This is a genomic window from Tabrizicola soli (assembly GCF_015999335.1).
In the GTDB taxonomy this organism is placed as follows: Bacteria; Pseudomonadota; Alphaproteobacteria; order Rhodobacterales; family Rhodobacteraceae; genus Tabrizicola; species Tabrizicola soli.
On sequence record NZ_JAEACP010000011.1, the window covers coordinates 56239 to 112544 of the forward strand.

Annotated in this window: 52 protein-coding genes and 1 tRNA gene (2 of these 53 only partly in view); 34 read left to right on the forward strand and 19 right to left on the reverse strand. The window is 69.5% G+C overall.

Annotation, left to right across the window (positions count from 1 at the left end; translation table 11 throughout):
• Positions 1-542 carry the 5' end (the start) of a methionine gamma-lyase gene (locus I7S92_RS11590; RefSeq protein ID WP_197644242.1) on the reverse strand. 655 nt of this gene lie to the left of the window's left edge, so only the first 542 of its 1197 coding nucleotides appear in the window; it begins with the start codon at positions 540-542; the stop codon falls past the left edge of the window.
• A gap of 111 nt (positions 543-653) precedes the next feature.
• Between I7S92_RS11590 and I7S92_RS11595 the strand changes: the two genes are divergently transcribed.
• The gene (locus I7S92_RS11595) at positions 654-1112 is read left to right on the forward strand and encodes an Lrp/AsnC family transcriptional regulator (RefSeq protein WP_197644245.1); all 459 of its coding nucleotides are present in this window, start codon (positions 654-656) and stop codon (positions 1110-1112) included.
• A gap of 70 nt (positions 1113-1182) precedes the next feature.
• Positions 1183-2475, forward strand: a complete 1293-nt coding sequence (locus I7S92_RS11600) for a PQQ-dependent sugar dehydrogenase (RefSeq protein WP_197644248.1) — start codon at positions 1183-1185, stop codon at positions 2473-2475.
• Between the two features lie 39 nt (positions 2476-2514).
• Here I7S92_RS11600 and I7S92_RS11605 read toward each other — a convergent pair whose 3' ends face one another.
• Both I7S92_RS11605 and I7S92_RS11610 read right to left on the reverse strand, forming a co-directional pair.
• Positions 2515-2766 (reverse strand): hypothetical protein, encoded by a 252-nt coding sequence (locus tag I7S92_RS11605; RefSeq protein ID WP_197644251.1) that lies wholly within the window; start codon positions 2764-2766, stop codon positions 2515-2517.
• An 82-nt stretch (positions 2767-2848) separates the two neighbouring features.
• Positions 2849-6553, reverse strand: a complete 3705-nt coding sequence (locus I7S92_RS11610) for a vitamin B12-dependent ribonucleotide reductase (protein ID WP_197644253.1) — start codon at positions 6551-6553, stop codon at positions 2849-2851.
• A 655-nt stretch (positions 6554-7208) separates the two neighbouring features.
• Between I7S92_RS11610 and I7S92_RS11615 the strand changes: the two genes are divergently transcribed.
• Complete coding sequence (locus I7S92_RS11615; protein WP_197644255.1) at positions 7209-8105, forward strand: DMT family transporter; 897 nt, start codon at positions 7209-7211, stop codon at positions 8103-8105.
• A 52-nt stretch (positions 8106-8157) separates the two neighbouring features.
• On the forward strand, positions 8158-9435 hold the full coding sequence (eno, locus tag I7S92_RS11620) for a phosphopyruvate hydratase (protein ID WP_197644257.1): 1278 nt from the start codon (positions 8158-8160) through the stop codon (positions 9433-9435).
• A gap of 75 nt (positions 9436-9510) precedes the next feature.
• Here the strand turns inward: eno and I7S92_RS11625 are convergent, their stop codons facing one another.
• Positions 9511-10569: an NAD(P)/FAD-dependent oxidoreductase gene (locus I7S92_RS11625; protein WP_197644259.1), complete on the reverse strand. Its 1059-nt coding sequence runs from the start codon at positions 10567-10569 to the stop codon at positions 9511-9513.
• A gap of 63 nt (positions 10570-10632) precedes the next feature.
• Here I7S92_RS11625 and I7S92_RS11630 point away from each other — a divergent pair, with 63 nt between their 5' ends.
• From I7S92_RS11630 to ptsP, 4 genes are all read left to right on the forward strand, one after another.
• The gene (locus tag I7S92_RS11630) at positions 10633-11163 is read left to right on the forward strand and encodes a pseudouridine synthase (RefSeq protein WP_197644261.1); all 531 of its coding nucleotides are present in this window, start codon (positions 10633-10635) and stop codon (positions 11161-11163) included.
• Entirely contained in the window at positions 11160-11576 is a 417-nt protein-coding gene (locus I7S92_RS11635; RefSeq protein ID WP_197644263.1) for a cupin domain-containing protein, read from the forward strand. The genes I7S92_RS11630 and I7S92_RS11635 overlap by 4 nt, the downstream gene beginning before the upstream one ends.
• A gap of 199 nt (positions 11577-11775) precedes the next feature.
• Positions 11776-13032, forward strand: coding sequence for an aspartate kinase (locus I7S92_RS11640; protein ID WP_197644265.1), 1257 nt, complete (start codon positions 11776-11778; stop codon positions 13030-13032).
• A 149-nt stretch (positions 13033-13181) separates the two neighbouring features.
• A complete protein-coding gene (gene ptsP, locus I7S92_RS11645) occupies positions 13182-15428 on the forward strand; it encodes a phosphoenolpyruvate--protein phosphotransferase (protein WP_197644267.1) in 2247 nt (748 codons plus the stop codon).
• Here ptsP and I7S92_RS11650 read toward each other — a convergent pair whose 3' ends face one another.
• Positions 15429-16619, reverse strand: coding sequence for a PqqD family peptide modification chaperone (locus I7S92_RS11650; RefSeq protein ID WP_197644269.1), 1191 nt, complete (start codon positions 16617-16619; stop codon positions 15429-15431).
• 44 nt (positions 16620-16663) lie between these two features.
• Positions 16664-16933 carry a hypothetical protein gene (locus tag I7S92_RS11655; protein ID WP_197644272.1) on the reverse strand — a complete coding sequence of 90 codons (270 nt, stop codon included), beginning with the start codon at positions 16931-16933 and terminating at the stop codon, positions 16664-16666.
• Positions 16934-17241: 308 nt separating this feature from the next.
• Here I7S92_RS11655 and I7S92_RS11660 point away from each other — a divergent pair, with 308 nt between their 5' ends.
• Complete coding sequence (locus I7S92_RS11660; RefSeq protein WP_197644275.1) at positions 17242-18327, forward strand: MupA/Atu3671 family FMN-dependent luciferase-like monooxygenase; 1086 nt, start codon at positions 17242-17244, stop codon at positions 18325-18327.
• A 14-nt stretch (positions 18328-18341) separates the two neighbouring features.
• Here I7S92_RS11660 and I7S92_RS11665 read toward each other — a convergent pair whose 3' ends face one another.
• Positions 18342-19094, reverse strand: coding sequence for an EcsC family protein (locus I7S92_RS11665; RefSeq protein ID WP_197644278.1), 753 nt, complete (start codon positions 19092-19094; stop codon positions 18342-18344).
• 38 nt (positions 19095-19132) lie between these two features.
• Positions 19133-19618: a GNAT family N-acetyltransferase gene (locus I7S92_RS11670; protein ID WP_197644282.1), complete on the reverse strand. Its 486-nt coding sequence runs from the start codon at positions 19616-19618 to the stop codon at positions 19133-19135.
• 78 nt (positions 19619-19696) lie between these two features.
• Between I7S92_RS11670 and I7S92_RS11675 the strand changes: the two genes are divergently transcribed.
• Positions 19697-20278: a flavin reductase family protein gene (locus tag I7S92_RS11675; protein WP_197644553.1), complete on the forward strand. Its 582-nt coding sequence runs from the start codon at positions 19697-19699 to the stop codon at positions 20276-20278.
• On the opposite strand, the gene I7S92_RS11680 is transcribed toward I7S92_RS11675, so the two are convergent.
• The gene (locus tag I7S92_RS11680; RefSeq protein WP_197644285.1) at positions 20224-21204 is read right to left on the reverse strand and encodes a LysR family transcriptional regulator; all 981 of its coding nucleotides are present in this window, start codon (positions 21202-21204) and stop codon (positions 20224-20226) included. The two genes, I7S92_RS11675 and I7S92_RS11680, sit on opposite strands and share 55 nt — an antisense overlap.
• 145 nt (positions 21205-21349) lie before the next feature.
• Here I7S92_RS11680 and chvE point away from each other — a divergent pair, with 145 nt between their 5' ends.
• From chvE to I7S92_RS11715, 7 genes are all read left to right on the forward strand, one after another.
• Positions 21350-22417 (forward strand): multiple monosaccharide ABC transporter substrate-binding protein, encoded by a 1068-nt coding sequence (gene chvE / locus I7S92_RS11685; RefSeq protein ID WP_197644288.1) that lies wholly within the window; start codon positions 21350-21352, stop codon positions 22415-22417.
• Positions 22418-22493: 76 nt separating this feature from the next.
• Positions 22494-24023 (forward strand): multiple monosaccharide ABC transporter ATP-binding protein, encoded by a 1530-nt coding sequence (gene mmsA / locus I7S92_RS11690; RefSeq protein WP_197644292.1) that lies wholly within the window; start codon positions 22494-22496, stop codon positions 24021-24023.
• Complete coding sequence (gene mmsB, locus I7S92_RS11695) at positions 24023-25252, forward strand: multiple monosaccharide ABC transporter permease (protein ID WP_242070191.1); 1230 nt, start codon at positions 24023-24025, stop codon at positions 25250-25252. Before mmsA ends, mmsB begins: the two co-directional genes overlap by 1 nt.
• An 8-nt stretch (positions 25253-25260) precedes the next feature.
• Positions 25261-26253, forward strand: a complete 993-nt coding sequence (gene araD1, locus I7S92_RS11700; protein ID WP_197644299.1) for an AraD1 family protein — start codon at positions 25261-25263, stop codon at positions 26251-26253.
• 1 nt (position 26254) lies between these two features.
• Positions 26255-27997, forward strand: a complete 1743-nt coding sequence (gene araD / locus I7S92_RS11705; RefSeq protein WP_197644302.1) for an L-arabinonate dehydratase — start codon at positions 26255-26257, stop codon at positions 27995-27997.
• A gap of 121 nt (positions 27998-28118) precedes the next feature.
• Complete coding sequence (locus tag I7S92_RS11710; protein WP_197644305.1) at positions 28119-29039, forward strand: Gfo/Idh/MocA family protein; 921 nt, start codon at positions 28119-28121, stop codon at positions 29037-29039.
• 25 nt (positions 29040-29064) lie between these two features.
• Positions 29065-30084: an aldose epimerase family protein gene (locus I7S92_RS11715; protein ID WP_197644307.1), complete on the forward strand. Its 1020-nt coding sequence runs from the start codon at positions 29065-29067 to the stop codon at positions 30082-30084.
• Positions 30085-30221: 137 nt separating this feature from the next.
• On the opposite strand, the gene I7S92_RS11720 is transcribed toward I7S92_RS11715, so the two are convergent.
• From I7S92_RS11720 to I7S92_RS11730, 3 genes are read right to left on the reverse strand one after another with little or no spacing between them, the layout of a single operon-like run.
• Positions 30222-30674: a DUF2383 domain-containing protein gene (locus I7S92_RS11720; protein WP_197644310.1), complete on the reverse strand. Its 453-nt coding sequence runs from the start codon at positions 30672-30674 to the stop codon at positions 30222-30224.
• A gap of 39 nt (positions 30675-30713) precedes the next feature.
• Complete coding sequence (gene glgX / locus I7S92_RS11725; RefSeq protein WP_197644313.1) at positions 30714-32777, reverse strand: glycogen debranching protein GlgX; 2064 nt, start codon at positions 32775-32777, stop codon at positions 30714-30716.
• Positions 32771-34021, reverse strand: a complete 1251-nt coding sequence (locus I7S92_RS11730) for a sugar phosphate nucleotidyltransferase (RefSeq protein WP_197644316.1) — start codon at positions 34019-34021, stop codon at positions 32771-32773. Before I7S92_RS11730 ends, glgX begins: the two co-directional genes overlap by 7 nt.
• A 714-nt stretch (positions 34022-34735) precedes the next feature.
• Here I7S92_RS11730 and I7S92_RS11735 point away from each other — a divergent pair.
• The gene (locus tag I7S92_RS11735; protein ID WP_197644319.1) at positions 34736-36454 is read left to right on the forward strand and encodes a divergent polysaccharide deacetylase family protein; all 1719 of its coding nucleotides are present in this window, start codon (positions 34736-34738) and stop codon (positions 36452-36454) included.
• 51 nt (positions 36455-36505) lie between these two features.
• On the opposite strand, the gene trpE is transcribed toward I7S92_RS11735, so the two are convergent.
• The 7 genes from trpE to fabI form a co-directional block, all read right to left on the reverse strand.
• Complete coding sequence (gene trpE, locus I7S92_RS11740) at positions 36506-38014, reverse strand: anthranilate synthase component I (RefSeq protein ID WP_197644322.1); 1509 nt, start codon at positions 38012-38014, stop codon at positions 36506-36508.
• Positions 38014-39888 (reverse strand): peptidylprolyl isomerase, encoded by a 1875-nt coding sequence (locus tag I7S92_RS11745; RefSeq protein ID WP_197644325.1) that lies wholly within the window; start codon positions 39886-39888, stop codon positions 38014-38016. The genes trpE and I7S92_RS11745 overlap by 1 nt, the downstream gene beginning before the upstream one ends.
• A gap of 67 nt (positions 39889-39955) precedes the next feature.
• Positions 39956-41149 (reverse strand): aminotransferase, encoded by a 1194-nt coding sequence (locus I7S92_RS11750; RefSeq protein WP_197644328.1) that lies wholly within the window; start codon positions 41147-41149, stop codon positions 39956-39958.
• A 70-nt stretch (positions 41150-41219) separates the two neighbouring features.
• Entirely contained in the window at positions 41220-41702 is a 483-nt protein-coding gene (locus I7S92_RS11755) for a DUF2127 domain-containing protein (RefSeq protein ID WP_197644331.1), read from the reverse strand.
• A gap of 7 nt (positions 41703-41709) precedes the next feature.
• Positions 41710-42234: a xanthine phosphoribosyltransferase gene (gene gpt / locus I7S92_RS11760; RefSeq protein ID WP_197644334.1), complete on the reverse strand. Its 525-nt coding sequence runs from the start codon at positions 42232-42234 to the stop codon at positions 41710-41712.
• A gap of 12 nt (positions 42235-42246) precedes the next feature.
• Positions 42247-42861, reverse strand: a complete 615-nt coding sequence (locus I7S92_RS11765) for a LysE family translocator (protein WP_197644337.1) — start codon at positions 42859-42861, stop codon at positions 42247-42249.
• Positions 42858-43688 carry an enoyl-ACP reductase FabI gene (gene fabI / locus I7S92_RS11770; protein WP_197644340.1) on the reverse strand — a complete coding sequence of 277 codons (831 nt, stop codon included), beginning with the start codon at positions 43686-43688 and terminating at the stop codon, positions 42858-42860. The genes I7S92_RS11765 and fabI overlap by 4 nt, the downstream gene beginning before the upstream one ends.
• Positions 43689-43787: 99 nt before the next feature.
• Here fabI and pdxH point away from each other — a divergent pair, with 99 nt between their 5' ends.
• The 16 genes from pdxH to lexA form a co-directional block, all read left to right on the forward strand.
• Positions 43788-44405, forward strand: coding sequence for a pyridoxamine 5'-phosphate oxidase (gene pdxH / locus I7S92_RS11775; protein WP_197644342.1), 618 nt, complete (start codon positions 43788-43790; stop codon positions 44403-44405).
• 118 nt (positions 44406-44523) lie between these two features.
• Positions 44524-45057: a cold-shock protein gene (locus I7S92_RS11780; RefSeq protein WP_242070181.1), complete on the forward strand. Its 534-nt coding sequence runs from the start codon at positions 44524-44526 to the stop codon at positions 45055-45057.
• A complete protein-coding gene (locus I7S92_RS11785; protein ID WP_197644345.1) occupies positions 45057-45548 on the forward strand; it encodes a DUF192 domain-containing protein in 492 nt (163 codons plus the stop codon). Before I7S92_RS11780 ends, I7S92_RS11785 begins: the two co-directional genes overlap by 1 nt.
• Before the next feature lie 42 nt (positions 45549-45590).
• Positions 45591-45667: transfer RNA gene (locus I7S92_RS11790), tRNA-Pro, on the forward strand.
• Positions 45668-45808: 141 nt separating this feature from the next.
• Positions 45809-46471 carry a hypothetical protein gene (locus I7S92_RS11795; protein ID WP_197644348.1) on the forward strand — a complete coding sequence of 221 codons (663 nt, stop codon included), beginning with the start codon at positions 45809-45811 and terminating at the stop codon, positions 46469-46471.
• A gap of 66 nt (positions 46472-46537) precedes the next feature.
• Positions 46538-47944 (forward strand): protein adenylyltransferase SelO, encoded by a 1407-nt coding sequence (locus I7S92_RS11800; protein WP_197644351.1) that lies wholly within the window; start codon positions 46538-46540, stop codon positions 47942-47944.
• Positions 47945-48122: 178 nt separating this feature from the next.
• Positions 48123-48674, forward strand: a complete 552-nt coding sequence (locus I7S92_RS11805; RefSeq protein ID WP_197644353.1) for a helix-turn-helix domain-containing protein — start codon at positions 48123-48125, stop codon at positions 48672-48674.
• Positions 48675-48826: 152 nt separating this feature from the next.
• Positions 48827-50032, forward strand: coding sequence for a glycine C-acetyltransferase (kbl, locus tag I7S92_RS11810; protein ID WP_197644356.1), 1206 nt, complete (start codon positions 48827-48829; stop codon positions 50030-50032).
• A gap of 38 nt (positions 50033-50070) precedes the next feature.
• A complete protein-coding gene (gene tdh, locus I7S92_RS11815; RefSeq protein ID WP_197644559.1) occupies positions 50071-51096 on the forward strand; it encodes an L-threonine 3-dehydrogenase in 1026 nt (341 codons plus the stop codon).
• A 267-nt stretch (positions 51097-51363) separates the two neighbouring features.
• Positions 51364-51729 (forward strand): cupin domain-containing protein, encoded by a 366-nt coding sequence (locus I7S92_RS11820; protein ID WP_197644359.1) that lies wholly within the window; start codon positions 51364-51366, stop codon positions 51727-51729.
• Between the two features lie 282 nt (positions 51730-52011).
• Positions 52012-52602 (forward strand): anthranilate synthase component II, encoded by a 591-nt coding sequence (locus I7S92_RS11825; RefSeq protein ID WP_197644362.1) that lies wholly within the window; start codon positions 52012-52014, stop codon positions 52600-52602.
• Positions 52599-53612, forward strand: a complete 1014-nt coding sequence (gene trpD / locus I7S92_RS11830) for an anthranilate phosphoribosyltransferase (RefSeq protein WP_197644364.1) — start codon at positions 52599-52601, stop codon at positions 53610-53612. The genes I7S92_RS11825 and trpD overlap by 4 nt, the downstream gene beginning before the upstream one ends.
• Before the next feature lie 9 nt (positions 53613-53621).
• Positions 53622-54434: an indole-3-glycerol phosphate synthase TrpC gene (gene trpC / locus I7S92_RS11835; protein WP_197644367.1), complete on the forward strand. Its 813-nt coding sequence runs from the start codon at positions 53622-53624 to the stop codon at positions 54432-54434.
• Positions 54431-54907 (forward strand): cyclic pyranopterin monophosphate synthase MoaC, encoded by a 477-nt coding sequence (moaC, locus tag I7S92_RS11840; protein WP_197644370.1) that lies wholly within the window; start codon positions 54431-54433, stop codon positions 54905-54907. Before trpC ends, moaC begins: the two co-directional genes overlap by 4 nt.
• Positions 54907-56064: a molybdopterin molybdotransferase MoeA gene (locus tag I7S92_RS11845; protein ID WP_197644373.1), complete on the forward strand. Its 1158-nt coding sequence runs from the start codon at positions 54907-54909 to the stop codon at positions 56062-56064. Before moaC ends, I7S92_RS11845 begins: the two co-directional genes overlap by 1 nt.
• Positions 56065-56142: 78 nt before the next feature.
• On the forward strand, positions 56143-56306 hold the 5' portion of the coding sequence (gene lexA / locus I7S92_RS11850) for a transcriptional repressor LexA (protein ID WP_197644376.1). Its footprint extends 523 nt past the window's final position; 164 of the gene's 687 nt are visible here — the first part of the coding sequence; the start codon lies at positions 56143-56145; the stop codon falls past the right edge of the window.

The window sequence follows — 56306 nt, forward strand, 5'->3', positions numbered from 1 at the left end:
ACCCTTGCGCCGTGCCGGTGGGCGATCCCGGCAATGGCGGCGATGTCCACCAGCCGGTTGTTGGGGTTGGCGGGCGTCTCGAAATAGACGATCCGGGTCCTGGGGCCGATCGTGGCCGCCAGATTGGCCGGATCGGACAGGTCCACCGGCCGCACCGTGACGCCGAAGCGCGGCAGGCCATGGGTCAGGAAGGCGAAGGTGCAGCCGTACAGCGTCTTGTCCAGGATCACCTCGTCGCCCGCCCGAAGGAAGGTCCAGAGCGTCGCGGTGATCGCCCCCATGCCCGAGGCGGCGCAAAGCCCGGCCTCGGCCCCTTCCAGATTGGCGATGCGCCGTTCCAGGGCCTCCAGCGTCGGGTTCGAGATCCGGCTGTAGAAATGGCCCTCGGCCGCGCCCGCGAACATCGCGCCGCCGGCCTCGGCCGTATCGAAGGTGAAGGTCGAGGACAGGTAGACCGGCGGGTTCAGCGCGCCCTGATGCTCGCGGGGGTCATAGCCATGGTGAATGGCGCGGGTGGCAAGGCTGGGCTGTGTATCGCGCATCGGGCTGTCCTTCTGGCTGCCCACCAGACTGCGCCTGTTCCCGTGGCATTTGGTTGCCAATCATGCCAGAAAGGAAGCCAGGATCAGCATTTAATGCCAAGGCAGGCCAGGATGGACGAAAAAGACCGCCAGATCATCCGCGCCCTGCAAAGGAACGGCCGCGCCACGAATCTGGAGATCGCGGCCGAGGTGAACCTTTCGCCCTCGCCCTGCCTGCGCCGGATCCGGCTGCTGGAGGAAGCGGGCGCGATCCTCGGCTACCGGGCCATTGCCGACCAGGGCGCCTATGGTCTGCCGGTCACGGTCTTCATCCGCATCCGGCTGGAGCGGCACAGCGACGAGGTGGTGAAGCATTTCGAAAGCCGCATCCGTGCGCTGGACGAGGTGCTGGACTGTCACTTGCTGACCGGCGCGGCGGACTATCATCTTCGCGTCGTGGTCGCCGGGCTGGAGGCCTATGAAAGCTTCATCCGCAACCGGATCCATCCGATCGGCGGCATCGCCTCGATCGAATCGAGTTTCGTCTACGGCACGGTCAAGAACACCGGGGTTTTCCCGCGGGTCGGGTGAAACCGGGGCAAAGATGCTGTCCCTGCCCCATGACCTTCGCTAGACTGTCCCGGCTGGAGGGGGGGAAGCCATGGAATTCATCGCAAGAGCAACCGCCGTCGTCGGCGGCACGGTTGCCTTCCTGCGGCGCATGCGGTCGCCCGCGCATCAGGCCTTCGGCGCCGATCCCGCCATTCCCCAGGCGCGCAGCCAGGGGATCATGACCCTGAAGGTGCCCGTCGCCGAAGGCTGGAAGGACGGCCGCCTGCCGGTCTGCGCGCCCGGTCTGGCGGTCAATGCCTTCGCCTCGGGCCTGGACCACCCACGCTGGATCGAGGTGCTGCCGAACGGCGACGTGCTCGTCGCGGAATCGAAGGAGCAGCCCGGACCGCCGAAGACGCTGATGGACCACGCCGCGCAGGCGACGATGCGTCGGGTCAAGGCGATCGGGAAAAGCGCGAACCGCGTCACCCTGTGGCGGGACGCCGATGGCGACGGCGCGGCGGAGATCCGCGAGGTCTTCGTCGGGAACCAGAACCAGCCGTTCGGCATGGCCCTGGTGGGAAGCCGGTTCTACCTGGGCAATACCGACGGCATCAAGGTCTTCGACTACAGCCCGGGCGACACCGCGCTGTCGGGCGACGGGCAAAAACTGGTGGAGTTCAAGCCGCATGGCCACTGGACGCGCAGCCTGATCGCCTCGCCCGACGGTTCGAAGATCTACGCCGGCGTCGGCTCGCTGTCGAATATCGGCGATCAGGGCATGGCGGCCGAGGAGGGCCGCGCCGCGATCTGGGAGCTGGACCTGGCGACCGGCCGGTCCCGCATCTTCGCCTCGGGCCTGCGCAATGCCGTCGGCATGGCCTGGGAGCCGGAGACCGGCCAGCTCTGGACCGTCGTCAACGAGCGTGACGGCCTCGGCGACGAAACCCCGCCCGACTATCTCACCTCGGTGCGCGACGGCGGCTTCTACGGCTGGCCCTATTGCTATTGGGGCAAGACGGTGGACGACCGGGTGCCGCAGGATCCGGCGCTGGTCGCGCGCGCGATCACGCCGGATTACGCCCTTGGCGGCCATACGGCGTCGCTCGGCCTGTGCTGGATGCCCGACGGCACCCTGCCCGGCTTCGGCCCCGGCATGGTGATCGGCCAGCATGGATCCTGGAACCGCTCCAGGCTGAGCGGCTACCGGCTGATCTTCGTGCCCTTCGAGAACGGGGCGCCCAGCGGCCCGGCGCGGGACATCCTTACCGGCTTCCTGTCCGAGGACGAGAAGCTGGCCTACGGGCGGCCCGTCGGGGTGGCCCTGGGGCCTGACGGAAGGTCCCTCCTGATGGCGGATGACGTCGGCGACATCATCTGGCGCGTCTCGGCGGCCGGCTAGAGCGGTCCGCCGGCCGGCCCGGCCGTTTCCGGCTCGGCTTCACATGAGGCGCCGCGCCGCGCCAAGGGCCGTCAGCGTCACCCGGGTCGCGCCGCCATGCATGGCGATCCCAGTCACTTCCATCGGGCAGCGGTCGAGATCGCCGCCCAGGACCTCGATCGTGCCCGCGCCATGGAACGCGCTGTCGAGGAGCGACAGAAGCGCCTCGCCATGCAGGACCGCCTCGACGCCCTCGCGGGTGCGGGTGATGACGTCGGGGGTGACGTGGCGGCTGCCGATGATCAGGTCCATGGGTCTGCTTCCTTTGCGGCCGCCTGCGGCCGCTCCGACAGGGGAGCACGGGCCCGCGCATGGGGCCCGTGACGGCATTTCGTCAGCTGCAGCCGGTGGTCGAGCCGCAGGTCAGGCACTTGTTGCAGGTGCCGTTGCGGACCAGCGTATAGTTGCCGCATTCGACGCAGGAATCGCCGGTATAGCCCTGCAGCTTCGCCTTGGCCCTGGCCTGGGCATCACTGCTCGCCGCGCCGATCGCGAAGGTGCTGGTGGTCTCGGAGAAGCCCGAGACGCGGGTCTCGGTCATCATCGCCGCCAGCGGGGCCGCGGCCTCGGTGCCGGTGGCGAGGCCGCCGCCGAAAGCGGTGGCCGCGGCCCCGCCCTGCAGCACGGTGAACTCCTGCGGCAGGCGCTTGCGCAGGTATCCGGTCGAGGAGATCTGCTTCAGCACCTCCAGCGATTTCGACGCCGCCGTCTCGCTGACTTCCGAGATGTTGCGCTTGCCCTCCTCGTCGCCCCGGCCGAGGTCGTCGAAGCTCGCCCCTTTCGGCGCGACATGCGCCAGGTCGGTGCGGTCGAGGTAGCTGATCGCGAGCTCCCGGAAGATATAGTCCAGGATCGAGGTCGCGTTCTTCACCGAGTCGTTGCCCTGGACCATGCCGGCGGGCTCGAACCGGGTGAAGGTGAAGGCCTCGACGAATTCCTCCAGCGGCACGCCGTATTGCAGGCCGACCGAGACCGCGATGGCGAAGTTGTTCATCATCGCCCGGAAGCCCGCGCCTTCCTTGTGCATGTCGATGAAGATCTCGCCCAGCGAGCCGTCCTGATACTCGCCGGTGCGCAGATAGACCTTGTGCCCGCCGATCAGCGCCTTCTGGGTATAGCCCTTGCGGCGCTCCGGCAGCTTCTCGCGGTGCGAGCGGACGATCTCCTTGACGATCACCTTCTCGACGATCTTCTCGGCGATGACCTGGGCCTTCTCCATGGCCGAGCCGGAGGCGAGGATTTCCTCGGCCTCGTCGTCATCCTCGATCAGCGCGGCCGCCAGCGGCTGCGACAGCTTCGACCCGTCGCGGTAAAGCGCGTTGGCCTTGATGCCGAGCGAGTGGGAAAGCTCATAGGCCGCCAGCGTTTCCGCGATGGTGGCGTTGTTCGGCATGTTGATCGTCTTCGAGATCGCGCCGGAGATGAAGGACTGGGCGGCGGCCATCATGGTGATGTGGCTTTCCACCGAGAGGAACCGCTTGCCGGTCTTGCCGCAGGGGTTGGCGCAGTCGAAGACCCGGTAATGCTCGGGCTTGAGGTGCGGCGCGCCTTCGAGGGTCATCGTGCCGCAGACATGGTCGTTGGCCGCGTCGATCTGGGCCTTGGTGAAGCCGAGGTGGCGCAGGAGGTCGAAGGTCGGATCGGCCAGCTTCTCGTTCGGGATTCCGAGGGTGCCCTTGCAGAAATCCTCGCCCAGTGTCCACTGGTTGAAGACGAAGCGGATGTCGAAGGCCGAGGGCAGCGCCGCCTCGATCTTCTCGATCTCGCGCGGGCCGAAGCCGTGGCCGATCAACGCGGTGTGGTTGATCGCCGGGGCCTGGCCAAGCGAGCCATGGCCGACGGCGTAAGCCACGATCTCGGCGGCCTGGCTGGTGGAATAGCCGAGGGCTTCGAGGGCGGCCGGGACCGACTGGTTGATGATCTTGAAATAGCCGCCGCCGGCGAGCTTCTTGAACTTCACCAGCGCGAAATCGGGCTCGATCCCGGTGGTGTCGCAGTCCATCACCAGGCCGATGGTGCCGGTGGGCGCGATCACCGTGGTCTGGGCGTTGCGGAAGCCGTGCTGCTGGCCCAGGGCCAGCGCCTCGTCCCAGGCGGATTTCGCAAGGCTGACGAGGGTCTGGTCCGGGCAGTTCGCATGGTCCAGCGCGACGGCCGGGACGTTCAGCCCCTCGTAGACCCCGGTCGCATGGGCGGCGGCGCGGTGGTTGCGGATCACGCGCAGCATGTGCTCGCGGTTGCGCCCGTAGCCCGAGAACGGGCCCAGCTCCCGCGCCATCTCGGCCGAGGTGGCATAGGAGATGCCGGTCATGATCGCGGTCAGCGCGCCGCAAAGCGCGCGGCCCTCGGCGCTGTCATAGCCGAGGCCCATGTTCATCAGAAGGCCGCCGATATTGGCGTAGCCCAGGCCCAGCGTGCGGAAATCATAAGAAAGCTGGGCAATCTCCTGGCTGGGGAACTGCGCCATCATCACCGAGATTTCCAGCGTGACGGTCCAGAGCCGGGTCGCATGGACATAGCCCTCGGCGTCGAAGCGGCCGTCATGGAAGAAGGTCAAGAGGTTCATCGACGCCAGGTTGCAGGCGGTGTCGTCGAGGAACATGTATTCCGAGCAGGGGTTCGACCCCCGGATCGGCCCGTCCTCGGGGCAGGTGTGCCAGGCGTTCACCGTGTCGTGGAACTGGATGCCGGGATCGGCGCAGGCCCAGGCGGCATGGCCGATCTGGTCCCAGAGCTCGCGCGCCGAGACGGTCTTGGCGACCTTGCCGTCGGTGCGGCGGACCAGCTCCCAGGGCTGGTCGTTCTTCACCGCCTTGAGGAAGGCGTCGGTCACGCGGACCGAGTTGTTCGAATTCTGGCCCGAGACCGAGATATAGGCCTCCGAGTCCCAGTCGGTGTCATAGGTCGGGAATTCGATGCTGTCGAAGCCCTGCCGCGCGTATTGCAGCACGCGGTTGGTATAGGTGTCCGGGATCATCGCCTTCTTGGCGCCCTTGATCGCGGCCTTCAGCGCCGGGTTCTTCGCCGGGTCGACCGCATCCTCGGTGCTGCCGTCCCATTGCCGGATCGCGGCGAAGATCTCGTTCAGCCGCGCCTCGTGCATCTTGGACCCGGCGACAAGGGAGGCGACCTTCTGCTCCTCGATCACCTTCCAGTTGATGAACTGCTCGATATCGGGGTGATCCATGTCGCAGATCACCATCTTGGCCGCGCGCCGGGTGGTGCCGCCCGACTTGATCGCGCCAGCCGCGCGGTCGCCGATCTTGAGAAAGCCCATCAGCCCCGAGGACTTGCCGCCGCCCGAAAGCCTTTCGCCCTCGCCGCGCAGCGACGAGAAGTTGGTGCCGGTGCCGGAGCCGTATTTGAAGAGCCGCGCCTCGCGGACCCAGAGGTCCATGATGCCGCCGTCGCCGACGAGATCGTCCTTGACCGACTGGATGAAACAGGCATGCGGTTGCGGGTGTTCATAGGCCGAGGCCGACCGGGTCAGCTTGCCGGTCTGGTGGTCGACGTAGAAGTGCCCCTGCGACGGCCCGTCGATGCCATAGGCCCAGTGCAGGCCGGTGTTGAACCACTGCGGGCTGTTCGGCGCGGCCATCTGGTTGGCCAGCATGAAGCGCATCTCGTCGTAATAGGCGCGGGCGTCGGCCTCGGTGGTGAAATAGCCGCCCTTCCAGCCCCAATAGGCCCAGGCCCCGGCGAGACGGTCGAAGACCTGCTTGGCCGAGGTCTCGCCGGTCATCCGGCGGTCCTCCGGCAACTGCGCCAGCGCCGCCTCGTCGGGAACCGAGCGCCAGAGGAATTCGGGGACGCCCTTTTCCTTCACCTTCTTCAGGACCGAGGGGACGCCGGCCTTGCGGAAATACTTCTGAGCCAGCACGTCCGAGGCGACCTGGCTCCAGCCTTCTGGCACTTCGACCGCCTCGTTGCGGAACACCACCTTGCCGTCCGGGTTGCGGATTTCCGAGGTGGTGAGGGCGAAAGCCATGGACCCATAGGCGCCGGTGGCCTCGGTGGTGAACTTCCGCTCGATCTGCATGCCCCTCATCTCCAATTCTTGCGGCCCGTCCGGCCGGTTGAAACCATCAGTCGCGGAAACGAGCCTCGGGCGCGACGGGGCAAGGGAATACGAAACCGGCCTGCCGGCGCGTGCCGACGGGTTGCGCGGCGCCGTGGTGACGGCGCGTCCGGTGGATCGTCTTGACTGTCCGTCGCGGCACTAGATTTTGTGGTGATTTCCGCCGCACTGTCAAACTGTCGTATTCGCCGCTCGCGTTCAACGGGAAAATTTGGCGCAAAGACAAATTTCCCGTCTTGACGCTAGGCGGCGTTCCTTGCGGATTTTCCCCATCCGCGCCGCTGCGGCTGTGGACAGATCTGGGGACAGACTTCGCGCAATCTGTGAAGATCGCCGGATTTGCCAAGCCCGCGGCCCGCTTGCCGGAGCCGGCGGATATCCACCTTGCCGGGGGCCGGGCGCGGGGGCGATTCTGCCTCCGCACCGGCCCGGTCGGAACGCGGCCCGAAGCGGCACCATTCGCAAGCCTCTGAAGAGAATCGCCCAAGTGACGGATTCGGCGGCGATAACGCGGGACGGCCCCGCTCTTCCGCCCCCAGGCAGGGTGGGCAATATTGCCCACCCTACGCGGCGTCCCACGCTTCCCTTTCGTTGCGCCCTTGCCTAGAACACCGCGATGAGCCGCAGCGACACCCAGACCGAGAACCTGACCGGGATCCTGCTGATGCTGGGCTCCATGGCGCTCTTCGCGGTCGAGGACCTGTTCCTCAAGCTGGCGGCGGCCAATCTGCCGGTCGGGCAGATCGTGCTGATCTCGGGCGCGCTCGGGGCGCCGGTCTTCTTCGTCATGGCCTGGCGCCAGGGCCGGGGCATCTTCGTGGCCGAGGCGCTGCATCCCGCCGTCATCGCCCGCAACCTCGGCGAGATGGTCGCGGCGGCGGCCTATCTCGCGGCGCTGGCGGTGGTGCCGCTCGGCACGGTGGCGGCCGTGCTGCAGGCGCTGCCGCTGGCGGTGACCATGGGGGCCGCCCTCCTGTTCGGCGAAAGGGTCGGCTGGCGGCGCTGGACGGCGATCGCCCTGGGCTTTGCCGGGGTGCTCCTGGTGATCCGGCCGGGGGGCGAAGGTTTCCGGGCCGAGACGCTCCTCGTCCTCGTCTCGGTCGCCGGGATCGTGGTGCGCGACCTCTCGGCCCGCGCGATCCCGGCGCGCGTCACGACGGCGCAGGTCTCGGCCTGGGGCCTCCTGGCGGTGGCGGTGCTGGGTCTCGGCATGATCGCGTGGACGGGCGAGGTGCGTGGCGTCACCGGGGCCGAGGCGCTGGTGCTGGCGGGCGCGGTGGTCTTCGGGACCGCCGGCTACTGGGCCGTGACGGCCGCGACGCGCACCGGCGAGGTCGCGGTGGTGGCGCCCTTCCGCTACAGCCGCCTGGTCTTCGCCATGGGCCTCGGCATGGTCTTCCTGGCCGAACGCCCCGACGCGCCGACCCTTGCCGGGGCGGGCCTCATCGTCGCCTCGGGGCTTTACGCCTTTGCCCGCGAACGGCGGCGCAAACGCGCTTCCCATGCCGATTGAGGCAGGCTAAAGGGGCCGGGAGAGCATCCATCCGGCCGAAGGGGACCCACCCATGAGCACGATCATCGACATCCACGCCCGGGAAATCCTGGACAGCCGGGGCAATCCCACGGTCGAGGTTGACGTCACGCTGGAGGACGGCAGCATGGGCCGGGCCGCGGTGCCGTCGGGGGCCTCGACCGGCGCGCATGAGGCGAACGAGAAGCGCGACGGCGATGCGGGGCGCTACAAGGGCAAGGGTGTCCTGGAGGCCGTGGCGGCGGTGAACGGCGAGATCGCCGAGGAGCTGGTGGGGTTCGACGCGACCGAGCAGGTCGGCATCGACCGCACCATGATCGAGATGGACGGCACGCCGAACAAGTCGCGTCTCGGCGCGAACGCGATCCTGGGGGTTTCGCTGGCGGTGGCGAAGGCGGCGGCGGAGTTCACGGCGCAACCCCTCTATCGCTATGTCGGCGGGACCTCGGCGCGGGTGCTGCCGGTGCCGATGATGAACATCATCAACGGCGGCGAACATGCCGACAACCCGATCGACATCCAGGAATTCATGATCATGCCGGTGGGCGCCTCCGACATCCGCGAGGCGGTGCGGATGGGCGCGGAAGTGTTCCACACGCTGAAGAAGGAACTGCAGGCAGCGGGCCACAACACCGGGATCGGCGACGAGGGCGGCTTCGCGCCCAACCTGAACTCCGCCCGCGACGCGCTTGATTTCATTCTGAAGTCCATCGAGAAGGCCGGCTACAGGCCGGGCGAGGACATCCACCTGGCGCTCGACTGCGCGGCGACCGAATATTTCAAGGGCGGTCGCTACGAGATGAAGGGCGAGGGGAAATCGCTGTCGATCGAGGAGAATGTCGACTTCCTCGCCGGGCTGGCGGCGGATTACCCGATCATCTCGATCGAGGACGGCTGCTCGGAAGACGACTGGGAGGGCTGGAAGCTGCTGACCGACCGTCTTGGCGGCAAGATCCAGCTTGTCGGCGACGACCTTTTCGTCACCAATCCCTGCCGTCTGGCCGAAGGGATCAAGGCGGGCTGCGCCAATTCGATGCTGGTGAAGGTCAACCAGATCGGCACCCTGACCGAGACGTTGCAGGCCGTCGATATGGCGCATCGCGCGCGCTATACCAATGTGATGAGCCACCGCTCGGGCGAGACCGAGGATGCGACCATCGCCGATCTCGCGGTGGCGACGAACTGCGGCCAGATCAAGACCGGCTCGCTGTCGCGGTCGGACCGGCTGGCGAAATACAACCAGCTGATCCGCATCGAGGAGCTTCTGGGCGCCACGGCGGAATATGCCGGGCGGTCCATCCTCAGGGGCTGAGGCCGGGCACCGGAATTCGAGGAATTCCGGCCCGATTTCCTGCGGAAATCGGCGTCGCGCGGGTGGCGCCGGTCGTCACCCGAACCGGGACGGGCGGAAGTCGGCCAGTCCGGCGCTTTCCGGCCCGCCCGTGATCTCCTGCGCCAGAAGCTCGGCCGCGACCGGCGCCAGTGTCGCGGCGGAATGCATCACCGCAAGCCAGAGGCCCTCCAGCGGCCCCTGCCCCAGCACCGGCAGCCCGTCCCCCGGCACCGGGCGCAGCGCCATGGCCTGGCGGGCGAAATGGATCTCGTGGCCGGGAAACAGCGTCCTGAGCCGCATCAGCGTCGCCTGCACCACCACCGGGAAGGCCCCCAGCCGTTCGGCATGATCCGACTGGCGGGCCAGCGCGGCCGGGGCATGCAGGCGGCCGGCGGCGTCCTGGCGGACCTCCTGGTCGGGAGTGGCGAGGATCAGCGGGCAGACCGGCGGCAAAGGATTGGTCGCGATCATCAGGCCGGGGCGCTGCAGCATCGGCAGGACGAGGCCCAGCGGCTGCAGGAGCGGGGGCGTGCCGGTGCCGGTGGCCAGCACCACCCGCCCTGCCTCGATCGGGCCCCGGTCGGTGACGACGCCGCTGACCCGGCCGCCCGCATGGTCCAGCGCCCGCACCGTGGCGCGGATCACCCTGGCCCCCGAAGCCGCGATCAGCGCCCGGGCCAGCTCGGCCGGATCGGCGGCGCCCTCCTCGGGGAAATGGAGCGCGCATTCCGGCACCGGACCCAGCGCCGGCATCCGCGCGCCGATCGCGGCCCGGTCCAGCCGCTCGACCCTGTAGCCGAGCGCCTGCAGGTCGCTTGCCGTCTCCTCCTGCGCCGCGCCCGTCGCCTCGTACCAGAGACAGCCGGGCCATTCGGTCGGCAGTCCGGGGACGAGCCGCATCAGCCGGCGATGCGCCTCCAGCGCCTCGTGGCGCAGGCGGTAATGCGCCCGGCTGAGGTGGTAGGAGGCATTGAGCCAGCCGAAGCTCGCCGTCGAGGCCAGGCCGCCCTCGGCATGGGTGGAGACGATGCTGACCGTCTCGCCGCGTCGGGACAGCTGGAAGGCAAGCGCCGCGCCGGTGATCCCGGCGCCGATGATCAGGGTCTCGGCCATGCGCGGAGGCTGACACGCGGCGGCGGGCTTGGCAACGGCTCCGCGCTTCGGCATGGTCCGGCCATGCTGATCCTTCTCAACAAGCCCTATGACGTGCTCTGCCAGTTCTCGCGCGAGGGCGGGCGGGCGGTGCTGGCGGATTTCGTCCCGGTGAAGGGGGTTTATCCCGCCGGGCGGCTGGACCGCGACAGCGAGGGGCTGGTGGTGCTGACCGACGACGGCAAGCTGCAGGCCCGGATCGCCGACCCCAGGCACAAGCTGGAAAAGACCTATCTGGCGCAGGTCGAGGGCGTGGTGGGCGAGGCCGCTCTCGAGCGGCTGCGCAAGGGGGTGGAGCTGAACGACGGCCCCACCCTGCCCGCCGGGGCGCGGGCGGTGGAGGAACCGCCGTGGCTCTGGCCCCGGACCCCGCCGATCCGGATGCGCAAGACGGTGCCGGACGGCTGGATCGAGCTTACCTTGCGCGAGGGGCGCAACCGCCAGGTGCGCCGGATGTGCGCCGCCGTGGGGCTGCCCTGCCTGCGGCTGATCCGCTGGCGGGTGGGCGATTGGACGCTCGAGGGCCTGGCGCCCGGGGAATGGCGGCAGGCATGAGCGCCGAGGAGATCATCCGCCGGCTGGAACTGGTGCCGCATCCCGAGGGCGGCTGGTTCCGGCAGACCTGGGCCGGGCCCGAGATCGGCGGCCGGGCCAGCGGGACGGCGATCCTGTTCCTGCTTCGCGCGGGCGAGCGCAGCCACTGGCACCGGGTCGATGCCGACGAGATCTGGCTCTGGCACGCGGGCGCGCCGCTGGTGCTGTCGACGGGCCTTGCGGCGGCGCGCGACCTCGTGCTCGGCCCGAAGGTGCTGGACGGCCAGATGCCGCAGCTTGTGGTGCCGGCCGGCTGGTGGCAGGCGGCGCGCTCGACCGGGGAGTGGACGCTGGTCTCCTGCACCGTCTCGCCCGGGTTCCGCTTCGAGGGTTTCGACCTGGCCCCGCCGGGCTGGGAGCTGCCGCCGGGGTGACGGTTGCCGGGCCGGCAGCGCCCGCGGCGGCGGCGGATGCCTCCGGCGGGAGTATTTCCTCCAAGAGGAAGCCATCAGGGCAGGACAAGGCGCCGCGCGCGCATTTTGCCCGGCGCCGGGGCTTGCACAGTTCATGGGCCTTGCATAAGACGCGCGGGGATTTGACGGGCCCCGGACTTGACGGGCCCTGGAGGGGACCATGCCGCTTCTGGTGATGAAATTCGGCGGAACCTCGGTCGCGGACCTTGCGCGGATCGAGAACGCCGCGAAGAAGGTGCAGGCCGAAGTCGCGCGCGGCTATGACGTGATCGTCATCGTCAGCGCCATGTCGGGCAAGACGAACGAGCTGGTGGGCTGGGTCGAGGGCACATCGAAGCTTTACGACGCGCGCGAATACGATGCCGTCGTGGCCTCGGGCGAGAACGTCACCGCCGGGCTGATGGCGCTGCGCCTGCAGGAGATGGGCGTGCCCGCGCGCAGCTGGCAGGGCTGGCAGGTGCCGATCAACACCACCTCGGCCCACGGGGCCGCGCGCTTCGTCTCGATCCCGCGCGAGAACCTGGATGCCAAGTTCGCCGAGGGCTTCAAGGTCGCCGTCGTGGCCGGGTTCCAGGGCATCAGCCCCGAGGGCCGGATCACCACCCTGGGCCGGGGCGGCTCCGACACCACCGCCGTCGCCTTCGCCGCCGCCTTCGGCGCCGAGCGCTGCGACATCTATACCGATGTGGACGGGGTCTATACCACCGACCCGCGCATCAGCCCCAAGGCGCGCAAGCTGGACCGGATCGCCTTCGAGGAGATGCTGGAGCTGGCAAGTCTCGGCGCGAAGGTGCTGCAGACGCGGTCGGTCGAACTGGCGATGCGCTTCAAGGTCCGCCTGCGGGTCGTCTCCTCGTTCGAGGAGGTCGACGAGAACTCTGGAACCCTGGTCTGCGACGAGGATGAAATCATGGAATCGAAAGTAGTTTCCGGCGTCGCCTACAGCCGCGACGAGGCGAAGATGACCCTGCTGAAGGTCGAGGACCGGCCCGGCGTCGCCGCCGCGATCTTCGGCTCGCTCGCCGATGCGGGCGTCAACGTGGACATGATCGTCCAGAACATCAGCGAACAGGACGACCCCTCGGACAAGCGCGCCCATACCGACATGACCTTCAGCCTGCCGACGAACCAGGTCGAGCGCGCCAAGAAGGCGATCGAGGCGGCCTCGGCGGCGGGCAAGTTCGCCTACAGCGAGTTGGTGACCGATACCGAGGTGGCCAAGGTCTCGGTCGTCGGGATCGGGATGCGCAGCCAGGTCGGCGTCGCGGCGCGGATGTTCGCGGCGCTTGCGGCCGAGAACGTGAACATCAAGGTCATCACCACCTCCGAGATCAAGATCTCTGTGCTGATCGACCGCAAGTACATGGAACTTGCCGTCCAGGCGCTGCACGACACCTTCGAGCTGGACAAGGCCTGACCCCGCAACCCGCGTAGGGTGCGCTACAGCGCACCTTCGCTTCCGGCCTGTTGCGCCGTGATGTCGCGGGCCACAATGCCGCGCAACAGCCCCGTTTCCACGCGGCCGATCCTGTGATCTAAGGGCAAAAACAATCGCAGGGACATCCGATGCCGGAACGCAGCGAAAGCGACAGCCGCAAGCTTCTGCGCCGCCTGCGCGACATGCTGTCCGTGCCGGGCAAGGGCCAGGACCGGCTGGACCGGATCACCCATCTGATCGCCGACAGCATGAAGACCGAGGTCTGCTCGATCTATCTCTTCCGCGACCCCGAGACGCTGGAGCTTTGCGCGACCCAGGGGCTGCGCAAGGAATCGGTGCACAAGACCCGGATGAAGCTTGGCGAGGGGCTGGTCGGCCGGGTGGCGCGGACCGGGCAGCCGGTGAACACCGCCGATGCGCCCGGCGAGAAGGGCTTCCGCTACATGCCCGAGACCGGCGAGGAGATCTATTCCAGCTTTCTCGGCGTGCCGATCCAGCGCGTCGGCGAAAAGCTGGGCGTGCTGGTGGTGCAGTCGAAGATCGCGCGCCAGTTCTCGGAAGACGACATCTATGCGCTGGACGTCGTGGCCATGGTGCTGGCCGAGATGAACGAGCTCGGCGCCTTCGTCGGCGACGACGGGGCGATGCGGGCGCCGCACAAGCAGCCCGAGGTGTTCCGCGGCTCCTCGGGCCAGGAGGGCGCGGCCGAGGGCCGGGTCTGGCTGCACGAGCCGCGCGTCGTGATCACCAACCCCGTGGCCGACGACCCCCTGACCGAGATCGAGCGCATCCGCCATGCGGTCGGGGAGCTGCGGGTCTCGATCGACGACCTCCTGGCCGCCGAGCAGCTGGACAAGGAGCAGAAGCAGGTCCTCGACGCCTATCGCATGTTCGCCCATTCGCGCGGCTGGCTCAGGCGGATGGAGGAGGACATCATGCGCGGCCTCTCGGCCGAGGCCGCGGTCGAGAAGGAACAATCCGCCGCCCGCGCCCGGATGGAACAGGTGCCGGACCAGTATCTGCGCGAACGGCTGCAGGACCTGGACGACCTGTCGAACCGCCTTCTGCGGATCCTGACCGGCCAGGGCCAGGACACCGGGGCCGAGATGCCGGACAATCCGGTCCTCGTCGCGCGCAACATCGGCCCGGCCGAGCTGCTGGACTATGGCCGCAAGCTGAAGGGCGTGGTGCTGGACGAGGGCAGCGTCGGCAGCCATGCCGCCGTGGTGGCGCGCGCGCTGGCGATCCCCTTGGTGATCAACGCCGGCCGCGTGGTGGCCGAGGCGCTGAACGGCGACCATATCCTCGTCGACGGCGACCAGGGCATCGTGCACCTGCGCCCCGAGGAAACCATCGCCCGCGCCTTCCGCGACAAGATCGCGATGCAGGCCGAGGCGCAGAAGCGCTATGCCAGCCTGCGCAGCCTGCCCACAACCACGCTCTGCGGCACGACGATCTCGCTGCACATGAACGCGGGGCTGATGGCGGACCTGCCCAGCCTGGAAAGCTCGGGCGCCGAGGGAGTGGGCCTCTTCCGCACCGAGCTGCAGTTCCTGATCCGCTCGAAGATGCCGCAGCGGGCCGAGCTGGCCCGGCTCTACGCCCGGGTGATGGATGCGGCCCATGGCAAGCGGGTGGCCTTCCGCACGCTCGACATCGGCTCGGACAAGGTCCTGCCCTACATCAAGGCGCCCGAAGAGCCCAATCCCGCAATGGGCTGGCGCGCGCTGCGGGTGGGCCTCGACAAGCCGGGCGTGCTGCGGATGCAGGTCCAGGCGCTGATCCGGGCGGCGGCGGGGCGGCCCTTGACGGTGATGTTCCCGCTGGTGACCGAGCTGGCCGAGTTCCAGACCGCCCGCGCCCATGTGATGCGCGAGATCCATCGCGAGAAGTCGCTGGGCCACCCGGTCCCGGACCGGATCGAGATCGGCGCGATGCTGGAAACCCCCTCGCTGGTCTATGCGCCGCGCGCCTTCTTCGAGCTGACCGATTTCATCAGCGTCGGCGGCAACGACCTGAAGCAGTTCTTCTTCGCCGCCGACCGCGAGAACGAGCTGGTGCGCCGCCGCTACGACACGCTGAACCTGTCGTTCCTCTCCTTCCTCGAGCAGATCGTCGCCCGCTGCGCCGAGACCGGCACGCATCTTTCCTTCTGCGGCGAGGATGCCGGCCGCCCGGTCGAGGCGCTGGCCCTGGTTGCGATCGGCTTCCGCACGCTCTCGATGCGCCCGGCCTCGGTCGGGCCGGTCAAGGCGCTATTGCGCCGGGTGAACCTGGAAGGCGCGCGGGCGGTGATCGAACGCGCCCGGATCGAGGGGGCCGAAACCGTGCGGCCGGCGCTGATGGACTGGCTCGCCACGCAGGGGCCGGTCTGATCAGGCCAGGAGGCCCTGCCCGGCAAGGCCGTCCAGCAGCCGCCCAAGGTCGGCCCCGAGCGTGGCGGGGTCGGTGTCGGGAAAGGCCTCGGCCAGCAGGGCCGCGATCTCCTCCGGGCTGGCGGGCTGCGCCAGCAGTTCCCAGATCGCGGCGCCAAGCGGGTCCATCCGGTGGATCGCCCGCCCCTCGGCATCGGCCAGGTACAGCGTCGTCCCGATCTCGCGCGCGACGGTTCCGGGCCGCTGGACCAGACGCGGGCCGGGCACGGTGGGCGCGGCGTCGAAGCGGGCCATCCGGAAGATGCGCGGCGGCCCCCCTGCCCCCGGCACCTCCCTCGGCCAGCGGGCGAAGGCATCGGCCAGGCAGGCCACCGCATCCTCCAGCCCCGAATAGCGCAGCCGGAACAGCGGCAGGCAGCCCAGCGCCCCGGCCATCTCGGCAAGGATATCGCCGGAGTGGCGGTCGCGGGTGAAGTTCTGGTGCAACAGCGCGTCCATCGCCGCATCCGCCGGCACCGGCTCGAGCCGCGCCGTCTCCGGCTCCTCCTGCCGGTCGAGGATCACGAAGGCGCCGACCGGCAGCGTCTCGCCCCGCGCGGGCTGGCCAGGCAGGCGCAGGTATTTGTACTGCCGGTTCTTCGGCCCCGGATTGGCCGCCACCCAGTCGCGGAAATCCGGGCTGGCGCGCTCGGGCAGCGGCAGGCGCAGGCGCGGCGCGATGCCCATGGACCGGGCCAGCACCGGGCCGCCGCCGGGAAAGGACAGCGGCAGCACATCGTCGCTGAAGACCGGGTGTCCCCGATGCGCCAGCGCGGCGGAAAGCGTGCTTTTCCCCGCCCGCCGCACATTGGGAAACACCACCAGCCGCCCGGCCATCGCCACTCCGGCGGCATGAAGGCAGATCACGCCCGCATCCTCGGCCGGCAGCGCCAGCGCCAGCCCCGCCATCGCGTCGCAGGCGGCGTTCAGCGCATCCATCGGCCGGGAGGGCGCGGGCTCGAGGTGGTTCTCGGTATGGAAGAGGGCCGTTCCCGGCTGCGCGCGGATGGTGAAGAACGGCGGCACCTCGGGATCGGCCGCGCGGACGACATGCGGCCAGCCGGGGGCCACCTCGGGCACCAGGTCCAGCACCTGCCCGGCCTCCTCCAGCCGCAGCGGCGCGGCCAGCCCGTCGAAGAAGATGTCCTGCATCCGGCCAGATCCCCGGCGCGGTCGCCCGCGCCGGGGAAATCACATCAGGGCGTCACTTCGCCGCCGCAGCCCTCGTCGGTCGGGCCCGAGCAGGTGCTGGGCGAGGTCGGACCCGTCGGCGCGGTCGCCGCCGACTTCACGCTCGGGCTGCTCTTGGGGCTCGGGCCGCTCTTGGGGCTGGGGCCGCTGGAGCCGGAGCCCGCCTGCGCGACGCTCAGCGTGGTCAGCGCCGGGGCGGCATAGGCCGCGATGGCCAAAGCGCCAAGACGGGCCAGCGCCCGGCGGCGCGAGGTGGTCTGTCCGTGATCACTCATCCTTACGATCCTTATATACTGCTGCTGCGGGCCCCATCCGGGCGAAACGCGCCAGCCTCGGGGTCCGGCAAGACTGCGGAATCGATATGGCGGGGGCCAGTCGCCAAAGGTTTAAAATCGCTGCATAAACCGAAGGTATAGACCCGCCGGCGCAGGCTTGGGCGGAGCTTCGCCGATCCGGTCCAGCGCCCTGACGCGAAACAGTCTGTCCGCAAGGCGCGACAGCAGGGTTTGATTCAGGTCAAACCCAGCCACCCGGAACCCGCCTAGTCTTTCGCGGTATCCCGTTCTCCAAGTCAGGTACGGTCATGGAATTCGGCCTGTTCTTCTTTGCCAACGACACCTCGGAAGCCGGGCAATCGGGGAAATACGACCTGATCTTCGACGCCGCCCGCTGGGCGGACGCGAACGGGATGGCCCGGCTCTGGATCCCCGAGCGTCACTTCCACAGTTTCGGCGGCCTCTCGCCCAACCCTTCGGTCCTCGCCGCCGCGCTGGCTGGCGTCACCCGCCGGATCCAGATCTGCGCCGGCAGCGTCGTCCTGCCGCTGCACGATCCGATTCGCGTCGCCGAGGAATGGTCCATCGTCGACAATGTCTCGGGCGGGCGCGTCGGCCTCGGCATCGCCAGCGGCTGGGTGCCGAACGATTTCGTCATCTCCGGCCACCAGGAAGACTTCGGCAACCGCAAGCAGGTGTTCCGCGACAAGACCGAGATCCTGCGCCGGCTCTGGCGGGGCGAGCCGCACAAGGTCCGCAACCCCTTGGGCGAGGAGGTCGACCTCCGCATCATGCCGCGCCCGGTGCAGCCAGACCTGCCGATCTGGATCACCGCCGCCGCCAATCCCGAAACTTTCCGCGAGGCCGGGACCATCGGCGCGCATGTGCTGACCCACCTCCTCGGCCAGACGGTCGAGGATCTGGCCGCCAAGATCGTCCAGTACCGCGAGGCCTGGGACGCGGCCGGGCACGAGGGACGCGGAACCGTGACGCTGATGCTGCACACCCTGGTCGGGGACGACGACGACGAGGTGCACGACCTCGCCCGCGCGCCGATGATGACCTATCTCGGCGCCTCCTTCGACCTTGCCTCCCGGCACCTGGCCTCGGTCCCCTTCCTCAGGGACCCCGGCCGGATCGAGGTGAGCCAGCTCACCCCCGAGCTGGCCGAAGCCGCGCTGGAGGCCTCGTTCGAGAAGTATTTCTACATGGGCAGCCTGCTTGGCTCATACGACAAATGCCTTGCCACCGTGGACAAGCTGGCGCAGCTGGACGTGGACGAGGTCGCCTGTCTGGTCGACTTCGGCCTTGCGCCGCAGATCGTGCTGAAGGGGCTGGAAAACCTGAACGTGCTGCGCAAGCTGGCCAATCCCGAACCCCTGCGCGCCGCCTGAGCGGTCCCGCGGCGTCAGGCGCGGACAAGGCGCGGCGGCTCGACCGCGGTCGCGAAGGCCTGCAGGACCGGCTCCGCCCCATGCTGCGCGGCAAGCCGCAGGAGGGCAAAGCGGATGCGGGCGATCTCGCGGTAATAGTTCAGGAAGGCCACGTTCAGCGCCGCGCCCGAGACCGCGCCGAGGACCGGGACCGCCTGTGCAACCAGCTTCGGGCCCAGCGCGGCGGCAAGCCGGGGCGCGACGGCGGCGATCAGGCCCTGCACCGCCTGGCCGGTCACCGAAAGCCGCGCCGTCAGGAAGCTGGTGTTGACCCCATCGTCGCTGGCCAGCGGTGTTCCGGCGCCGAAGACCCGCAGGCATTCCTCGCGCACACCCGGCTCGTCGGGGTCCAGTCCCGCCGCCCGCGCCTCGGCCCGGATCGCGTTCAGAAGGAGTGTGACCGTCACCGGCAACTCGGCCAGCGCCGTGGCGATGCCGCCCGCGCCCCCCGCCGCGCCCGAAGCGACGACCGCGACCATCGGCCCGCGTTCCCCCAGCTCGGGCGCACGCGCGGCGATCCCGTAAGCCGCTTCCAGCGCCTGGGCCGTGGCGCGTTCGATCTGGCCCCGAAACCGGGCGGGCACGAGGTCGAGCTGGCGCTCCAGCCGGCCCCCAAGCCTGTTCACAAGCCGCATCACCGGCCCGTTCGCGCGCTGGTAGCGACGGGCAAGCTCGGCGATCTCGGGGGCGGGATCGGCGGCCACGGCGGCGGGAAGGGTCTGGTCCATCAGGGGGATATGGGGGTCCCTGCCCCGCCTGCAAGGCTTCAGGTCGCTTTTGCCACTTGGCCGGTCACCCCCTCCCAGGCGCCGTCCTTCAGCGCAAGGCCAAGGACCCGGTCGGGGTTCGTCGGCGGCGGCATCTCGACGCCCTCCAGCTTGCGAAAGCCGAAGCGGGCGTAATAGGGCGCGTCGCCGACCAGCATCACCCGCTCCCAGCCCAGACGGCGGGCCTCGGCCAGGCTTTCGGTGATCAGCAGCGCCCCCAGCCCCTCGCCCTGGTGGGTGGGGTGGACGGCGACGGGGCCGAGGAGCAGCACGTCATGCTCGCCGATCAGCGCCGGCCAGTAGCGGATCACCGCAACCAGCGCGTTGTCGTCGTCGCGCAGCGTCAGGCAGAGCGGCGCGACCGTGGGCACCCCGTCGCGCAGCCGATAGGACGAAAGCGCAGTGCGGCCCGGCGCGAAGCAGAGGTCGTAAAGCGCCTCGACCTCCCACCAGTCGTCCTCGGTCTCTTCCTCAAGCCGGTACACGCGTGGCGACCCCCGAATCTGCTTGATGCGCGCCGTAACATGGTCACAAGTCAGGATCAAATCGTGAAAGGCCCGCCCATGTTCTACCGCCCCGCCGATGGCCACGGCCTGCCGCACAGCCCGTTCTCGGCCATCGTCTCGCCCCGGCCGATCGCCTGGATTTCCACCCGTGCGTCGCAGGGCGACAACCTCGCCCCCTATTCCTTCTTCAACGCGGTGGGCTACACCCCGCCGAAGGTCATGTTCTCGGGCGACCCGCGCGACACGGTGGCCAATGTGCGGGAAAGCGGGGTCTTTGCCGTGAACATCGTCGAGGCGGCGGCGCTGGAGGTGATGAACGCGACCTCGGCCCGTTTCCCGCGCGGGATCGACGAATTCTTGGCGGCCGGCGTGCCCAAGGCGGAATGTCTTCAGATCGACTGCCCCAGGGTGGACGGCGCCCCCGCCACGCTGGAATGCCGGGTGATCCGGATCCTCGACCTGCCGGGCGACGACCATATGGTCATCGGCGAGGTGGTGGGCATCCACCTGCGCGACGACTGCCTGGTGGACGGCCGGTTCGACGTGACGCGCTACCAGCCCGCCGCGCGGCTGGGCTATCACGACTACACCTTCGTGCGCGACGTCGTGGAGCTGCGCCGCCCGAAAGAGCCGCGCTGAGCCGCCTCGGGAAAGCCCAGCGCGACGATCCCCAGCACCGTCTCGGCCGCCGCCGTCAGCCGTGCCCCCTTGCGGGTCAACAGGCTGTAGGGGCTGACCGTGATCCCGAGGTCATGGCGGACCTGCACCAGCGGCGCGTCCGGGCCTTGCGCGAAATGGTCGGCCACGGCCTGCGACAGCGGGGCCACCACGTTCGACTGTTGCAGCAGCGCCAGCGTCAGCAGGAAGGACGGGGTCGAGAGGCGCTGGCTGGGCCGGGGCAGGCCCAGCGCGGCCAGCCGGGCCAGGACGGCGCGGGTCAGCGGGCTTTCCTCACCCGGCAGCACCCAGTCCCAGTCCATCAGGTCGCGCGGATCCTCCGGCGGATGGTCCGCCAGGTGGTGCCCCTTGCGCACGACCAGCGCCACCGGCTCCGGCGCGATCTCGGTGCCGTCGAACTGGCCGGGGTCGATGCCCTCGGGAACCCGGCCGATCACGAAATCCAGCCGCCCCGCCGCCAGCTGGCCGCAAAGGATGTCCGAGGCCGCGACCACCACCTCGGCCTCGATCCGTGGATGCGACAGCCGCGCGCTGCGCAGTGCCGGCAGCACCATGTCCAGCGCCGGGGCGGTGACCGCGCCGATCCGCGCCCGCCCGACGCCGCCCGCCGCGATCTCGGCCACCTCGCGGCCGGCCTCGGCCAGCTCCTGCAGCACCCGGACGGCGCGTTCGGCCAGGGTGCGCCCGGCCTCGGTCAGCACCACGCCGCGCCCGGCCCTTGCGCGCACCGGCAGGCCCAGGATCGCCTCGACCTCGGACAGCAGGCGCGAAGCGGCGGGCTGCGCGATCCCAAGCCGCTCCGCCGCACGGCCGATCTGCCCGGTCTCGGCAAAGGCCGCCATCATCTGCAGGTGACTGAGCTTCATGCCGCGGGCCAGAAGGCTCATCATATCAATCCTGATATGGTTTCATCGTGAAACATGATTTGACGGATATGCCGCCCACTTGTCAAACAGCCTGCAGGCCTGCTGCCGCAAGGGCGGACAGGCGATCCGGGCGGCCACAACGGCGCCCGCCACAAGGGAGGAAACCATGCAACTTTCCAGACGGGCGCTTCTGGCGCTTGCTTCGGCCCTGCCGCTGGCCTCGCTGCCGGCCTTCGCGCAGGACAAGGGCACCGTGGGCATCGCCATGCCGACCAAATCCTCGTCGCGCTGGATCTCGGACGGCAATTCCATGGTCGAGCAGTTCACCGCGGCGGGCTACGGCACCGATCTGCAATACGCCGAGGACGACATCCCGACCCAGCTGGCCCAGGTCGAGAACATGATCACCAAGGGCGTGAACGTGCTGGTCATCGCGGCCATCGACGGCACCACGCTGTCGAACGCGCTGGAGAATGCGGCGGCGGCGGGAATCAAGGTCATCGCCTACGACCGGCTGATCCGCGACAGCGGGGCGGTGGACTATTACGCGACCTTCGACAACTTCAAGGTCGGCGTGCAGCAGGCCGAAAGCCTGGTCGCGGGGCTGAAGGAGCGGTTCCCGGACGCAAAGCCCTGGAATGTGGAACTCTTCGGCGGCAGCCCGGACGACAACAACGCCTTCTTCTTCTACAACGGCGCCATGTCGGTCCTGCAGCCGATGATCGACGCGGGCGAGATCGCGATCCCCTCGGGGCAGATGGGCATGGACGTGGTCGGCACGCTGCGCTGGGACGGCGCGGTGGCGCAGGCGCGGATGGACAACCTGCTGTCGGCCAACTACGGCGACAAGCAGCTGCACGGGGCGCTGTCGCCCTATGACGGCCTCTCCATCGGCATCCTGTCCTCGCTCAAGGGCGTGGGCTATGGCTCGGGCGACCTGAAGATGCCGATCGTCACCGGCCAGGACGCCGAGATCCCCTCGGTCAAGTCGATGCTGGCGGGCGAGCAGTATTCGACCGTGTTCAAGGACACCCGCGCACTGGCCGGGGTCACGGTCAAGATGGTGGACGCGATCCTGCAGGGCGGCGAGCCCGAGATCAACGACACCACCACCTATGACAACGGCGTCAAGGTCGTGCCCTCCTACCTGCTGGAGCCGATCTCGCTGGGCGTGGCCGACATCGACAAGGTTCTGGTCGGGTCCGGCTACTATACCGCCGATCAGCTGAAGTAAGCCGATCGGGTCATGCCCGCCGGTGCCGGACGCTCCCTCCGGGGTCCGGCGGGCATGATCCCGAAGGGAGGATGCGATGCCGGTGCTTCTGGAAATGCGCGAGATCAGCAAGGTCTTTCCCGGCGTGCGCGCGCTGGACCGGGTGGACCTGTCCGTCGAACAGGGCGAGATCCACGCGATCTGCGGCGAGAACGGCGCGGGCAAGTCCACGCTGATGAAGGTGCTGTCCGGAGTCTATCCGCAGGGCAGCTACGACGGCGAGATCCGCTTTGACGGCGAGGTCCTGCACCTGAAAGGCATCCGCGACAGCGAGGCCAGGGGCATCATCATCATCCACCAGGAACTGGCGCTGGTGCCGCTTCTGTCGATTGCGGAAAACCTGTTCCTCGGCAACGAGGTCGCGCGCGGCCAGGTGATCAACTGGCCCGAGACCTTCCAGCGCACCGAACGGCTTCTGGCCAAGGTCGGGCTGAAGGATGCGCCGACGACGAAGGTGGAAAAGCTGGGCGTCGGCAAGCAGCAACTCATTGAAATCGCCAAGGCCCTGGCCAAGGACGTGCGCCTCCTGATCCTGGACGAGCCGACCGCCGCCCTGCAGGAGAACGACAGCCAGAAGCTGCTGGACCTGATGCTGGAGCTGAAGGCGCAGGGCGTGACGCAGATCATCATCAGCCACAAGCTGAACGAGATCTCCCGCGTGGCCGACCGGATCACCGTGATCCGCGACGGCGCCACCGTCTCGACCCTGAACCGCGCCGAGATCACCGAGGACCGGATCATCCGCGACATGGTCGGCCGCGACATGGCGCACCGCTATCCCGACCGCGAGCCGAAGATCGGCGAGGTGCTGATGGAGGTGCGGGACTGGAACGTCTGGCACCCCGACCAGGCCGGGCGGCAGGTGATCAAGCGGGCCGGCTTCACCGTGCGCAAGGGCGAGATCGTCGGCATCGCGGGCCTGATGGGCACCGGCCGCACCGAACTGGCGATGAGCCTTTTCGGCCGCTCCTACGGCCGCAACATCTCGGGCGAGGTCCTGATCGGCGGCAAGCCCGCCGACACCTCGACCGTGGCGCGGGCCATCGACGCGGGCCTCGCCTATGTCACCGAGGACCGCAAGGCGCTGGGTCTCGTGCTGGAGGAACCGATCAGCCGCAACATCACGCTGGCGAACCTCGCGGGCGTGGCCATGCGGGGCATCCTCGACAAGCGGCGCGAGACGCGGGTGGCCGAGAGCTACCGCAAGCAGATGTCGATCCGCACCCCCGGCGTCCATCAGAAGGCGGTCAACCTGTCGGGCGGGAACCAGCAGAAGGTGGTCCTGTCGAAATGGCTCTTCACCGACCCGCAGGTACTGATCCTGGACGAACCGACGCGCGGCATCGACGTGGGCGCGAAGTTCGAGATCTACAACATCATGAACCAGCTCGCCGAGATGGGTAAGGCCGTGGTGATGATCTCCTCCGAGATGCCCGAGCTTCTGGGCATGTGCGACCGGATCTACGTGATGAACGAAGGCCGCATCGTAGGCGAGCTGCCACGCGGGAAGGCCAGCCAGGAGGCGATCATGGCATTGATCCTGAAAGACAGCGGAAAGGCGGCATGATGAGCGACAGCGGGGTCAGCACGGGGATCGGAACGGATGTCAGAGCCCGTCTCGGCGGGCATCTGCGGGAAAACGGCATGCTGCTGGCGCTGGTCGCCATCGTGGTGCTGTTCGTCGTCCTCTGCCGGACGGTCCCGCCGCAGCCGATCGACTTCCTGTCGGCGCAGAACATCACCAACCTGTTTTTGCAGAACTCCTACGTCATCATCATGGCGCTGGGGATGCTTCTGGTCATCGTCTCGGGCCATATCGACCTGTCGGTCGGCTCGGTCGCGGCCTTCACCGGGGCGGTCGCGGCCGCGCTGACGGTCAAGGCCGGGCTGCCGGTCTGGCTGGTGATCCCCGCCACGCTGGCCGTCGGCGGGCTGATCGGCGCGGCGCAGGGCTACTGGGTCGCCTTCTGGCGCATCCCGTCCTTCATCGTGACGCTGGCGGGGATGCTGGTCTTCCGCGGCCTGACGCTCTGGCTTCTGGGCGGGCAGAACATCGGTCCCTTCCCCAAGACCTTCCAGGGCATGGCGAACGGCTTCGTCCCCGACCTGTTCGGCGATCTCGACCAGGCGGCGCTGGGGCTGGAGCGGCTGAACGGCACTGCCGTGCTGGTCGTGGTCGCCGCCGCCATGGTACTGATCTGGCTCGGCCTGCGCGCCCGGGCCCGCGACACGGAGTTCGGCATCACGCCGGAACCCGCTGGCCTGTTCTGGGCGCGCAACATCGTCGTCTCGGCCGCGCTGGTCTTCGTCGGCTGGAAGCTGGCGCAGTTCCGCGGCCTGCCGAACGTGCTGGTGATCCTGGTGATCCTGACCGTGCTCTACGCCTTCGTCACCGAGAACACGACCGCCGGGCGGCGCATCTATGCCACCGGCGGCAACGAGAAGGCGGCGAAGCTCTCCGGCATCCGCACCAACCGCCTCGTCTTCTGGTGCTTCGTCAACATGGGCGCGCTGGCGGCTCTGGCCGGGATGATCGTCACCGCGCGGCTGAACTCCGCCACGCCCAAGGCCGGCACCGGGTTCGAGCTGGACGTCATCGCCGCCGTCTTCATCGGCGGGGCCTCGATGGCCGGGGGCTCGGGCAAGATCGTCGGCGTCGTCGTCGGCGCGCTGATCATGGGGGTGATGAACAACGGCATGTCGATCCTGGGGATCGGCATCGACTACCAGCAGGTGATCAAGGGGCTGGTGCTGCTCGCCGCCGTGATCTTCGACGTCTACAACAAGAACAAGTGAGGCTGCCCATGCTGATCTCCCAGATCCTTCGTTCCGACGGCAGCCTGGCCGTGGTCGCCCGCGAGGGCTCCGAGGCCGCCCTGGTCAAGGGCGCGGCCTCGACCTATGCCCTGGCGCAAGAGGCGATCGCCAGCGGCCGCCCCCTGTCCGCCGTGATCGCCGCGCATGGCCTGGGCGAGGCGGTGGATCTCTCCCGTCTTCTGGACGAGGGGCGCGTGACCCTGCCCGTCACCCATCCAGACCCGGCGCATCTGCACCTGACCGGCACCGGCCTGACCCACCTCGGCAGCGCCTCTGCGCGGGACGCGATGCACGCGAAGCTGGATGCCGCCGAGACCCTTACGGACAGCATGAAGATGTTCCGCATGGGCCTCGAAGGCGGCCGCCCCGCCCCCGGCCGGATCGGGGTCCAGCCGGAATGGTTCTACAAGGGCAACGGCCACAGCGCCGTCGCGCCCGGCCAGCCGCTGACCGCCCCGCCTTGCGCCGAGGATGGCGGCGAGGAGCCGGAGGTCGCCGGCACCTACCTCATCGGCCCCGACGGCCAGCCCTTCCGCATCGGCTGGGCGCTGGCGAACGAGTTCAGCGACCATGTGATCGAGAAGGTCAATTACCTCTGGCTCGCCCATTCCAAGCTGCGCCCCGCCAGCTTCGGCCCCGAGATCCTCTTGGGCGAGCTGCCCGCCGATGTGCAAGGCACCAGCCGCATCCGGCGCGGTGGCCGGGTGATCTGGGAAAAGCCGTTCCTCTCGGGCGAGGCGAACATGTCCCACAGCTATGCCAATCTCGAGCACCACCACTTCAAATATGACATCTTCCGCCAGCCCGGCGACCTGCATGTCCACATGTTCGGCACCGCGACGCTCTCGGTCGCCGACGGGATCAGGACCGAGGCGGGCGATGTGTTCGAGATCGAGGCGGCGCCCTTCGGCCTGCCCTTGAAGAACCCGCTGGCCTTCGCGCCCAAGGAAACCGGCCCTGCCCTAGTGAAAGCCCTCTGACATGACCTTCAAGCCCGCCAAATGGCCCCGCCGCCTGCGCTCGCAGGAATGGTTTGACGGCACGTCGAAGGACGCGATCTACCACCGCTCGTGGATGAAGAACCAGGGCCTGCCCCCCGACCTCTTCGACGGCCGCCCGGTGATCGGGATCCTCAACACCTTTTCGGAAACCAATCCCTGCAACGCCCATCTGAACGACCTGGCCGAGCGGGTGAAGCACGGCGTCTACGAGGCCGGCGGCTTCCCGGTGATCGTGCCGGTCTTCTCGGTCAGCGAGTCGGCCTTCCGCCCCACCGCGATGATGTTCCGCAACCTCGCCGCCATGGCGGTCGAGGAAACCATCCGCGGCCAGATGATGGACGGCGTCGTCTGCCTGGTCGGCTGCGACAAGACCACGCCATCGCTGCTGATGGGGGCCGCGAGCGTGGACCTGCCGACGATCATGGTTTCCGGCGGGCCGATGCTGAACGGCTATTTCCGGGGCGAGCGTGTCGGCTCGGGCACGCATCTGTGGAAGTTCTCCGAAGCCGTGAAGGCGGGCGAGATGACCGCCGCCGAATTCGTCGAGGCCGAGGCGTCGATGAGCCGCAGCCCCGGCTCCTGCAACACCATGGGCACCGCCTCCACCATGGCCAGCATGGTCGAGGCGCTGGGGATGACCCTCTCCGGCAACGCCGCGATCCCGGCGGTGGACTCGCGCCGCCGCGTCATGGCGCAACTGACCGGGCGGCGGATCGTGCAGATGGTGAAGGACGATCTCAAGCCCTCCGATATCCTCACCCGCGAAGCCTTCCAGAACGCGATCCGCACCAACGCTGCCATCGGCGGGTCCACCAACGCCGTGATCCACCTCCTCGCCATCGCCGGCCGCTGCGGCATCGACCTTACCCTGAACGACTGGGACGACTGGGGCCGCGACATTCCGACCATCGTCAACCTGATGCCCTCGGGCAAATACCTGATGGAGGAATTCTTCTACGCGGGCGGCCTGCCTGCCGTGATCAAGCGGCTGGGCGAGGCGGGCCTTCTGAACAAGGGCGCGCTGACGGTCTCGGGCGGGGCGATCTGGGACGAGGTCAAGGACGCCCGCATCGACAACGACGACGTGATCCTCCCCGCCGAAAAGGCGCTGACCCAATCCGGCGGCGTGGTCGTGCTGCGCGGCAACCTGGCCCCCGACGGGGCGGTCCTGAAGCCATCCGCCGCGACCCCCGCCCTGATGCAGCACCGCGGCCGCGCCGTGGTGTTCGAGGACATCGACGACTACAAGGCCCGGATCGAGGACGAGGCGCTGGACATCGACGAGACCTGCGTCATGGTGATGAAGAACTGCGGCCCGCGCGGCTATCCCGGCATGGCCGAGGTCGGCAACATGGGCCTGCCGCCCAAGGTCCTGCGCAAGGGGATCACCGACATGGTCCGCATCTCGGACGCCCGCATGTCGGGCACCGCCTATGGCACGGTGGTCCTGCACACTTCGCCCGAGGCCGCGCGGGGTGGACCGCTGGCGGTGGTGCGTTCGGGTGATTTCATCGAGCTGGACGTCGCCAACCGCCGCCTGCACCTCGACATTTCCGACGAGGAGTTGAAATCCCGCCTCGCCGCCTGGAAACCCGCCGTCGAACCTCCAGCCGGGGGTTATGCCAGGCTCTACCACGACCACGTCCAGGGCGCCGACAAGGGCGCAGACATGGACTTCCTCGTCGGCTGCCGCGGCCATGCCGTGGCGCGGGAAAGCCACTGATGGCCCCCCCGACCCATGGCATCGGGACCAAGGGTGGTCCCTGGACCCTCCCTCCCCCCTCGTGGGGGAGGGCCGGGGTGGGGGGGCTGCCTGTCCCTGCCTCACACCACGGGGCCACCCTATGACCCGCACCAAAGTCGCCCTCGTCGGCATCGGCAAGATCGCGCTGGACCAGCACGTCCCGGCCCTCGCCGCCTCGCCCGACTGGGAACTGGCGGCCACGATCAGCCGCAAGGGCGAGGTTCCGGGCATCCCCGCCCATACCGACTTCGCCGCCTTCCTGGCCGAGCGTCCGGACGTTCCCGTGGTCTCGCTCTGCCTGCCCCCCGTCCCGCGCTTCGCCCATGCCGAGGCGGCGCTTCTGGCCGGGCGGCATGTCATGCTGGAAAAGCCCCCCGGCGCGACGCTGGCCGAGGTGCATGAGCTGCAAGCCCTCGCCCGCGACCGGGGTCTCACGCTCTACGCCACCTGGCACAGCCGGATGGCCCATGCGGTGGCCCCGGCGAAGGCCTGGCTCGCCGAGAGGACCGTGCAAGGGGCGCATATCACCTGGCGCGAGGACGTGCGGAAATGGCACCCCGGCCAGGACTGGGTGTTCGAGCCCGGCGGCATGGGCGTCTTCGACCCCGGCATCAACGCGCTGTCGATCCTGACCGAGATCCTGCCGCGCCCGGTCCACCTGACCGGCGCGCGGCTGGAATTCCCGGAGAATCGCCAGACCCCCATCGCCGCGCAACTCACCTTCTCGGGCAATGTCACCGCCGATTTCGACTGGCGCCAGCAGGGGCCGCAGACCTGGGACATCGAGGTCCGCACCGATCGCGGCGAACTCGCGCTGCGGATGGGCGGCAACGTGCTGGAGATCGACGGGAAACCGGCGGCGGGCGAGGCGACGATCATGGGCGAATACCCCGCCCTTTATGCCCGGATGGCCGAACTGGTGCGGGCGGGGGAAAGCGAGGTCGATCTTGCGCCCATGGTCCATGTCGCGGATGCTCTGACCCTGGGCCGGCGGGTGGCGGTGGAGCCGTTCGACTTCTGACCGGGTCGGGGAAAGAGCAAGGCGCATGGCGGCGGTCGAAAGCATCGGAGAGATCGGCGGCACCGAGGTCCGGGCGGTGACGCTGGAGGGCGGCGGGCTGCGCCTCCGGCTTCTGACCTGGGGCGCGCGGCTGGCCGAGCTTTGGGTGCCGGACCGGACCGGCGTTCCGGCCGACATCGTGCTGGGGCAGGACAACCTCGCGGACTGGCTGGCCCATGGCAGTTATCTGGGCGCGACCTGCGGCCGCCATGCCAACCGGATCGCGGGCGGCCGCTTCGTTCTGGACGGGCGCGCGGTGCAACTGGACCGGAACGAGGGCGCGAACACCCTGCATGGCGGGGCGGCGGGGTTCGACCTGAAGCATTGGCGGATCGAGAGCCATTCCGCCAGCCACGTCACCTTTGCCATCACGTCCCCGGATGGCGAGATGGGTTTCCCCGGCACCCTGCAGGCGCGGGCGACCTACCGGCTGGACGCCGGCCTGGTGATCACGATGGCGGCGCAGACCGATGCGCCGACGGTGGTGAACCTGGTCAACCATGCCTATTTCAACCTGGCAGGCCAAGGCGCGGGCGACATCCTCGGCCAGGAGTTGCAGGTCGAGGCCGGGTTCTACCTGCCGGTGGACGATCACAAGCTCCCGACCGGCGAGATCCTTTCGGTCGCCGGCACGCCCTTCGACTTCCGTCAGCCCCGCAGCATCGGCGCGGCGATGCCGGGTCCCGGAGGCTTTGACCACAATCTCTGCCTCTCCTCCCCGCTTGCCGGCGACGGGCTGCGCCCCTGCCTGAGCGCGACCGACCCCGTCTCGGGCCGCAGGCTGCGGCTTGCGACCAGCGCGCCGGGCGTGCAGCTGTACACCGGCGCGCATTTCGCGGGCGGGCCGGGCAAGGCCGGCGCGCGCTATCCGCGCTTTGCCGGCTTCGCGGCCGAGACCCAGGACTTTCCCGACGCGCCGAACCGCCCGCAGTTTCCCGGCACGGTCCTGCGTCCGGGCCAGGTCTACAGCCATGTCATGCGCCTCGACTTCACGCCCGCTCCTTGAGCGTCGACCGGGCCCACAGGACGGGCCAGCGGGGCGGCGCGCAATCTGGTCCGAACCCTGGTCCGGGGGTCAAATTCCTTCGAAGGAATTTGCAAGAGTTTTCGAAAACTCTTGCGCCCCCGGCCCCGGCCGCCGCGCTATGGGCGCCGGGTCTCGGCCAGAAGATCCTCCAACTCGCAGCGCATCCCCGCGACCAGGGATTTCACCACCGGCCAGGGCACGCCATGCTCCGCCGCGCGGTAGGTGGCCAGGACATGCTCCTCGCCGCGCCGGACCTGGTCCATCGCGTCCTGGTCGACCCGGTCCAGGAAGGCGCGGCTTGCCGTCACCATGCGCTGCACGCTTTCGTCGAAGGCCGCCGCCTTCCCCGGCGTGCGGCCGTGCCGGGCCAGGGTCTCGGCCAGCCGTTGCGCATGGGCCGCATGCAGGTCGCGCAAGCGGCAGGCGGTGGGCCGCAGCGAGGCCTCGGCCCCTTCGGCCATGGCCTTGCAGCCGTCCAGCGCATCCAGCGTGCGCAGATGCGCCAGCGCAAGGCTGTCCAGCGCCGCCTCTCCCAGAACGGGACGAAAGCTGTCATCGTCGGTCGGCATGGTCTCCCCCCTCCTTCTGGACCGGGCTGGCAGGCCCGGTCAGTCGCGCACCAGCACCAGGACCGACTGGCCGGGAACGGCGATCCGCCCCTCCGCCCCGGTCCGGGTGATCACCGGCTCCTCCGCGCTGGAGAGCCGCAGCACCCAGCCGCCCTCGGGAAGCGCGGCCTCGGCATCGTCGCCGGCGTTCAGCCAGACCAGCACCTCCGGCCCCTCCGGCCGCCAAAGCCGGTAGCCCAGGCAGGCCAGCCCCGCGTCCTGCCAGTCGCCTTCCGCCATCGCGCGCCCCTCGGGGTGCAGCCAGCTTACCTCGGGCCGGTCGCCCGCGCCATCCTCGGGCGCGACGGCGAAACGGGCATCGGCCAGTCGAAGCTCATGCCGGAGCGCGATCATCGCGGCCGTCGCCGCCTGCAGCCCGGCGTCGGCGCGGGCCCAGTCGAGCCAGCTGGTCTCGTTGTCCTGGGCATAGGCGTTGTTGTTGCCGCCCTGGCTGTGGCCGAACTCGTCTCCCGCCAGGAGCATCGGCACCCCCTGCGCCAGGAACAGCGTCGCCAGCATCGCCCTGGCGCGCCGCTGCCGCCCGTGCAGGATGCCGGGATCCTCCGTCGGCCCCTCGGCCCCCATGTTGTGCGACAGGTTGTGGTCGTGGCCGTCGCGGTTCTCCTCGCCGTTGGCCTCGTTGTGCTTGCCGTCATAGGACAGCGTGTCCCACAGCGTGAACCCGTCATGCGCCGCCAGGAAATTCACCGACGAGGTCGCCGGCCGGCGCGAATGGTGGAACTGGATGGGCGAGCCGAGCAGGCGCTGCGCGACCGGGCCCAGAAGCCCCGGATCGCGCCGCCAGAAGGCGCGCAGGTCGTCGCGGGCCTTGTCGTTCCATTCGCGGAAGGGCCAGGGAAAGCCGCCGACCTGATAACCGCCCTCGCCGATGTCCCAGGGCTCGGCGATCAGCTTGACGCGGGACAGGACCGGGTCCTGCCGGATCGCGGTCAGAAAGCCGCCGTCGCGCTCGAATCCCTGGCTTTCGCGCCCGAGCGTCGAGGCGAGGTCGAAGCGGAACCCGTCGACATGCATGACCTGCACCCAGTAGCGCAGGGAATCCAGCACCATCCGCAAGACCATCGGATGCGCCACGTTCAGCGTATTGCCGCAGCCGGTGGTGTCGAAACTGTGCCGGGGATTGTCCGCCAGGAGATAATAAGAGCGGTTGTCGATCCCCCGGAAGGACAGCGTCGGGCCCAGCTCGCTCTCCTCGGCGGTGTGGTTGTAGACCACGTCCAGGATCACCTCGATCCCGGCGGCATGGAAGGCGCGGATCGCGCGCTTCATCTCGGCCGGATTGCCGGTCTTCAGATAGGGCCGGTGCGGCGCGAAGAAGGACAGCGTGTTGTAGCCCCAGTAGTTCGACAGGCCCTTTTCCAGGAGATGCCGGTCCTGCACGAAGGATTGCACCGGCAAAAGCTCGACCGCCGTCACCCCCAGCGCCTTCAGATGCTCGACCACCGGCGCCGCGCCCAGGCCCGCGAAAGTACCCCGGTCGGCCTCGGGCACGCCCGGATGCAGCCGCGTCAGGCCCTTCACATGCGCCTCGTAGATCACCGTCTCCTCCCAGGGCCGCGTCAGCGCCCGGTCGGAATCCCAGTCGAAATCCGGGTCCGCCACCACCGCCTTCGGCATGAAGGGCGCCGAGTCGCGCCCGTCGCGCTCCAGGTCACTGCCGCCGGCCGGATAGCCGTAAAGCGCCTCGTCCCAGGTCAGCGCGCCGGTCAGTTGCCGCGCATAGGGGTCCAGCAGCAGCTTGGCCGGGTTGAAGCGGTGCCCGTCCTCGGGCGCGAAGGGGCCATGGACCCGGTAGCCATAGGCCTGCCCCGGCTGCACCCCCGGCAGATAGCCGTGCCAGATCCCGCCCTCCATCTCGGGCAGGTCGTGCCGGGCCGTCTCGACCGCGCCGTCGTCCGAATAGAGGCACAGCTCCACCCGCTCGGCATGTTCCGAAAAAAGGGCGAAATTCACCCCCTCGCCGTCATAGGTCGCGCCCAGGTTGACCGGAGTCGCCCTGGCGCGGTCGAAGACCCGCCCGGCCGGGTCCAGCCGCTTCAGCATGTGGCGGGCTCCTGCGCCATCGGCGGGCGCGGCGCCAGCGGCAGCTGCCCCGGCATCATCATCGCGCGCCGCGCCAGCATCTGTGGCGTGACCAGCGTCGTGCCGCCCGGCGTCACCCGGAACCAGCGCGCATCCTCCTGCGGGTCATGGCCGATCACCATGCCCTCGGTCAGCCGTACGCCCGGAGCCAGGATCACCCGGCGCAGGCGGCAGCCCTCGGCCAGCCGCGCCCCCGGCATCACGACCGAGGCGACCAGCTCGGCCCGCTCGGCCCGCCGCCCGGCCAGCGGCACGACCGAGCCCTCGTCGTCCAGCGCCGCATCGGCCTGGCGCAGCGCCGCCGCGACCCGGGGGTCCGTCACTCCCCGCGCGCGCAGGCCCAGGCCCGCGCTCTCCGGCACGGGACAGGGCGGCCCGGCCTCGAAGGCCAGCCAGGTCTCGCGGAAGGCGTCCAGCGTGCCGACGTCGCGCCAGTAGAAGGGCCGCCCGCCCGGCCCCTCGCTGCGGAAGACCTGCGCCTCGCCCTGCGCCACCGCGCCGGGCAGGATGTCATGGCCGAAGTCATGCGCGCTGGTCCGGTCCGCCGCATCGCGCCGCAGCCGCTCGCGCAGCCAGGCCCAGTCGAAGACATAGATCCCCATCGACACCAGCGTCCGGCCCGGATCGCCCGCCATGGCCGGCGGCGTGCGGGGCTTCTCGGCAAAGGCCAGGATCCGGCCGGCCGCGGTCGCCTCGACACAGCCGAAGGCCCGCGCCTCGGCCAGCGGCACCACATCCGCCGCGATCGTCACCGCCGCGCCCGAGGCCCGGTGCGCCGCGATCATCGGGCCATAGTCCATCGCATAGACGTGGTCGGCCGACAGCACCACCACCTCGCGCGGGGAAAGCGCGTCGATCTCGGCCGCGTTCTTCCAGACCGCATCCGCCGTGCCTTCGTAGCTGCGCCCGACCATGCCCCTCCCCGCCGCCCGGCGCAGGCGCAGCCCGGTGCCGAAGACCGGCCGCCAGCAGCGGTTGAGGTAATCCTCCAGCGGTCCCGCGCAATACTGCGTCGCCACCAGCACCTGACCCAACCCCGAGCGGCGCAGGTTCTCCAGCGTGAAGTCCACGATCCGGTGGCGCGGTCCGAAGGCCACGGCCGGCTTGGCCAGGTCCTCGGTCAGCTCATGCAGACGGGAACCCCGGCCGCCCGCCAACAGAACGGCGACCGGGGCCTCCGGCATTGCGCTGGTGTCCACCTGCATGGCTTCCCTCCTTGTGGTTGTATGGGTGACCCACGGCCGCAACCGGCCGCAATCTGGCGGTGAGTGAACCCTGCGGGAGGGATAAAGTTCCCGCCCGGTCGCGGATGAGGCCAGAGCGCCCCCGCAATGGGCGGATTGCCGCCGGCCCGACGGAAAGATCCGGGTAACCGCAGAACTCCATTGTCCTGCCCATCTCCGGCAGAGATTGCGCACGAAGGGGCAGGCCCGCCAGGTCGGAGGTCTCCGCCGGGGGTCACCGCCCCGCTGCTTCGGTCCGCAGGCCCAGTCGGTGACCTGGAAGGCGCGGATCTCCCCCTGCTTAGGCCGCCATCGCCTATCCGCATTCGCCCTTGCCACCGCCTTGACCTGGTCCTGCCGCCCTTCCTGCCCTTCTTCCCCGCGGCGCTGCTGACGGCGATCTTCGTCCCGGTGTGGGCAATGACCATCGCGGCCCTGTTCGCCCGCCGGTTGCAGGGCACCCTGACCCCCGCCGCAGTCCAGGACGGGCCGGGAACCCCCGTCACCCTGCTCTTTCCGGCGGCGCCCGTCTGACGCGGCGGCAGGGGCAAAGCAGCCACGACCCGCCAACTTGTTGACAGCGCCGCGAAAAGGGGCTGGAGCGGCGGAAAGGGCGGGATATAGTGCCGCCGGACAGGACGGAACGCAGCCCTTCGGGCGGCGGCGGCCCGTCCGGACAGCAGAACGGAGGCGGCATTGGTCGGCAAATTCATCCTTGGCGCGATCTTCGGAGGCGTGGTCGTGACCGGCGGACTGGTCATCGGGGCCGCCCTCTTCCCGCCGCCGCATGACACCGACGCCGCCAATGCCAATGCCAGCCCCGCGGTTTCCACCCTGATCGAGGCCCCCGAACCCGCCGCCGCACCCGAGCTCGAAGCCGCCACGGTCGAGGCCGCGCCGGAACCCGCCGCAGCCGAAGTCGAGGCGGCAGCAGAGCCGGAGGCCCCCGAACCCGCCGCCGCGCCCGAACCCACTCCGGCCGTCACCGATGCCCCCCCGGCCGCTCCCCCCGTGACCGAAGCCGCCCCGGCCACTCAGGAGACCGCCAGCGCCGAACCCTCGGCCGATGGTTCGCCCGCCAGCGCGCCCGCGCCCCAGACCCCGTCCGAACCGGCCCCCTCCGAACCGATCCCGTCCGAACCGGCCCCCACCGAACCGCCCGCCAGCGAAACGCCCCTCGCCGGGATCGCCCCGCCCGAGCCGCCCGAGCCTGCCCTGCCCGGCGCCGTGACCCTCGCCGAAACGCCCGCCCCCGCCCTGCCCGCCCCCGCCCTGCCCGCCGAGCCGGTCCAACCTCCGGCCCCCCTGGCCGAGGCCGCAGCAAACGGGGCCGCCGTGACCGAGGTCGAAGCTTCCGCCCCCGAACCGGCACCCACCCCCGACACCCTGGCCGAAGCCCCCGCACCGACGCCCGAACCCGCCGCGGAAACGCCGATGACGGAGAGCGCGGAGCCCGAACTCGCCGAGCTTCTGCCCGAGCCGCAGCCGCCGGCGGCCGACCCCGAAACCCCGGCCAGCGATCCCGCTCCCGAGCCCGGGACCGATGCCGCCGGTCTGCCCGGCAGCGCAAGCGATGCGATGCCCGGCACCCGGCCTGCCGCCCTGCCCGGCACCCCGCCTGCCCCCGATGCCGCAGAACAGGCTCCGGCCACCGGCGTCATCACCGGCCGCCTGCCCCGCATCGGCGACGCCCCCCCGGCCAAGCCCGAACCCGAGAGCGCCGAAGCTGCCCCCGCTGACGACCGCCCGATCGCCCGCTTCGCCGCCCCGTTCGAGAACACGGACGACAAGCCCCTGGTCGCCATCCTCCTGATCGACGGCGGCGCGCCGGAGCTCGACCGCGCGGGCCTCGCCGCCCTGCCCTTCCCGGTCAGCTTCGCGCTCGACCCGCTCGATCCGGCCACGCCGGACCACGCCGCGATCTACCGCGCCGCCGGCCGCGAGGTGGTGATGCTCGCCACCGGCCTGCCCAAGGGCGCGCAGCCCTCGGATGTCGAGGTCGCCTTCCAGTCCATGGCGCAGAACCTGCCCGAGGCGGTGGCGGTGATGGATCTCGCCGCCGGCGGCTTCCAGAACGACCGCCCGCTCGCCAGCCTGGTGGTTCCGGTGGTCCAGGCCCAGGGCCGGGGCCTTGTCACCTGGGACGAAGGCCTGAACGCCGCCGACCAGGTCGCCCGGCGCGCGGACCTGGCCGCGACCACGATCTTCCGCGATCTCGCCGCCGGCGGCACCGACCGCTTCGCGCTGCGCCGCACGCTGGAGCGGGTGCTCTTCAAGGCCGGCCAGGAAGGCCGCGTCGCCGTCGCGACCGAGGCCACGCCCGAGCTCGTCGCCGGACTTCTGGAATGGACGATCGAGGGGCGTGGCGCGACCGTGGCCCTCGCCCCGCTGACCGCCGTCCTGACGGTGGACTGACCGGGGAGGCGTCCTCCGACGAGGCGACGCAGTCGACCGAGGAGGCGGCCCTCAGCCGTTCCCGCGTCCCGCAAAGCGGCCCGCATCCTCGGCCGCGCGGCGCAGGGCGTTGGATTTGTTGACGGTTTCCTGATACTCGGCCTCGGGGTCGCTGTCATAGACCACGCCGCCGCCCGCCTGGATATACAGGGTCTCGTCCTTGACCACCGCCGTCCGCAGCGCGATGCAGAAGTCCATCTCTCCGTTGGCGGCGAAATAGCCCACGCCTCCGCCATAGATCCCGCGCTTTTCCGGCTCCAGCTCGTCGATGATCTCCATCGCCCGCACCTTGGGCGCGCCCGAGACCGTTCCGGCCGGCAGCCCCGCCAGCAGGGCCGACAAGGCGTCCTGCCCCTCGGCGATCTCGCCCACCACGTTCGACACGATATGCATGACGTGACTGTAGCGTTCGATGATGAAGGTCTCGGTCGGGCGCACCGTGCCGACCTTCGCCACCCGGCCCACGTCGTTGCGGCCGAGGTCCAGCAGCATCAGATGCTCGGCCCGCTCCTTGGGATCGGCCAGCAGCTCCAGTTCCAGCGCCTTGTCCTCTTCCGGCGTGGCGCCGCGCTTGCGGGTCCCGGCGATCGGGCGGATCGTCACCTCGCCGTCGCGCAGCCGGACCAGGATCTCGGGGCTGGCGCCCACGACCTGGAAACCGCCGAAGTTGAAGAAGAACATGAAGGGCGACGGGTTGGTCCGCCGCAGGCTGCGGTACAGCGCGAAGGGCGGCAGCTTGAAGTCCATCGCCCAGCGCTGGCTCGGCACCACCTGGAAGATGTCGCCCGCGCGGATGTATTCCTTGGCCTTCTCGACCGCCGCCTTGTAGCCCTCGTGGCTGAAGTTCGACCGCGGGGCACCGACCGCCGCCGCATCGCCCAGATCCCGCGCGGCCGAAGGCGCCCGGTCCAGGTCGCGCAGCGCGTCCATCACCCGCTCGGCCGCCTGGGCATAGGCCGCCCGCGCCGTCAGGCCCGAGGCGACCCAGGCCGGCGCGACCACCGTCACCTCGCCCTTGACCCCGTCCAGCACCGCGATCACCGAGGGCCGCATCAGCACCGCATCCGGCGCGCCGACCGGATCGGGGTTCACCCCCGGCAGATTCTCCACCAGCCGGATCATGTCATAGCCGAGATAGCCGAACAGCCCGGCCGAGACCGCAGGCAGCCCCTCCGGCATGTCGATCCGGCATTCCGCGATCAGCGCGCGCAGCGTCTCCAGCGGATGGCCGGGCAGGTCGGCGAAGGCCTGGCGGTCGAACCGCGCCTCGCGATTGATCCGGCTCTGCTCGCCCCGGGCTTCCCAGATCAGGTCCGGCTTCATCCCGACGATGGAATAGCGGCCCCTGACCTCGCCGCCGGTGACCGATTCCAGCATGAAGGTGTCGGCGCGGGCATCGCCCAGCTTCAGCATCAGGCTGACCGGAGTATCCAGATCGGCGGCAAGCCGGGCCCAGACGATCTGGTTCCGGCCCTGGTTCCAGGCGGCTTCGAACGCGGCGAAGGAGGGCGACAGCTGCATCACGGCATGCTCGCATGGATGCCGTTGATCACGGACTGGTCCAGCGTCACCCCCGCTTCCATCGTCAGCGCGTTGGTGAAGGCGGTGAAGGCATCCCCGGCGATGGCCTGGGCGGCCTGGCCCTCCAGCGCCTCGCGCAAAGCTTGGGCTTCCTCGCCCTCGGTCACGGCGGGCTGGATCCGGTCCAGCCGGACCACGGCGACGAAGCCCGGCGCCTCGACCAGCTGCACCGCGCCCTCGTCCATCTCGAACACTGTCGAAAGCAGCGTGTCGGGCGCCTCGGCGACAAAGCCGTCGCGGGCGATTTCCGGCGTCACGTCGACGATGCCGAAGCTGCCGATCGCGGCCCCCCCCTCGATCCCGGCCTCGATCTCGGCCGCGCGGGCGGCCAGCGCCTTGGCCAGCGCGTCCTTGCGCCAGTCCTCGGCGACCGTCTCGCGCGCCTCGTCAAAGGGAATCGGCGTGGCGGGAACCACCTCGTCCAGCCGCAGCGCGACGACGCCGCCATCCTCCAGGACGATGGCTTCGGCGAAATCATCCTGCTGCACCGCCTCGGCGGCCGCCCGGAAGGCCGGATAGCCCTCGATCACCGAGTCGCCCGGCTGGCTGGCGGCGTAATCCACCGTCGCGATCTGCAGCCCGACCTCCTTGGCCAGGTCCTCGAGCGTCGCGCCGCCGGCGAGCAGGTCGTCGATCTGCTCCACCTTGTCGGCGATCTCGCGCCGGGCGGAATCGATCTGGATCTCGATCGCCAGCGTGTCGCGGGCCTGTTCGAAGGTGGTCTCCTCGGCCGCAAGCACCGAGACCACGCGGTAGAGGGCCGGGCCGAGGTCGCTTGGCAGCGGTCCGGCGACCGTGCCCTCCTCGGCGGTGAAGACGCCCTCGCCCGCCTCGCCCAGTTCCTCGCGCGTGACGTCGCCCAGGTCGATCGCGTCCAGCGTCAGCCCGCGTTCGGCCGCCAGCTCATCGAAGGTGGCGCCTGCATCCAGCTTCGCCCGCGCCGCATCGGCCGCCGCCTGGTCGGGATAGACCAGCCGCTCGACCAGCCGCCGCTCGGGCAGGACGAATTCGTCGATCCGGTCCTCGTACATCTGCTTCAGCACCGCCTCGTCGACCGGCTGGTCCTTGGCGATGGCCTCGGGCAGAAGCGAGGCATAGGTGATCCGCTTCGCCTCGGGCCGCGTGAAGCGGGCGATGTTGGCGTCGTAATGCGCCTTCAGCTCTTCCTCGGTCGGCTCGGCCAGGGGCGCGGTCAGGTCGCCCTCGGCCAGCCGCAGCATCGAGAATCCGCGCCGCTCGCCGATCCAGGCGAACAGCGTGTCGGTCAGCGCCGCCGGGGCCGCAAAGCCGCCCGCGACCGCGCCCTGCACCAGCTCGCGCGTCACGTCGCCGCGCAGGCTGTTCTCGAACTCGACCTCGCTCTGCCGCATCCGGTCCAGCTGGAAGCGATAGGCCTCGCGGTCGAAGCTGCCCGAGATCCCCTTGAAGGCATCCATCTTCATCAGCTCGGTCGCCACCACCTCGTCGCCGACCGAGACGCCGATCCGCTTCGCCTCGTTGTCCAGCGCGGCGCGGGCGATCAGGCCCTGCAGCACCTGCCGGTCGATCCCGAAGGCCAGCGCCTCCTGGGTCGAGATCGGCTGCCCGACCTGCTGCGAGAACTGCGCCACCTGGCCTTGCAGCGCGCGGGCATAGGCTTCGCTGGTGATGTCCTGATCCCCCACCGCGCCGACCCGCGTCACCCCGCCCGAGAAGCTGGTGACGCCAAAGCCGCCAAGGCCAAGGATCAGCATCGCCATCAGAAGCCAGACGGCCGCCTCCTGTACCTTGCCTTTCGGGCGTTTCACGTCCTCGTGCTCGGGGGTCTTCGCCATGGGTCTGCCTTTGGGTCCTGTCTGGCCAAGGTGAATAGAGGCTGGGGATCCGCGCGGCAAGGCCGCATCAGGGGCGAAAGGCCGCCAGCCTGCGGAACATCTCCGCGATCCCGGCCGCATCGACATTGGCAAAGGCGATGCGGATCTGCCGCCTGCCCGCCGCCGAGCCCTCGGGCTGGAACATCGTCCCCGGCAGCATCAGAAGCGAGGCGTCGCGGACCAGCCGCCTGCACAGCTCGTCCGAGGGCAGGTCGAACGGATGCTCGACATAGGCGAAATAGGCGCCGCAGCCCAGAAGCGTCCAGCCCTCCAGCGCCGCGAATCCCCCGGTCATCGCGCGGCGCCGCGCCAGGATCTCGTCGCGCTCGCCCGCGACCCACTGGCCCAGGTTCCGCATCCCCCAGAGCGCGCCGATCTGGCCCAGCTGGCCGGGGCAGATCGCCACCGTGTCCAGGAACTTCTCCACCTCGGCCAGCCGCGCCGCACCCGCCACGATGCTGCCGACCCGGTGCCCGGTCAGGCGGTAGGCCTTGGAGAAGCTGTAGAGCTGGATCACCGTATCCTGCCACTCGGGATCGGCGAAGAGGTCGTGCGGCCGCCCGCCCAGCTCGATGGAATGGCGGCTGTCGAAATCGCGATAGGTCTCGTCCAGGATCAGCGCCAGGCCCCTGGCCCGCGCCAGGTCGCGGAAGGCGGCGACCGTACCGGCCGGATATTCCACCCCGCCGGGGTTGTTCGGCGTCACCAGCACGATGGCCCGCGTGCGCGGCGTGACCAGCGCCTCGGCCGCCGCCGCCTCCGGGATCAGCGTCGGCCCGGTCTCCAGCGGCACCGCCCGCACGCCTGTCATGTCCAGCCACATCCTGTGGTTGAAGTAATAGGGAACCGGCAGGATCACCTCGTCGCCCGCGCCCGCAAGCGTCGCCATCACCGCGCAGAAGGCCTGGTTGCAGCCCTGGGTGATCGCGACCTCCGCAGGGTCGATCGCGCCACCGTAGGCCGCCGAGAACTGGCGCGCGATCTCGTCCCGCAGCGCGGGCAGGCCCAGCACCGGCCCGTAAAGATGCGCCGCCGGATCGTTCAGCGCCGCATCCGCCAGCGCCTGGCGCAGGCCCAAGGGCGGGCTTTCCACCGGCGCGGCCTGGCTCACGTTGATCAAGGGGCGGTCCGCCGGATGGGTCACCCCCTCCAGCCAGCGCCGCGCCTCCATCACTGGCGGCGGTTCGGTCAGGGCGAAGGCGGGGTTCAAGGGCAGGGTCATCCGGTCGGACCTATCGGGCAAGGGGAGGCAGCAAGGATCGGGCGGACTTCGCCACAGGATGCGCCCGGCTTCAAGTCGCCTTCTTCCGCCGCATGACCCGGAATTCGCGCCAGGTCAGGGCGATCATCGCCAGATCGAAGGCGGACAGGGCCAGAAGCATCGGCGATCCGGTCAGAGTCCATTCCTGCATCTGGTACAGGATGAATCCCGCCAGCACCACCATGCTCGCCGGATAGGCCCAGCTCAGACGCGCGGCCAGCGCCGCGACCAGCGCCAGCTTCAATGCGCCATGGCTCAGCAGGTAGACCGCATAGAAATGCTGGCTATCGGCCGAGACCCCGCCCGCCAGGTCGCGCAGCCACAGGGCCATCCGGTCGGTCGGGTCCTGCGCCAGCTCGTGCCGGGTCATCCACTCCAGGAGCCGCCGCAGCGCCGAAGGTCCCGCGAACAGCAGGCCGAATCCCGAAAGCGCCTCTCCGGCGGCGAAGACGGCCTTCGCCACCAGGCCCGCCTCGAACAGGCGGTGAAGCCAGCGCCCGATTCCGGCCGCCACCCGCGCCTCAGTCCGAGCCGCGCATCGGCTGGACATATTGCAGCGCCATGTCCCAGGGGAAGAAGATCCAGGTGTCCTGGCTCACGCTGGTGATATAGGTGTCGGCCTGCTTCTCGCCCTCGGGCTTGGCATAGACGCAGGCGAAATGCGCCTTGGGATAGAGGCCGCGGATCAGTTCCAGCGTCTTGCCCGAGTCCACCAGGTCGTCGACGATCAGGATGCCCGCGCCGTCGCCCATCAGCTCGGCGTTCGGCGCCTTGATCACCTGCGCCTCGCGGCGCTGGTCGGCCTTGCCGCCGCCCGAGTGGTAGGACTTGACCGAGATGGAATCGACCACCCGGATGTCCAGTTCGCGGCTGACGATCATCGCCGGCACCAGGCCGCCGCGCGTGATGCCGACCACGGCCTTCCAGGCTCCGCCCTCGCCCGGCCCCTTGCCGTCCAGCCGCCAGGCCAGCGCCCTTGCGTCGCGGTGGATCTGGTCCCAGCTGACGTGGAACCCCTTTTCATATGGCAGGCGGTCGGCGGACATGGATCTCCTCCTTCAGGTAGCGACAATCTTGACGCCCAGCAGGGCCAGCGCGGCCCCGAAGCAGCGGTCGATCACGGTTTTCAGGCTGATGTAGACTGCCCGCGTCCGGTCCATCGAGAAGATGCGGGCGACAAGGCTGTTCCAGGCGGTCTCGGCGACCAGGATCAGAAGGATCAGGCAGGCCAGCACCCAGGTGGGGGTGTCCGGATTGATCGTGCCAAGGAAGATCGAGGAATAAATGACCACCGCCTTCGGGTTCGACAGGTTGGTCCAGAGCCCCAGCCGATACGCCATGAACGGTGAGCGCGGCACGGGCCGCGCATCCTCGGCGATGAAAGACTTTTCGGCATCGCGCCACAGGTGCCAGGCCATCCAGATCAGATACCCCGCCCCGCCGATCTTCAGCGCCCAGAGCAGCGAGGGCGCCGCGTCGAAGATCAGGTGCAGCCCGAACATCGCCGCAAGCGCCCAGACCACCGCGCCCGACGCGATGCCCAGCGCCAGCATGGCCCCGGTCCGGAACCCCTCGGTCAGCCCGGTCCGGGCTGACATGAGGACGGCGGGACCAGGGGAAACCACCGCAAACAGCACCAGCCCCGCAAAGGCCAGAAAGGCCGCCAGGCTCACTGGCCGCCCTCTTTCCGGCCTTGCAGCAGGTCGATGTCCGGCGCCTCGATCGCCTTCATGCCGACCGCGTGATAGCCCGCGTCGACATGCAGGTTCTCGCCCGTGGTGCCCGAGCCGAGATCGGACAAGAGGTAAAGCGCGGCCTTGCCCACTTCCTCCTGCGTCACGTTGCGGCGCAGCGGGCTGTTCAGCTCGTTCCACTTCATGATGTAGCGGAAATCGCCGATGCCGCTGGCGGCCAGCGTCTTGATCGGCCCGGCGCTGATCGCATTGACCCGGATCCCGTCCTTGCCCAGATCCTCGGCCAGATACTTGACCGAGGCCTCCAGCGCCGCCTTGGCCACGCCCATCACGTTGTAATGCGGCATCACCTTCTCCGCACCGTAATAGGTCAGCGTCAGCAGGCTCCCGCCCGGCGCCATCATCGCCGCCGCGCGCTGGCAGACGGCGGTGAAGGAATAGACCGAGATGTCCATCGCCAGCCCGAAGCCCGCGCGCGAGGTGTCGACATAGCGGCCGCGAAGCTCGTTCTTGTCGGCGAAACCGATGGCATGGACCAGGAAATCCAGCTGCCCCCATTCCGCCCGCAGCGCGCCGAACAGCGCGTCGATGCTGTCGTCGCTGGCCACGTCGCATTCGTACAGCTTTGGCGTGCCAAGCGAAGCGGCCAGCGGCTCGACCCGCTTCTTCAGCTGCTCGCCCTGGTAGCTGAAGGCAAGCTCCGCGCCCTGCTCGGCCACGGCCTGGGCGATGCCCCAGGCGATGGACTTGTCGTTCGCCAGGCCCATGATCAGCCCGCGCTTGCCCTGCATCAGTCCGGTTGACATTCCTGACCCCTTGCCCACCTTGTCGTCGAGAATGACGTGTAGGCGAAGAGGGACCCTGCTTCAAGGCAGCACCTTTTCGCCAGGGGAAGGAGTTTCCGCATGGACCGCAGCGGCATCTTCGCAGGCGAAGATCCCTTCGTGCTGGCCCGCGCCTGGCTGGCCGAGGCCGAGGCGCAAGAGCCCAACGATCCCAATGCCATCGCGCTGGCGACGGCGGATGCGGACGGGCTGCCGAACGTGAGGATGGTGCTGCTGAAGGAGATCGAGGTCGGCGGCAAGGGCGGCGGCGCCTTCGTCTTCTACACCAACTACGGCTCGAAGAAGGGCCAGGAGATCGCGGCCTCGGGCAAGGCGGCCTTCGTCATGCACTGGAAGTCGCTGCGTCGCCAGATCCGCGTCCGCGGACTGGTGACGCGCGAGGACGGGCCGCGGGCCGACGAGTATTTCGCCAGCCGCAGCCTGAAGTCGCGCCTCGGGGCCTGGGCCAGCCAGCAGTCGCAGCCCCTCTCCTCGCGTGAGGCGCTGATGGCCGAGGCGGCGAAGGTCGCGCTCACCAAGGGACCGAATCCGCCCCGCCCGCCCTATTGGGGTGGTTTCCGAATTCTTCCACTTGAGGTAGAATTCTGGGCTGATGGCGCCTTCCGGTTGCATGATCGTTTCCGGTGGCTACGCAATCATGTAGAAGATGGCTGGTTTGTTGAGCGGTTAAACCCCTAGTTTTCACGAACATCGAAACCCCAAATTCGGGTTCATGAGGATTCCCCCTTGAACCCGGAGCAAACTTGGCCGCATCTGTGCGGGCTAAGGGGCTCATTCTGGGGAGAAGGCTCTGAATATGACGGAAGACGAAGAGGTCATGCAGGAAGTGCATGGTCGCGTTAAGTGGTTTGATCCTTCCAAGGGTTTCGGTTTCATCGTTTCGGACCAGTCCGAATCCGATATCCTCCTGCATGCGAACGTTCTTCGGAACTTCGGGCAGGGTTCGGTGGCGGACGGGGCCGGGATCATCGTGCGTGTCCAGCGGACGCAGCGCGGGGTCCAGGCTGTCGAAGTGGTCAGGATCGACCCGCCCGAGGGCGCGGTCTTTCCCCTGGGCGAGGAGGCCGACCAGCTGGTCGGCGCCGACATCCTCGCGCTGGCGCTCGAGCCGGCGCGGGTGAAATGGTTCGACAAGGGCAAGGGCTTCGGCTTCGCCAATGTCTTCAGCAGGCCCGAGGACGTGTTCATTCACGCCGAGGTGCTGCGCGTGTCGGGCTTTGCCGACCTCGCCGCCGGCGAGGCCGTGGCCCTGCGCATCATCGAGGGCCGTCGCGGCCGCATGGCGGTCCAGGTCCTGTCCTGGGAATCCGCCACGCGTGACCACGCCTGATGCGGCGCTTCACCCGCATTGCCATCCTCCTGCTCGCGCTGCCCGGTGCCTTCCTGCCCGGTGCCGCGCGGGCCGAGGCCGCTTGCGCCCCCGACCGGCTGGACCTGCGCTGGCCCGGCGGGGGCGAAAGCTTCGCCGTCGAGATCGCCGATGACGCGGACGAGCGCGCGCAAGGCCTGATGTTCCGCGACAGCATGGGGGCGGACCGGGGAATGCTCTTCGTCTACGAAGGCCCCCGCCACGCCCGCTTCTGGATGAAGAACACGCTGATTCCGCTGGACATGATCTTCGCCGATGCCAGCGGCACCGTCACCCGGGTCCATTCCGACGCGGTGCCCGGCGACCTTACCCCGGTCGACGGCGGCGAAGGCGTGGTCTATGTGCTCGAGATCAACGGAGGCCTGGCCGCAAAGCTCGGCATCGTGCCGGGGACCGAGCTGCGCCATCCCGCGATCCCCGCCGCCATGGCCGCCTGGCCCTGTGGCGGCTGAAGGCTTTTCATTCCCTCAGCTTCCCGCTATGGGAGGCACAGTCGGGGCGTAGCGCAGCCTGGTAGCGCGACGGTTTTGGGTACCGTAGGTCGCGAGTTCGAATCCCGCCGCCCCGACCATCCCTCCACAGACGGAACCTTGTCCCTGTCGACCCCGGCAGAGTCGAATCCCTTTGACAGCCCGGCGCCTTCTGCCTGACGCTGGGGCACCGGCTTCGCTTTCGTTGCAGCACCCAATCGCAGGGATCCGCCATGCCATCGATGTCAGAGCTTGTTCTCCATCCGAAAACCTTTCTCAAGTCGAATGCCCTCTGGCCCTCGGGCCTCTTGAACGTGCAGGCGCGCGGCAATCCCGCGACCTTCGGCCCGAACGCCACCGCCCAGGTCATCCCGCTGATGCTGAGGCCGAAGCCGGGGGTGCAATGCCTGAACAAGACCGGCGTGCCGATGCCCTGCTGGGAAATCGCGCCGGCCGGGCTGGGTGGCTATCTCGGCTATTACTTGCCCTGGCAGCCGAACTCGACCAAGACGATGGTCATCGGCGACAAGGCCGATTTCTTCATCACCGACACGATGAACGGCTGCACCTTCGCCGCCGGGATCGGCGGGACGGTGCGGGTTGCGCATGTGAATTACAACACCTTCAATGCTGACGGCGACCGGGAAGAAGGCCTGCCGATCGACCAAGGGCATATGGACAGCGAGGTGCAGCGGGTCATGGGGGCGGCCACGCCCGGCGTGGCCCTGCGCAAGGCCGGTTACACGATCGCGAACGGCGATTTTCCCAATGTGACGGTCGTCGGCGTGCGCCGGGCCGGGCTCTGGACCTTCGCCTACCAGAAGCGGGCCATGACCGCTCCGGCGCGGCTGGGGACGGCCATGGTTCCGGGCTACCGGCTGGTTTCGGTCCACAACGTCCATTAGCACCGCTTGCGCAGGCGGGTTGCCGGGCTATCTGTAGACTTCTGGACCGGCCCCCGGGATGTCACGATGACCATAGCCTTCGACAACAGCTGGGCGCGCGATCTGCCGGGCAGCTTCCTGCGCGTCCCGCCCGATGCCGCGCCCGCGCCCCGGCTTCTGGCGCTGAACCGCCCGCTTGCCGCCGACCTCGGCCTCGACCTCACGGATGCGCAGGCGCGCGACTGGTTCTCCGGCGCCGCCCTGCCGCCCGGCGCGGACCCGATCGCCCAGGCCTATGCCGGACACCAGTTCGGCGGCTTCTCGCCCCAGCTCGGCGACGGCCGCGCGCATCTCCTGGGCGAGATCCTCACCCCCGACGGCCGCCGCTTCGACCTGCAGCTCAAGGGCTCGGGCAGGACGCCCTTCGCGCGGGGCGGCGACGGCAAGGCGGTCATCGGCCCGATGCTGCGCGAATACCTGATCTCGGACTTCATGGCCGCGATGGGGGTGCCCACGACCCGCGCCCTGGCCGTGGTGGCGACGGGCGAGGAGGTCTGGCGCGAGACGAAGCTTCCCGGCGCGGTCCTCGCCCGCGTCGCCGCGAGCCATATCCGCGTCGGCACCTTCCAGTTCTTCGCCGCCCGCGGCGACCAGGAAAAGGTGAAGGCGCTCGCCGACTATGCCATCGCCCGGCATTACCCGGAGCTTGCCGGGGCCGACGCTCCCTACCTCGCCTTCCTCGACGCCGTCATCGCCCGGCAGGCCCGGCTCATCGCCGAATGGATGGGGCTCGGCTTCATCCATGGCGTGATGAACACCGACAACATGGCGATCTCGGGCGAGACCATCGACTACGGCCCCTGCGCCTTCATGGAGGGCTACGCCCCCGGCACCGTCTTCTCCTCGATCGACCGCCAGGGCCGCTATGCCTATGCCAACCAGCCGCTGATCCTCGGCTGGAACCTCGCCCGGCTGGCCGAGACCCTGCTGCCGCTCCTCGACCGCGACGAGGGCCGCGCGGTCGAGATCGCCAACGACCGCCTCGCCGGGATCGCCCCGCGCTACCGGGCCGAGTGGCTGGCGGTGATGCGCCGCAAGCTGGGGCTGGCGGGCGAGGACGCAGGCGACGCCACGCTGGCCGAGGACCTGCTGCCGGCGATGCAGGGCGCCGACTGGACTCTGACCTTCCGCCGCCTGGACGACACGGCCGCGCTGCGCCCGCTCTTCGAGGATTTCTCCCGGATGGAAGCCTGGCTCCCCCGCTGGCGCGCCCGCGCCGGGAATGGCGCCGTCGAACGGCTGGCGAAAGCCAACCCCGCCGTGATCCCGCGCAACCACAAGGTCGAGGAAGCCCTCGCCGCCGCGACCCAAGGCGACATGGCCCCCTTCCGCGCCCTTCTCGCCGCGATCCGGCAGCCCTTCACCGAAAGCGAAGCCTACATGCTCCCCGCTCCGTCCGGCTTCGGCCAGTACGTCACCTATTGCGGCACCTGACCGCTCCTCGTTCGACTTCGTCTTCTCGTCGCCGGGCGAGGAGTGACGCAGTCATCGACGAGCCCCCCGCGAGAATGGCGAAACCGTCGCCAGGCCCCCTCGCGGGGAGTGACGCCGTCATCGACGGGCCGCCGGGCGCATGGATTGACGCCCCCGCCCTTCCCCGCCACCATGGCGCATGGCCGACCGCTCCGACATCCACGACCGCCTCGCCGCCTCGCTCCGCGCCGCCCGCAAGGCAAGGGGCCTGTCCCTCGACGCCGCCGCCAAGCTCTCCGGCGTCTCCCGCTCGATGGTCAGCCAGATCGAACGCGGCGAATCCTCGCCCACCGTGGCCACGCTCTGGGCCCTGACCCGGGCCCTGCAACTCGACTTCGCCGGCCTCCTCGAGGGCCGCCCCGCCCCCGGCATCGACGTCACCCGCGCCGCCGCCGCCCCGGTGATCGACCGCGCCGGGGTGAAGATCCGCATCCTCTCGGCCCCGGAATCGGTCGGCACGCATGAGGTCTACGAACTGGTGTTCGCAAAGGGCGCGAAACTCGCCTCCGAAGCCCATTCCCCCGGCTGCCGCGAGCATCTGACCGTGCTGGAGGGCCGCCTGACCGTCACCTCGGGCGAGGCCGGCGAGCGGCTCGGCCCCGGCGACGTCGCCCGCTATCCCGCCGATCGCGCGCATGAGATCGCCGCCGAAGGCACGGCCCGCGCGATCCTGATCGTCCAGGACAGTTGACCCGTTGCAGCGGGGGGTTTCACACCCCCCGCACCCCCCGTGGAGTATTTTCGCCAAGAGGAAGCCGCATCCGCTTTAAGGGATATGTTTCCGCCATATTGACACGAACCTCGCTCGCTGCCACATTCCGCCAAACCGGAAAGGATTCTGCCATGACGGACGCCCCCACGGACAAGGCCGCGTTCCTGGAGCACATCGCCGCCACCCTGGCGGGGATCGAGGCCGAGGGGCTCATGAAGCGCGAACGGCTGATCACAGGCGCTCAGGGCGCGCATGTGCGGATGGCGGGGCGCGAGATGCTGAACCTCTGCGCCAACAACTACCTCGGCCTCGCCTCCGACCCCCGCCTGATCGCCGCCGCCAAATCCGCGATGGACGACCACGGCTTCGGCATGGCCAGCGTCCGCTTCATCTGCGGCACGCAAGACCTGCACCGGCAATTGGAGACCCGCCTCGCGCACTACCTCGGCCACGACGACTCGATCCTCTTCGCCGCCTGCTTCGACGCCAACGGCGGCCTCTTCGAGCCCCTCCTCGGCCCGGAAGACGCCGTCATCTCCGACGCCCTGAACCACGCCTCGATCATCGACGGCATCCGCCTCTGCAAGGCCAGGCGCTACCGCTACGTCAACAGCGACATGGCCGATCTCGAGGCCCAGCTGAAACAGGCCCGCGCCGACGGCGCCCGCTTCCTGATGATCGCCACCGACGGCGTCTTCTCGATGGACGGCTATTACGCCAAGCTGCCGGAAATCCGCGCTCTTGCCGATGCTTACGGCGCGCTGGTGATGGTCGACGACTGCCACGCCACCGGCTTCACCGGCCCGAAGGGTGCAGGTACCCCGGCCCGCGCCGGGGTGCAGGTCGACCTCCTCACCGGCACGCTCGGCAAGGCGCTCGGCGGGGCCCTGGGGGGCTACATCGCCGGGCCGCAGCCGGTGATCGACCTCCTGCGCCAGCGCGCCCGGCCCTATCTCTTCTCCAACGCGCTCCCCCCCGCCGTGGTCGGCGCCGCGCTGGCCGCGCTCGACATCGTGGAGGCGGCCGACGACCTGCGCGCCCGCCTCGCCGCCAATGCCGAATACTGGCGCGCGGGCCTCACCGCCGCCGGCTTCACCCTCCTGCCGGGCGAACATCCCATCGTCCCCGTCATGCTGGGCGACGCCAAGCTCGCGCAAGCCATGGCCGCCGACCTGAACGCGCGGGGCATCCATGTCGCGGGCTTCTTCTTCCCCGTCGTCCCGAAAGGACAGGCCCGCATCCGCACCCAGATGAACGCCGCCCTCACGAAGGACGACCTCGACTTCGCCCTCGACGCCTTCACCCAGGCCGGCAAGGCCACCGGAGTGCTGAAATGACCAACGAGAAGCCCGCGCCGGTCGGTGGCGCAAACGACATGAAAGCCCTGGTGAAAGCCCGTCCCGAACCCGGCCTCTGGATGGAACGCCGCCCGGTGCCCGAGATCGGCCCCGACGACGTGCTGATCAAGATAAACAAGACCGGGATCTGCGGCACCGACATCCATATCTGGAACTGGGACGCCTGGGCGCAAAAGACCGTGCCCGTCCCCCTCGTCACCGGCCACGAATTCGCCGGCGAGATCGTGGAGATCGGCCGCAATGTCGAGGGCCTGACCCTCGGCCAGCGCTGCTCGGGCGAGGGCCACCTGATCGGCAAGACCAGCCGCCAGAGCCGCTCCGGCAAGTTCCACCTCGACCCGGAAACCCGCGGCATCGGCGTCAACGAACCCGGCGCCTTCGCCGAATACCTGCGCCTGCCGGCCTTCAACGTCGTCCCCCTGCCCGACGCCATCGACGACGAGATCGGCGCGATCCTCGACCCGCTCGGCAACGCCGTCCACACCGCCCTCAGCTTCGATCTGATCGGCGAGGACGTGCTGATCACCGGCGCGGGTCCCATCGGCATCATGGCCGCCGCCGTCGCCCGCCATGTCGGCGCGCGGCATGTGGTGATCACCGACATCAACCAGGCCCGCCTCGACCTCGCCGGACAGGTGGCCGACGTGGTGCCGGTCAATGTCGCCACTACCGACCTGAAATCGGTCTACTCCGGCCTGCACATGACCCAGGGCTTCGACGTGGGCATGGAGATGTCGGGTAGCCAACAGGCCCTCGACCAGATGGTCGAGCATATGGTGATGGGCGGCCGCATCGCCATGCTCGGCATCCCGCCCGGCAAGTCGCCGGTGGACTGGTCCCGCATCGTCTTCAAGGCGATCACCATCAAGGGCGTCTATGGCCGGGAAATCTTCGAGACCTGGTACAAGATGATCGCCATGCTGGAAAACGGCCTCGACATCCGCCGGGTGATCACCCACCGCTTCAAGGTGGACGCGTTCCAGCAGGGCTTCGCCGCCATGCGCTCCGGCCTCTCCGGCAAGGTGGTGCTTGACTGGACCTGAACGAGACCGCACCCAGCCCATTCATCTTTGCCAAAATATCCCCGCCGGAGGCATCCGCCGCCTCGTCCCGCGCGAAGCCTGACGATTGCGCCCGCCGCCGCGGCCAGCGCCTCCCCTCCCCCTCGTGGGGAGGGGCCGGGGGTGGGAGGCCGCCAGCGGACTCCGGACACAACGGCCCCGGAAATGCCCCGAAATCGCCCGACGGCGTTAACCCGCCGCTAACCATTCCCCGGTGAGCCTTCCGGCAGGGAACATGGGGACAGGATCATGGACGGATCGCATCGCAAGGGCTTTGCCGAGGCAGCGGGCGCCGCCCTCGCTCCGGCCCCGGAGGTGACGCCGACCGCCATCGCCCGGGGCTCCCGCTTCCGGGTGCGCTCCCTCCGCCTCGATCCCGGCGGCGCGACCGCGCTGCAATCCCACCTGCACCGCTCGGAACACTGGGTGGTGGTCGAGGGCACGGCCGAGGTCACGCTGGACCGGCACTCCCGCCTCGTCGGCGAGGGCGAGGCGGTGCATATCCCGCTCGGCTTGCCGCACCGGCTGGAGAACCCCGGCCGCCTGCCGGTGACGCTGATCGCGGTGGAAACCGGCTGCTATCTCGGCGAGGATGACCTGATCCGCCACGAGTAGACCCTTCGCGAACATTTCCCGCGGGAAGCCGATGGCGCGCCAGGGCGAGCCACCCGGATGCCCGCAGCCGCCCCGCTGCCGCCGCGCCGGCCGCCGCGAGGAGTGCACGAAGTGCATCGACGAGCAGCCCCCAGGCTCACGCCCGGCCGAACCCCCACAGCCAACCCATTGATTTCCCAAGCCCGCCAATCCGGCCCGGCGTAGACGGCCGCGCCGAACCCCGGTTTACACCGTCCCCCGCATCGGCGATAACCAGCCCTGACCGGCCCGAAGGTTACGCCCATGCTCCTCCTGATCGACAACTACGACAGCTTCACCTGGAACCTCGTCCACTATCTGGGCGAGCTTGGCGCAGAGGTGGTCGTCAAGCGGAACGACGCGCTGGAGGTCCAGGACGCGCTCGCCCTCAGGCCCGAGATGATCGTCCTCTCTCCCGGCCCCTGCGACCCCGCCGCAGCCGGGATCTGCCTGCCGCTCACCCGCGCCGCCGCGACGGCCGGCATCCCGCTTCTCGGCGTCTGTCTCGGCCACCAGACCATCGGCGAGGCTTTCGGCGGCAAGGTCGTCCGCTGCCACGAGATCGTCCATGGCAAGATGGGGACCATGCATCACTCCGGAAAGGGCGTCTTCCGCGGCCTGCCCTCGCCCTTCCAGGCAACCCGCTACCATTCCCTCGTCGTCGACCGCGACAGCCTGCCACCCGAGCTGGAGATCACCGCCTGGCTCGAGGACGGCACGATCATGGGCCTGCGCCACCGCAGCCACCTGATCGAGGGCGTGCAGTTCCACCCCGAGTCGATCGCCTCGGAGCACGGCCACCAGCTCCTGCGGAACTTCCTCGACGAGGCCCGCGCCCTCACGGTGCCGGCATGAGCGAGGTCCTGAAACCCCTGATCGGCATCGCCGCCAACCGCCCCCTCACCCGTGCCGAGGCCGAGGCCGCCTTCACCGCGCTCTTCGAGGGCGAGGGCACGCCGGCCCAGATGGGGGGCTTCCTGATGGCGCTGCGCACAAGGGGCGAGACGGTGGATGAATACGCCGCCGCCGCCACGGTGATGCGCTCGAAATGCAACCCGGTGACGGCCCCCGAGGGCGCGATCGACATCGTCGGCACCGGCGGCGACGGCAAGGGGACGCTGAACATCTCGACCGCCACCGCCTTCGTCGTGGCCGGCGCGGGCGTCACCGTCGCCAAGCACGGCAACCGGAACCTCTCGTCCAAGTCCGGCTCGGCCGACGCGCTGACCGAGATGGGCCTGAACGTGATGGTCCCGCCCGAGGTGGTGGAACGCTGCCTCGCCGAGGCCGGGATCGGCTTCATGATGGCGCCGATGCACCATCCCGCGACGCGGCATGTGATGCCGGTCCGCTCGGAACTGGGGACGCGGACGATCTTCAACATCCTCGGCCCGCTCACCAACCCCGCCGGGGTCAGGCGCCAGTTGACCGGGGCCTTTTCGGACGCGCTGATCCGGCCGATGGCCGAGACCCTCCTGACCCTGGGGTCGGAGAAAGCCTGGCTGGTCCACGGCTCGGACGGCACCGACGAGATCACCATCTGCGGCGCGACCTCGGTCTCGGCCGTCGAGAACGGCGCCGTCCGCGATTTCACCCTCCACCCCGAGGATGCGGGCCTCGCCCCGCATCCGTTCGAGGCGATCCTGGGCGGCACCCCGGCCGAGAACGCGGTCGCCTTCCGCGCGCTCCTGGACGGGGCGCCGGGCGCCTATCGCGACGCGGTCCTGCTGAACGCGGCCGCAGCACTGGTGGTGGCCGACAAGGCGGGAACCCTGCGCGACGGCGTGGCGCTGGCCCGCGAGTCGATCGATTCCGGCGCCGCGCGCGGCAAGGTCGACGCGCTCCGCCGCCTGACGAACGCCTGAGGGGGGCCCATGAGCACGATTCTCGACCGTATCAAGGCCTACAAGCTTGACGAGGTGGCCGCGCTCAAGGCCGCGCGCCCGCTGGCCGACCTGCAGGCCGCCGCCCGCTCCGCCGCCCCGCCGCGCGGCTTTGCCCGCGCCCTGCGCGATGCCGCCGCCAGCGGCTATGGGCTGATCGCCGAGATCAAGAAGGCCAGCCCCTCCAAGGGCCTGATCCGCGCCGATTTCGACCCACCCGAACTGGCCCGCGCCTATGCGGCCGGGGGGGCGGCCTGCCTCTCCGTGCTGACCGACGGCCCCTCGTTCCAGGGGGCGAACGATTTTCTCGTCGCCGCGCATGATGCGGTCACCCTGCCCTGCCTGCGCAAGGATTTCCTCTACGACCCGATCCAGGTGGTCGAATCCCGCGCGCTGAACGCCGACTGCATCCTGATCATCATGGCCTCGCTCGACGATGCCCAGGCCGCCGAACTCGAGGCCGCAGCCTTCGAACTCGGGATGGACGTGCTGATCGAGGTGCATGACGAGGCCGAGCTTGACCGCGCCGCCCTGCTGAAATCGCCGCTGATCGGGATCAACAACCGCAACCTGCACACCTTCGAAGTGTCGCTCGATACCACCCGCCGCCTGGCCCGCCGGGTGCCCGAGGACCGGATCATCGTCGCCGAAAGCGGACTTCACACCTGCGACGACCTCGCCGATCTCGCGCAATACGGCGCGCGCTGCTTCCTGATCGGCGAAAGCCTGATGCGGCAGGACGACGTGACCGCCGCGACCAGGGCGATCCTGGCCAAACCCCTGACCGCGCAGGGCGGGCTATGAGCGGGCTGTCGCATTTCGACGACCGGGGCCAGGCCCATATGGTCGATGTCTCGGACAAGCCGGTGACCGACCGGATGGCCGTCGCCGTGGGCGCGGTGCGGATGCGTGCCGAGACCCTGGCGCTGGTCTCGGAAGGCCGGGCGAAGAAGGGCGATGTCCTCTCCGTGGCACGGCTGGCGGGGATCATGGCGGCGAAAAGGACCTCCGACCTGATCCCGCTCTGCCACCCCTTGCCGATCACCAGGGTCGCGCTGGAACTGGTGGCCGACCCCGCCCTGCCGGGGGTGCGGATCGAGGCGACGGTCAAGACCTCGGGCCAGACCGGCGTCGAGATGGAGGCGCTGACCGCGGTCTCGGTCGCGGCGCTGACGGTCTATGACATGGTGAAGGCGGTCGAGAAGTCGATGGTGATCGACGGCATTCGCCTGATCCTGAAGGATGGCGGAAAATCAGGACGTTACGAGGCGGAGTGATGATTTCGGTCGAAGATGCGCTGGCCCGCTGCCTGGCTCTGGCCCAGGTGCTTCCCCCCGAAACCGTGCCGCTGGCGCAAGGCGCCGGGCGCTGGATGGCCGTCCCCGCCACCGCCCGGCGCGACCAGCCGCCCTTCCCGGCCTCGGCGATGGACGGCTACGCGGTCGCGGGCGATCCCGCCGTCGGCGACAGCTTCCTCGTGGTGGGCGAGGCGGGCGCGGGCCATGCCTTCGCCGGGACGATCGGGCCGGGCGAGGCCGCGCGGATCTTCACCGGCGCCCCGGTGCCCGAGGGCGCGACCCGGGTGGTGATCCAGGAGGACGTGCGCCGCGAGGGCGACCGGATCACCCTGACCGGCGCCGATGGCGGCGCGAACATCCGGCCGCGCGGACAGGATTTCCGCGCCGGAGACAGCCTGGCCCCCCGCCTCCTGCGGCCGAACGACCTCGCCCTCCTGGCGGCGATGAACGTGGCGCAGGTCACCGTGACGCGGCGCCCGGTGGTGGCGCTGGTCGCCACCGGAGACGAGCTGGTGATGCCGGGCGAGGAGCCGGGACCGGACCAGATCATCGCCTCGAACGGCTTTGCGCTGAAGGCGATGATCGAGGCCGAGGGCGGCCTGGCGCGGATGCTGCCGATCGCGCGCGACACCGAGGCGGAGCTGGAAACCGTCCTCGGCCTGGCCGAGGGCGCGGACCTGATCGTCACCATCGGCGGCGCCTCGGTCGGCGACCACGACCTCGTCGGCCGGGCGGCCGGTTTCGCGGCCGATTTCTGGAAGGTGGCGATGCGTCCGGGCAAGCCGCTGATGGCGGGCCGGCTGAACGGCGTGCCGATGCTCGGCCTGCCGGGCAATCCGGTCTCGGCCATCGTCTGCGGGCATCTCTTCCTTTTGCCCATGGTCCGCGCGATGCTGGGCCGCCCGGACGCGGCCCCCGTCCCGCGCGAGGCCCGGCTGACCGTCGATCTGCCCGCGAACGGCCCGCGCGCGCATTACATGCGGGCGCGGCTGGCCGCGGGACCGGCGATCAGCCCTTTCGACCGCCAGGATTCGGCGCTTCTGTCGATCCTGGGCCAGGCCGACGCCCTGCTGATCCGCCCGGTCGACGCCCCGCCCTGTCGCGCCGGGGACACCGTGCCCTACCTCCCGCTTTAGCCGCCCGTCGATAATTCTTGACACAAACCGGGAACACGGGCAGAACATTGTGTTAACTCATGATGTGGGGATCTGGCCGTGCTGACACGCAAGCAGTTGGAACTTCTGGACTTCATCAAGACACGGATGGACCGCGACGGGGTGCCGCCCTCGTTCGACGAGATGAAGGATGCGCTGGACCTGCGCTCGAAGTCGGGGATCCACCGGCTGATCACCGCGCTGGAAGAACGCGGCTTCATCCG

Coding starts and splice junctions, on each gene's coding strand:
- I7S92_RS11710 (WP_197644305.1), top strand. CDS start 28,119: ATGACCCGCACCAAAGTCGCCCTCGTCGGCATCGGCAAGATCGCGCTG.
- I7S92_RS11625 (WP_197644259.1), bottom strand. CDS start 10,569: ATGGCCGAGACCCTGATCATCGGCGCCGGGATCACCGGCGCGGCGCTT.
- I7S92_RS11675 (WP_197644553.1), top strand. CDS start 19,697: ATGTTCTACCGCCCCGCCGATGGCCACGGCCTGCCGCACAGCCCGTTC.
- mmsB (WP_242070191.1), top strand. CDS start 24,023: ATGAGCGACAGCGGGGTCAGCACGGGGATCGGAACGGATGTCAGAGCC.
- gpt (WP_197644334.1), bottom strand. CDS start 42,234: ATGTCCGCCGACCGCCTGCCATATGAAAAGGGGTTCCACGTCAGCTGG.
- tdh (WP_197644559.1), top strand. CDS start 50,071: ATGAAAGCCCTGGTGAAAGCCCGTCCCGAACCCGGCCTCTGGATGGAA.
- I7S92_RS11805 (WP_197644353.1), top strand. CDS start 48,123: ATGGCCGACCGCTCCGACATCCACGACCGCCTCGCCGCCTCGCTCCGC.
- glgX (WP_197644313.1), bottom strand. CDS start 32,777: ATGCTGAAGCGGCTGGACCCGGCCGGGCGGGTCTTCGACCGCGCCAGG.
- I7S92_RS11715 (WP_197644307.1), top strand. CDS start 29,065: ATGGCGGCGGTCGAAAGCATCGGAGAGATCGGCGGCACCGAGGTCCGG.
- I7S92_RS11605 (WP_197644251.1), bottom strand. CDS start 2,766: ATGGACCTGATCATCGGCAGCCGCCACGTCACCCCCGACGTCATCACC.
- I7S92_RS11720 (WP_197644310.1), bottom strand. CDS start 30,674: ATGCCGACCGACGATGACAGCTTTCGTCCCGTTCTGGGAGAGGCGGCG.
- mmsA (WP_197644292.1), top strand. CDS start 22,494: ATGCCGGTGCTTCTGGAAATGCGCGAGATCAGCAAGGTCTTTCCCGGC.
- I7S92_RS11680 (WP_197644285.1), bottom strand. CDS start 21,204: ATGAGCCTTCTGGCCCGCGGCATGAAGCTCAGTCACCTGCAGATGATG.
- I7S92_RS11730 (WP_197644316.1), bottom strand. CDS start 34,021: ATGCAGGTGGACACCAGCGCAATGCCGGAGGCCCCGGTCGCCGTTCTG.
- I7S92_RS11635 (WP_197644263.1), top strand. CDS start 11,160: ATGAGCGCCGAGGAGATCATCCGCCGGCTGGAACTGGTGCCGCATCCC.
- araD1 (WP_197644299.1), top strand. CDS start 25,261: ATGCTGATCTCCCAGATCCTTCGTTCCGACGGCAGCCTGGCCGTGGTC.
- I7S92_RS11655 (WP_197644272.1), bottom strand. CDS start 16,933: ATGAGTGATCACGGACAGACCACCTCGCGCCGCCGGGCGCTGGCCCGT.
- I7S92_RS11595 (WP_197644245.1), top strand. CDS start 654: ATGGACGAAAAAGACCGCCAGATCATCCGCGCCCTGCAAAGGAACGGC.
- I7S92_RS11795 (WP_197644348.1), top strand. CDS start 45,809: ATGTCAGAGCTTGTTCTCCATCCGAAAACCTTTCTCAAGTCGAATGCC.
- I7S92_RS11610 (WP_197644253.1), bottom strand. CDS start 6,553: ATGCAGATCGAGCGGAAGTTCACCACCGAGGCCACCGGCGCCTATGGG.
- chvE (WP_197644288.1), top strand. CDS start 21,350: ATGCAACTTTCCAGACGGGCGCTTCTGGCGCTTGCTTCGGCCCTGCCG.
- I7S92_RS11660 (WP_197644275.1), top strand. CDS start 17,242: ATGGAATTCGGCCTGTTCTTCTTTGCCAACGACACCTCGGAAGCCGGG.
- trpE (WP_197644322.1), bottom strand. CDS start 38,014: ATGCAGCTGTCGCCCTCCTTCGCCGCGTTCGAAGCCGCCTGGAACCAG.
- araD (WP_197644302.1), top strand. CDS start 26,255: ATGACCTTCAAGCCCGCCAAATGGCCCCGCCGCCTGCGCTCGCAGGAA.
- I7S92_RS11845 (WP_197644373.1), top strand. CDS start 54,907: ATGATTTCGGTCGAAGATGCGCTGGCCCGCTGCCTGGCTCTGGCCCAG.
- I7S92_RS11665 (WP_197644278.1), bottom strand. CDS start 19,094: ATGGACCAGACCCTTCCCGCCGCCGTGGCCGCCGATCCCGCCCCCGAG.
- I7S92_RS11640 (WP_197644265.1), top strand. CDS start 11,776: ATGCCGCTTCTGGTGATGAAATTCGGCGGAACCTCGGTCGCGGACCTT.
- I7S92_RS11825 (WP_197644362.1), top strand. CDS start 52,012: ATGCTCCTCCTGATCGACAACTACGACAGCTTCACCTGGAACCTCGTC.
- I7S92_RS11630 (WP_197644261.1), top strand. CDS start 10,633: ATGCTGATCCTTCTCAACAAGCCCTATGACGTGCTCTGCCAGTTCTCG.
- kbl (WP_197644356.1), top strand. CDS start 48,827: ATGACGGACGCCCCCACGGACAAGGCCGCGTTCCTGGAGCACATCGCC.
- I7S92_RS11745 (WP_197644325.1), bottom strand. CDS start 39,888: ATGGCGAAGACCCCCGAGCACGAGGACGTGAAACGCCCGAAAGGCAAG.
- ptsP (WP_197644267.1), top strand. CDS start 13,182: ATGCCGGAACGCAGCGAAAGCGACAGCCGCAAGCTTCTGCGCCGCCTG.
- pdxH (WP_197644342.1), top strand. CDS start 43,788: ATGGACCGCAGCGGCATCTTCGCAGGCGAAGATCCCTTCGTGCTGGCC.
- I7S92_RS11780 (WP_242070181.1), top strand. CDS start 44,524: ATGACGGAAGACGAAGAGGTCATGCAGGAAGTGCATGGTCGCGTTAAG.
- I7S92_RS11800 (WP_197644351.1), top strand. CDS start 46,538: ATGACCATAGCCTTCGACAACAGCTGGGCGCGCGATCTGCCGGGCAGC.
- I7S92_RS11820 (WP_197644359.1), top strand. CDS start 51,364: ATGGACGGATCGCATCGCAAGGGCTTTGCCGAGGCAGCGGGCGCCGCC.
- I7S92_RS11600 (WP_197644248.1), top strand. CDS start 1,183: ATGGAATTCATCGCAAGAGCAACCGCCGTCGTCGGCGGCACGGTTGCC.
- I7S92_RS11615 (WP_197644255.1), top strand. CDS start 7,209: ATGAGCCGCAGCGACACCCAGACCGAGAACCTGACCGGGATCCTGCTG.
- I7S92_RS11785 (WP_197644345.1), top strand. CDS start 45,057: ATGCGGCGCTTCACCCGCATTGCCATCCTCCTGCTCGCGCTGCCCGGT.
- trpC (WP_197644367.1), top strand. CDS start 53,622: ATGAGCACGATTCTCGACCGTATCAAGGCCTACAAGCTTGACGAGGTG.
- trpD (WP_197644364.1), top strand. CDS start 52,599: ATGAGCGAGGTCCTGAAACCCCTGATCGGCATCGCCGCCAACCGCCCC.
- I7S92_RS11750 (WP_197644328.1), bottom strand. CDS start 41,149: ATGACCCTGCCCTTGAACCCCGCCTTCGCCCTGACCGAACCGCCGCCA.
- moaC (WP_197644370.1), top strand. CDS start 54,431: ATGAGCGGGCTGTCGCATTTCGACGACCGGGGCCAGGCCCATATGGTC.
- I7S92_RS11650 (WP_197644269.1), bottom strand. CDS start 16,619: ATGCAGGACATCTTCTTCGACGGGCTGGCCGCGCCGCTGCGGCTGGAG.
- eno (WP_197644257.1), top strand. CDS start 8,158: ATGAGCACGATCATCGACATCCACGCCCGGGAAATCCTGGACAGCCGG.
- fabI (WP_197644340.1), bottom strand. CDS start 43,688: ATGTCAACCGGACTGATGCAGGGCAAGCGCGGGCTGATCATGGGCCTG.